Raw genomic sequence first — 52,399 nt, 5'->3', positions numbered from 1 at the left:
GGCCGGCGCCCGTGCGGCGCCGTCCTGTCGGGGCGCGGTCCGACCCCCCCCCCCCCCCCCGCCCCCGGGCGGGGGGGGGGCGCCCCGGGGGGGGGGGGGGGGGCCCCCCCCCCCACGTCATGCGCCCGGAGATCGGAACGGCGACGGCACAAAGCGCTCTGCCGTCTGAGCCACACCGGCCGAAACCGGTGGCAGGACTCGAACCTGCGACCTCTCGATCCCACATCGAAGTACCCGTCGCCTGCGCACCTGGGCTGCTGCCCACCGTAGGACACCGGCAGGCCGGCACCCCACCGAATTACCGGTGCGCGCAGGCGCGTTCGCCGGCCCGTGCGCCGAAGACCCGGACTTGCGTCTCCCGTAGGGGGAGGTACGAGAGTGCGGTCATGGACGGCGACACACTCTTCACGATCGGCGACCTGGCCCGGCGGACCGGGCTGACGGTCAAGACCATCCGGTTCTGGTCCGACACGGGGATCGTGCCGCCGACAGTCCGCAGCCCGGCAGGCCACCGGCTCTACGGCATCGGCGCGCTCGCACGGCTCGACCTGGTCCGCACCCTGCGCGACCTGGGCATCGACCTCACTGTCGTCCGGCAGGTGCTGGACCGTGAGATCTCGGTGCCCGAGGTCGCGGCCGCACATGCCGATGCCCTGGAGACACAGATCCGCACCCTCCGACTCCGGCGCGCGGTGCTGCGCGCGGTGGCCGAGCGGGGCTCCAGTCCCGAGGAGATGGACCTCATGCACAAGCTCGCCAGACTCTCCGACGAAGAACGCCGGCGCCTCGTCACCGACTTCGTCGACGACACCTTCGGTGACCTCGACGCCAACGCGGACTTCGTCGACATGCTGCGCTCCGCCCTTCCCGAACTGCCCGACGACCCCGGCCCCGGCCAGGTGGAGGCATGGGTGGAACTCGCCGAACTGACCCAGGACCCCGGCTTCCGCGCCGCTGTCCGCCGTATGGCCGAGTACCAGGCGGCCGAACGCGCCCAGGGCGACACGACCGGCCTGCACCACGAGCTCACCGAAGCCGTCCGCGAAAGCGTCGGCCGCGCTCTCGACGCCGGGACCGACCCTGCCGCGCCCGAGGCCGGACCCGTCGTCGACGCCCTCACCGCCCGCTACGCACAGACCTTCGGCCGTCCCGACGACGCCGCCCTGCGCCGCTGGCTGCTGACACGGCTGGAGGTCGCCGGCGATCCCCGCGCGGAGCGCTACTGGTACCTGCTGTCCGTCATCAACGGATGGCCGGTACCGCCCGGCCTGGCGCCGGTGTTCACCTGGTTCACGGCGGCCCTGCGCGCCCGCGAGACTTTTCGTGCATGAGTGCGGGAGCAGGGGGTAGACGCTGCGTCGTCAGCCGACTCGGCCGACGACACGGGGACCGACCTTGGGAGGGGACGAGCATGGCACCCATGACGGCAGCCGCGACGGCAGCCACGACGGCAGCCACGACCCGGACGGCCGGACTGCCTGAGGTCACCGACCCCGCAGGGGTGGCACCCAGGGACGCCCGCGAGCTGTCGAAGCTGTTCTTCGGGCAGCTGGCGGTGCTGGAGGAGGGCACCGAGGAGCACAGCTACGCCCGGAACACGCTGATCGAGATGAACATGACCCTCGTCCGCTTCGCGGCCGGCCGGTTCCGCAGCCGGGGGCCGGAGGAGATGGAGGACATCGTCCAGGTCGGCATGATCGGCCTGATCAAGGCGATCGACCGCTTCGAGCTGTCGCGGGAGGTCGAGTTCACCTCCTTCGCCATCCCCTACATCGTCGGGGAGATCAAGCGGTTCTTCCGCGACACCACCTGGGCCGTGCACGTGCCGCGCCGTCTGCAGGAGGCCCGTGTCCAGCTCGCCCGGGCCACCGAGGAACTCGGCAGCCGTCTGGGCCGCACCCCTTCGGACAAGGAACTGTCCGAGCTGATGAGCCTGCCCGAGGACGAGGTCAGGGAGGCCCGGCTCGCCGCCAACGGCTACAACTCCTCCTCCCTGGACGCCACGATCAGCGGCAGCCAGGACGGCGAGTCCGTGCTGCAGGACTTCATCGGCGCCGAGGACGAGAGCCTGGAACTGGTGGAGGACTTCCACACGCTGGCTCCGCTGATCGCCGAACTGGACGAACGGGACCGGCAGATCATCCACATGAGGTTCGTCGAGGAACTCACCCAGGCGCAGATCGGTGAGCATCTGGGTGTCTCCCAGATGCATGTCTCCCGGCTCCTGTCGCGCTGCCTCGCCCGGCTCCGCGCAGGCATGCTCGACATCGCCTGACCTCACACGCCGCCGCCCCGGCCGCCGCCGTACATCGGTCCGGCGGCCGGGGCGGCGGTCAGGCCGCGGGTGCGGGGAGCGCGAGCAGGGCGACGACCTGCTTGCCCCTGGTCAGCGCGACGGTGTGGACCTGCTTGCACAGCAGGCCGACCAGGCGCAGACCGTGTCCTCCGACGCGTCGGGCGTCGCGTGCCTGCGGCCGGGGCGGGTCGGGCGAGCTGTCGCGCACGACGATGCGCAACTGGGCGGCGTCCGGGGTGATTTCGAGCAGGAGCCCCAGTGGACCGGGTGCGTGCTGCACGGCGTTGGTGACCAGCTCGCTGACGACCAGCTGGGCGTCCTGGCTCGGCCGGTGCGCGGGGTGGTGTCCCGCCCGGTCGAGCAGGGTGCGTACGGCTCGGCGGGCGTCCGCGACCGGGGCCTGCGAGGTGTGCCAGGCGGCGCTGTAGTACCAGGGCGCCGGCCGGCCGGAGTCGTGTGAACTCTGTTTGCTGAGGGGGGTGACCATAGACGTGATCCCGTGGTTGTTCTCCGCTTTCCGGTGGTGCATTTCGGTGATGTGGTGCGGTCGATGTCCTCGACCCGTTTACCCACTGCCGTCGCCCTCATGGGCATTCCCGTCGGGCCCGTCGGACGCGGTAATCGGCATGTGCCCCGGCTTCCCCTTCATAAACGAGGAGATTCCGGTGAATGCGGAGGGAGACGCAGGGTATTCGCAGGGTCAGGAGGTTGATAATCATGGTTCCTGTGCTTCTGGTTCTGCTTCTCGCTCTCATCCTTTTCGGTGCCGGATTCGCCGTCAAGCTTCTGTGGTGGGTGGCCCTCGCCGTACTGGTGGTGTGGCTGCTCGGTTTCCTCATGCGCTCCACGACCGCCGGCGGCGGCCGCGGACGCTGGTACCGGTGGTGATCCGGGCATCACGGTGATTCGAGTGCCGCGGTGATTCGAGTGCCGCGGTGATTCGAGCGACGCATCCCGCGCACGCACCCTTTCGAAGGGCCCGGCCGTCATCGGCCGGGCCCTTCGGGCATGCCCGGGGAATTCTTCCGCGACCGGTCGGCCTTATCCCGTGACCGGCCGGAGGGAAGGGGTAGTCGGACGGGAACAGACACGACTGAGCCGTCCATCGGAGGCGGTCATGCTTCCCCATTCGTTCGAGCAACATGTCCTTGTCATACGGGTGTCCAGCGACCCCGGAACGGAAGGGACGGCCGACCTGGTGACGGAGGTCGACGGCCTCGTCCGGGCCTATCACCCCTCGCCCGTGGTCCTCGTTCTCGACGCCCGGGCCGCCACCGGCGCGGCACTGAGCGGCGTCCTCCGCGTCCACCGCACCTGCAGTTCTCTGGGAGTGCTGCTGTCGGTCGCCACCCCCAGCGCCCGCGCACGACGCGTACTGGAGGCGGACGCGGACTCCCGCGCGACCCGGCTGATCATCCACGCCCGTGCCGACACGGCCGTTTCCACCGCCGCGCTGGCCGCGTGCGCATGACGCCCGCCGACTGCCTCCCTCTCCGCCCGCGCCTTCCTTTTCCGCTGTGACGGCCACCGTTCGGGGCCGACGGTCCGCGGGGTTCCCCTGAACACGCGGCTCGCGCTCCGCCCGCACGTCCGGCACCCCGGCTTCTACGATGGTGTAGAGGGCTGCGGCCGGGAGCCGGCGGCGGTCCTCGGCCGGCGTGGGGGCCGAAAGGCGTCCATACGATGTCGGCTCGGGAAACGGGCGGCGGCGGAAGGGAGACGGGGCGTGGCGGAACAGCGGCAGCGTCCCCGGCGACGGGGGCAGGGCGAGCTGGAGGCGCTGGTCCTGTCGGCGTTGCGGGAGGCGGAGGGTCCGGCCACGGCCGGCTGGGTGCGGGAGCGCCTCGGCGGCGGCCTCGCCTACACGACCGTGATCACCATCCTCACCCGGCTGCTGGCCAAGGGCGCGGTCACCCGGGAGCGCGCGGGGCGCTCCTTCGCCTGGACACCCGCCTCGGACCAGGCGGGTCTGGCCGCCCGCAAGATGCGCAAGGTGCTCGACGCGGAGAACGACCGCGGAGCGGTGCTGGCCAGCTTCGTCACCGGCCTGGACCCGGACGACGAGCGGCTGCTGCGCGAACTGCTGAGTCCACCGGGCGGCGAAAGGAAAGGCTGAAGCCTCGGCCGTCGGTGTTCACCTCGGCGGGGCCGGCCGCACGGGTCGCGGCGGCGGGGGCCGCGGTGCCGGCGATGTCGTCCGCGGACTCCGCCGTGACGACGATCCTCGTCCTGCGCGCGGCGACCCCGCTGTGACCTGAGCGGGCCCGCACGGAGCGGCCCGGCGTCCGCACGGAACGGCCCGGCGTCCGCACGGAGCGGCCCGGCGTCCGCACGGAACGGGCGGGATGTCATCGCCCGTGCGGGGGAGGGCAGTTCGTGCCGGAGGCGAGACTCCGGCCGCTTTCCCGCGTACCTCCTCATGAACGTAGAGTTCGTTCGTCCGGTGGACGCGGGGACCGGACGTCCGAGCACGGCAGACCAGGTGACCGAGTGCCGAGGAGCGATCGTCAGTGAGCGGTAGGGGAAGGCGGCGTGCTTCGGCCGGGGCCGGGAAGACACGACGGGGACGGGCCGTGATCTGGGGGGTGGGCGTGTGCTCGGTGCTCGTCCTCGGTGTGGCGGGGGTCGGGGCCTGGATCTACCAGGACCTGAACGGCAACATCAAGGGTGCGGACGTCGACGACAAACTCGGAGGTGACCGCCCGGCCAACCTCAGTCCGGGATCGAAGAACATCCTCGTCGTCGGTTCCGACAGCCGTGCCGGTGCCAACGCGAAGTACGGCAGCGACGGCCTGACGACCATGCAGTCGGACACGCTGATGGTCCTGCACATCCCGGCGAACCGGGAGTGGGCCACGGTCGTGTCGTTCCCGCGGGACTCGTGGGTGGAGATAGCCGCGTGCGACAAGGGCGACGGCAGCACGTCCGCCCCGCACCACTTCAAGATCAACGAGGCGTTCGCCCTCGGCGGGATCACCGGCGACATCGGCGGGGCGGCCGCCTGCACGATCAAGACGCTCGAGGACAACACCGGGCTGCGCATCGACCACTTCATGTCCGTCGACTTCCAGGGCTTCAAGGGCATGGTCAATGCCCTCGACGGCATAGAGGTCTGCCCGGAGGAGGCCATGCACGACGAGAAGGCCCTGCTGGACCTGGAGCCCGGCTGCCAGAAGGTCGAGGACGAGGCCGCGCTCGCCTACGTCCGCGCCCGCTACAGCGTCGGTGACGGCTCCGACACCGGACGGATCAACCGTCAGCAGGAGTTCATGCAGGCACTGGCGGCGAAGGCGCAGTCCAAGCTGACCAGTCCGAAGGCGCTCTACGGGTTCCTGGACTCCGCGACGGGGTCCCTCACCACGGACAAGGACATAGCCGGCATCAGACCGCTGTACGGCCTGGCGTCCGAGCTAAAGGGCATCCCCCAGGACCGCCTGACGTTCCTCACCGTGCCGAACTACCCGCGCGAGGCCGATGTGCCGAGCGACCGGGCCAATGTCGTGTGGCAGTATCCGCAGGCCGCCGATCTGTTCACCTCGCTCGCGAAGGACAAGGAGGTCGACAAGAAACGGCTGGCGGCAAAGGCCAAGGATCTCGTCTACGCCTCGAACGTGCGGGTGCAGGTCCTGAACGGCACCGGCGTCACGGGGCGTGCCGGGGTCGTCGCCGAGATCCTGCGCAAGGCCGGATACACCGTCGTCGGCACGGGCAACGCCCCGCAGACCGTCCGCGCCACCACGGTCAGCCATCCGCAGGGCCTGGACGCGCAGGCCGAGGTGCTCGCCTCCAGGCTGCCCGGCGCGCGGACGGACCAGGACGAGGGCGCGGCCGCCGGAGTGGTGACCCTGGTCGTCGGAACCGGCCTCGATCCCGAGGACATCCGCTGAACGGCCGCGGGGGGGGGGGGCCCCCCCGGGGGGGGGGGGGGCCCCCCCCCGCCCCCGGGGGGGGGGGGGGGGGGGGGGGGGGGGGGGGGGGGGGCCCCGGGGGCGCCCCCCCCCCCCCCCCCCCCCCCCCCCCCCCCCCCCCGCGGGCGCCGCCCCCCCCCGCGGGGGGGGGGGCCCCCCCCCCGCCGCGCGGACCGTGTCGGTCAGAGGTCGAACTCGTGCGGCGGCAGTCCGAGCGCGTAGCACGCCTCGCGGACCAGGGCCTGCTCGTCCTTGTCGAAGTCGCCGTCGGCGCCGCCGATGACGATGCCGATCTGGATGACGGCACGGGCCTCGGCGGGCTTCTTCTTCGCCTTGGCGATCTCCTGCATGACGCTCACCTTGCCGAAGGCGAAGTCCGTGGTCAGCTTGTCGAGGTTCTCCTCGAAGCGGCGGTGCAGGTCGGCGGCGGCGAAGTTCTGCAGCACCTCGTTGGTGGCGATGAGCTGGGCCACCCTCTGGCGCTCCGACGGGTCGATCGTGCCGTCGGCGGCCGCGACCAGCGCGCACATCGCCATGCTGGCGTCACGGAAGGCGCCGCTGGTGAGCTCGTTCTTCTTCGCCGTCAGCTGGGTCTGCATCTGAGACGCGGACTCCTTGACGCGGTCCCACAGGGCCATGAGTACTCCAGACGGGATACGGGGGAGGGCGGCCGCCCGGGGCCGGACAGCCGCATCTTCTACAGCAAGGTAGAAACTGGCGGGACGGTTCCCGCCGGGGGAAGACTCAGCCCTCTTCCTCCTCCTCGCCCTCGAAGAAGTCCCCGATCTCGTCGACGGCCTCGGCCGCGGCCATTCCCCCCACGACACCGACCGCGAGACCGGCCGCGCCCGCGGCGACCGCCGTGCCGATGCCGGGGCCGGAGCGGTGCCCGTCGTGGTGATGCTCGTCGTGACCGTGGTGGCCGTACCCGCCGTCGGAGCCGTACGCGCCAGGAGGGCCGTACGCGCCAGGAGGGCCGTACGCGGCGGGGGATCCGTACGACGCCCGGTTCTCGACCAGCCGGCGCACCCAGCCGTCGACCTCGGCGTTCCAGTCGCGGGTGTCGTGGTGGCCGACGGTGAAGAGGGCGAGCGCGTCATGGCCCTCGGAGAGGAACCCGCCGCGCTTGTCGGCCTCCAGGACGACGTCCATCCCGCCCGGGCCGGCCAGGAAGGTCACCTCGATCTCGTTCACCCGGGCCGCGTACTGCGGCGCGGGGGTGATCTCGATCTCCTGGTAGAAGGGGAGCTGCTGCCCCGTGCCGCCGATGCGGCCGTACTCCAGGTCCGCCGACCGGAAGCCGAAGCCGAGCCGGCCGAACGCCTCAAGGACCGCCTCCTGGACGGGCAGCGGGCCCACGGTCAGCGGGTCGAGGTCGCCCTTGTCCTTGGCTCCGGCCACCGACAGCTCGGTGCGCACCCCCAGGACGACGCCCAGGGGCTGCCCGTAGAGCTCGGTGACCGGGGTCTCCCACGGCAGCGTCACGCTGAACGGCACGTCGCGCCGCTCGCCCTCGGCGAGACGGAAGCCGCCGCCGACGGTGTACCGCTCGAAGGCGACGGCGCCCTCGCTCTCGCCGTCCTCGTGCTCGGCCTCGACCCTGGCCACCAGTTCCAGGGTGATCTGCTCGATGTCGAAGCCGGCGTTGCCGCCCTGGAGATGCACCTGGCCGGACAGCGTGCCGCCGGGCAGCACCGGGCCCGGGTCGAGGACCGTGTCGACGGTGGGTCCGCCCACGCCGAGCGAGCCGAGCAGTCGTTTGAACACCATCGTGGCGTCCACTCCTTCTCCGTGCGTGCGTCTTACGTGCGTGCGTCACCGAGGGGCGGTGACACCGACCGTCCCTCTACAGGAGAGTAGAAGCATATGGCCGCGGCGGACACGGAAGCAGGCCGCACCGCCCGCACTTCCTGACGTTCACGAGTCCGGACCCGCCGTGCGGCCTCCGGCCTCCGCGGCGTCCGCCCGGGAGCGTGCCGTCGGCCGTGACGGTCACCATGAGTGAACCGATAAACCCTCAGGGGAAAGCCCTGTGTGCGATAGATGGAGACAGTTTACTAAACTTTTGCTGAACTAAATTGTTCATCGCTAATCATAATGTCCGGCTCTGGACATCGTTGTCATGCCGGTGCTCCGATGGATGCAGAGCCGCACCTCGCCCGCGAAGGCAGCTCGGCCGGATCGATCGCAGGGACGGTCGGTCGGACTCTCCGAGATGAGGCCATCATGAACACCGCCGCGACCACTGCCGCCATCACGACCACTGCCGCCATCACGACCACTGCCACTGCCACTGCCTCTTCCGTCCTGCCGACGGAGCCCTGGCGCCGAGCCCCCCGCGTCCGCACCAGTGAGCTGGCCCTCGTGGACCGCTCCCGGCCCGTCGTACGGGTCGCACGGCGTCACGCCGCGAAGACCCTGGCCGACTGGGGGATTCCGGAGCCGGTGATCGAGGACGTCGTGCTGGTCGTCTCCGAGTTGGTGGCGAACGCGCACCATCACACCGCCGACGGTCCGCAGGAGCTTCGCCTTCTCGCCGACAGCGAGCGGGTGTTCGTCTCGGTGCGCGACACCAGCCCGGTCCCGCCGCTCTGGTGTGCGCCCCCGGACGGCGCGGAGGCCGAACGCGGACGCGGCCTGTACCTGGTGCATTCCCTGGCCCGTTCCCTCGGATGCAGCCGGAGCACGGAGGGCAAGACCGTGTGGGCCTGGGTATGAGGGCACGGTGGGCTCCCGGGCGGAAACCACTCGCCCGGGAGCCCACCGTGTCGCGCCATCGGTACTGTCGGCCCGTCAGTACTTGGTGCAGGGGACTCCGTCGAGGCTGAACTCGGACGGAACGGCACCGGGGCCCGAGGCGTTGAGACCGAAGCTCACGGAGCCGCGGACCGGGATGTCCTGCGTCCACGGCTCGTCGGCCGCGGTCACCTGTCGTCCGTTCCGGGACACCTTCGCGTTCCAGGCCGAGTTGATCTGCTGGTCTCCGGGGAAGGCGAAGCCGAGCTTCCAGCCCTTGAGATCCTGCTCACCGGTGTTGTGGATGGTGACGTCGGCGTTGAAGCCGCCGTTCCACGCGTCCAGGCGGTACTTCACGAGGCAGCCCCGCCGGTAGACGCCGGCCTCCCGCGAGGTGCTGCTGATGCCGTCCGGCCCGTTGAAGAGGCGTTCGCCCCAGGTGGTGAGTCGGCCGGCATCGAACTCGGTGGCCAGGTCCAGGTACTCGACCCCACCGCCGTTGCCGCTCCAGGACCAGCCCAGGTAGCCCAGGTCCAGGTCCTGCGCGGTGGCCATGACGGCATCCTCGTCCGGGTCGCCGTCCCCGTGGTCGAAGCCGAATTCACCCACCACGACGGGGAGTTCACGGGCGACGAAGCTGCTGAGATACGCCTCCACCTCGGCGGCGGTGTCGTAGACGCCGTACATGTGGACGGAGAACACGGTGTTGCGGTCGGGGTCGGCCGCGAAGACCTCCGGGGCGTTGTCCTTCATGGTGTTCGACCAGTCCTGGCCCCAGTTCGGGGCGTCCACCATGAGCGTGTGGTCGAAACCGGCGGCACGCAGGCGGGCGACGGCGTCCTTGGTGTCCTGCGTCCATGCGGTGTACCCGGCGTTGCCGTGCGGCTCGTTGCCGATGTTGACGATGACGTACTTCTCCTGGCCCTTGACCGCGTCGGCGACCTCCAGCCAGTAGTCGACCGCCTCGGAGAGTGAGGCCGCGTCGCCCTGCTCCCCGTAGCCGGTGGTGTCATGGGCCTCCAGGACACAGACGAGCCGGTTGGCCTTGCACTGTGCGACGACGTTCTTCACGTCGGCGACGTCGTTCTTCGTCCATCGGGTGCCCGTACTGAGCACCACCCGCACCGAGTTGGCGCCGAGTTCCTTGATGTCGGCGAGCGCCTGGGCGGTTTTTGAGGGGTACCACGTGTGCGCGTGACTGACACCCCGGAGGACGAAGTCCTTGCCGGTGGCGTCGACGAGCCGTCCGCCCTCGACGTGGAAACCGGGCTTCGGACCCTGTGCTGCGTGCGCCGTGCCCGGCAGAGTGACAAGTGAGGCGGAGGCCGCGATCAGCACGCCCGCCGAGGTGACCAGTTTCTTGTTCATGTGGTGCTCCCGACTCGCGTCCGCGCAGGCGCGGACATGTCTGTCCGCGCTTGCGCGGTGGTTCTGCGTGGATGAGGACAAGTTCGTGATCTGCGATCCGGACGTGTCCGCGGGGAGGCGGAATCGTGTCCGAACCGTCCGGCTCCCGCTGTCCGGCGTACTGCTTCGGCTTTCGGCCCGCTGCGGGAGGGACAATGGTGACGGGCGTCGGAAACCGACCCGCCGGATCGGCCGGCCGGGACCAGCTTGCCCCTGGTCCCGGCCGGTTCGTCATGGCTTTTGGCGGGGGTGCCGCGTCACGGCTCAGAAGTCCGCGGCGCTGCCCCGTACGACGCAGGACCTGTTGTTCTCCCAGCCCCAGCCGTCGCCGTCGGGGTCGGAGGAGCTGCCGTTGACGCAGTAGGGGTAGCCGTTGGGCGCTGTCCCGCCGCCCGTCGAACCGGTGTCCGCGGCGCTGCCCCGTACGACGCAGGACCTGTTGTTCTCCCAGCCCCAGCCGTCGCCGTCGGGGTCGGAGGAGCTGCCGTTGACGCAGTACGGGTAGCCGTTGGGCGCCGTGCCTCCGTCGTCGTCACCCGGGTCGTCCTCGCCGGTGTAGACGGTGGCGGTGCGGGACGTCGACGCGATGCCGTTCGCCCCGTCGATCAGACGCCGGCCCCAGTTGGTCAGGGAGCCCGCGTCGAAGCCGTTCACGACGTCCAGGTACTCGACGCCGCTGCCGTTGCCGCTCCAGGACCAGCCCAGGTAGCCGACGCGGAGGGACTGCGCCGTCGCCATGATGGCGTTCTCGTCGGGGTTGCCGTCGCTGTGGTTGTCACCGAACTCACCCACGACGATGGGCAGCTTGTTGTTGACGAAGTCGTTCAGGTAGCTCTGGACCTCGGCGGCGGTGTCGTAGACGCCGTACATGTGGATGGAGAAGACGGTGTTGCGGTCCGGGTCCGCGGCGAACACCGACGCGGCGTTGTTGCGCATGGTGTTCGACCAGTCCTGGCCCCAGTTGGGGGCGTCCACCATCAGCGCGTTGTTGATGCCCGCGTTGCGGAGCTTGACGATCGCGTTCTTGGTGGCACTGGTCCAGGCGCTGTAACCGCTGTTGCCGTACGGCTCGTTGCCGATGTTGACGATGACGTGGTTCTCCTGGCCGGCGAGCGCGCTCTTGATGCCGATCCAGTAGTTCGCCGCCTGGTCCAGGGAGGCCGCGGCGGAATCCTCGCCGTAGCCGGTGGTGTCGTGCGCCTCCAGAACGCAGATGACCTTGCTGGCCTTGCACTTCTCGATGATCGACGAGACCGTGGAGCCGGAGGTCTTCGTCCACCGGTCACCGGTGCTGAGCACGACGCGGACCGTGTTGGCGCCCTTGGCCGCGATGTCGGCGATGGAGCTGGTCCTGTCCGGGTACCAGGCGTGGGCGTGGTTGATCCCGCGCATCACGAACTCGTTGCCGTTCGCCTCGTAGAGGCGCCCGTTGCTGACGCGCAGACCGGTGGCGGCGGCCTGCGCCTCGCCGGCGGAACTGCCGAGGACGGACAGCAGCAGACCGAGGACCGCGGTCAGTGCCGCGGCGGTGGTGGTGCGCCACTTGCTCATGAGTCTTGGCTGTGAACGTGCCATGTCTCTCCCTCAGAAGGAAAAGCGGACAGATATGACCTCTCCCGGCCGCCGAGGCGGAGCCGGGAGGGCACCGGGAAAATGCCGTCGGCCGACACGAGGCGCAGCGAAGTGTGCTTCCTTGCGCTTCGGGATCTGACAACGTTGTCCATGCGCAACGGAGCCAGGGGTGCGCCCATGGGGCGGCTGAGGATCACGTCGGACCGCTCAACCGCCGGCCGTCGTGTCTCCATGAGAGCACTTCATGTTTCGGTCATGTCAATAGACGCGTCAGGTAATTTCGCCTCTACGCGCGATGTGAGCCCGCCCATGAACTAAACAAGAGCTAAATCGGTATAAGCGATGTCGGCTCCATTGCTCGACCGCTCCGCATCCTCTACGTTGACGCCCGAGGTGGGCCGCTCGGCGGTGCTCCGTCGTTCCCGGGCGAGGGGGAGGCGAAGGCTGTCGGACAGGCGGCCGTCCCCCCGGCTGCCCGTTTCTCCGGATCATGATCCTGAAGTGCTGATGTGTGCAGTTTTTCGTCCCCGTGAGCGGTCTCCCGGCGGGCGGCGCCCCGTGGTCCGTGTCCGGTCCCGCCATGAGCCGCGTCCGGCGGTCCGCGCGGGTACGGGCGTGTCACGGTGGTGTCCGGCTTCCCGAACTCATTCCCTATACCGGTTTAATAACAGAACCCTTCCGGCGTCGGTGTCACGTCAACCCGCGGTTAACGTAATCGGGTGGATCTCATGGAACCGATCATCAAGACCTACGACTGGGGCTCGCATGAAGCGCTCGCCCGGCTTCAAGGGCGAGACACACCGTCCGCGGGACCCGAGGCGGAACTGTGGATGGGGGCGCACCCTGCAGGCCCCTCGGGCGTCACCCGTGACGGGCGGACCCGCGGCCTGCACGATGTGGTGAGCGAGGCCCCCGAGCGGGAGCTCGGCGCGGAGTGCGTCGCTCACTTCGGCGGCCGGCTCCCCTTCCTGCTGAAGGTGCTCGCGGCGGATCAGCCCCTGTCCATCCAGGTGCACCCCGACCGGAAGCAGGCCCGCGACGCGTTCGGCGTGCAGGCGGCGAACGGGGGCGAGGGGCCCTACTCGGACGACTGGCCCAAGCCCGAACTGCTCTACGCGCTCAGCCCGTTCGAAGTCCTCGCCGGTTTCCGTACCCGCACCGAGGCCGCCGCCGTCCTCGACGGCCTCGGTGTCGAGGGGCTGCGTCCCGTCGTGGCACTCCTGGAGAGCGGGAGCGACGAAACCGCCCTCACGGCGGCACTCGGGGCCCTGCTGGAACAGCCGGCGTGCGACCGCGAGCCGCTGGTCCGCGAGGTCGTGGAGGCGAGCGCCCGGCTGGCGGACGAGCGGGGTCCTCACGCGCAGGCGTACGGAGCCGTGGTGCACATGGAGCGCCACCACCCCGGCGACCTCGGCCTGGTGGCCTCGCTGCTGCTGCGTCACCGGATCCTCGAGGCGGGAAGCGCGCTGTACATGCCGGCCGGCGGACTGCACGCCTATGTGCGGGGAGTGGGCGTGGAGTTGATGGCGGCCTCCGACAATGTGCTGCGAGCGGGCCTGACGACGAAGGAGGTGAACGTGCCTGAACTGCTGCGGATCACCGATCCCGCGGTGCGGGTCCCCGTCGTCGCGCCCAGGGCGGTCGCCGGTCCGGGCCGTACCCACGTCTTCGAGTGCCCGGCGGAGGAGTTCACCCTCTACCGCACGGAACTGACGGCCGAGGGCGTCCCGCTCGTGCCCTCCGGCGGACCCCGCATCGTTCTGTGCACACAGGGCACGGCACGGTTGCGCGGTCCGGACGGTGACGTGGTCACGCTTCACCCGGGCGCCTCCTGTTTCGTCCCCGACTCCGACCAGGGAGTCACCGTGGAAGGTGCCGGCACCGTCTTCGTCGCCGGCGCCGGACTGGCTGTCCACCTGCCCTGACCTTCCTCTCATCTTGTGACAACGTTGTCAAGAGATCGAGTCGTCGCACCCGGGCCTCCGCGGCCGGTGACGGCTCCCAGACGCCGAACACAGAAATGAGCACACAGGTGTATGCAGCAATCGACATCGGCGGCACAAAGATCGCGGGAGCGCTGATCGACGACTCGGGCGGGATCCGGGAGCGGACCGAGCTGCCCACACCGGCCCGTGAGTCCACATCGCGCCTGACCGGCACCGTCGACGCGGTGATCGACACGCTCGCGGCTCATCCGTCCTGGGCCGCCGTCCGCGGGATCGGCATCGCCAGCGCCGGCCCCGTGGACACGGGGAGGGGCACCGTGAGCCCGGTGAACATCCCCGCATGGCGGTCGTTCCCGCTGGTCGAGAGTGTGCGCGCGCATCCGCTGGTGCCCGAGGGGACCGAGCCGGTCCTGCTGGGGGACGCCGTGGCGATGGCGGCCGCGGAACACTGGCGCGGTGCCGCCCGGGGTGTCCGCAACGCGCTGTGCATGGTGGTCTCGACCGGCGTGGGAGGCGGCTACGTCCTGGACGGCGAGCTGCACCCCGGTCCCTCCGGCAACGCCGGGCACATCGGGCACATCTCGGTGGACATGGACGGACCGCCCTGCGCCTGCGGTGCACGGGGATGTGTCGAGGGGTACGCCAGCGGAACCGCCATCGCACGCCACGCGGTGCGGACCGGCTGGACACCACCGCGGGGACAGGAGGCGACCGCGGCAGCCGTGGCCGTGGCGGCGGCTGCCGGTGACGAACGTGCCCTCGCCGCCTTCGACCGGTCCGCCCGCGCCCTGGCCGCGGCCATCGCGGGCAGTGCCACCCTGCTGGAGATCGAGGTGGCGGTGATCGGCGGAGGGGTCGCCCAGGCCGGAGACATCCTCTTCACACCCCTGCGGCGTCATCTGCGCAGCTTCGCCGTCCTCGACTTCGCCCGGCACGTGGCCGTGCGGCCCGCGGCGCTGGCGAGGGACGCCGGTCTGGTCGGCGCCGCCGCCGCCGCCCGACGGCATGTGCTCGACGGCGGCGCCCCGGTCGCCGCTCGATGAGGGACCGCGGCCGGCCCGCCGACCCTCCCGTACGGCAGGGGAGCGGCCGCGGGCGAAGAGGGCACGGCGGACCCGGCGCCCGGCAGCCGTCGAGTCCGCCGGGGCCGCACCTCACGGCCGAGGGGCCACGGCATTCCCGCCGTGGCCCCTCGGCCGTGGTCGTCCCGCCGCTACGGGCGGGGTGGTGCGGTGGAGGCGCGGGGGACGAGCCGGGGCGTGGCGACCGGCTGGGACACCATGTCGTGGCCTGCGATCACCTGGAACAGGGTCTGCGCGACCTGGGCCCCGAAGGTGTGGACGTCGTGGCTCATGGCGGAGAGCGTCGGGTGGGTCAGACGGCACAGCTGTGAGTCGTCCCAGGCCAGCAGGGACAGCTCGTCGGGCACGGTGACGCCCATCTCGGTGGCCACGCCCAGGCCCGCGACGGCCATGATGTCGTTGTCGTACAGGACGGCGGTGGGCCGGTCGGCGGAGAGCAGCAGGGAGCGTGTGGCACGGGCCCCCTCCTCCCCGGAGAAGTCCGTCTCGATGTGCCGTCCGCCGTCCAGGCCCAGGTCGCTCATGGTCCGCCGGAAGGCATCCGCCCGGATCGCGCTGTGCCCGAGGCCGCTCGGCCCGCCCACCCGGGCGATGCGCCGGTGCCCCAGGGCGGCGAGGTAGCGGACCGCCTCGCCCACGGCGACGGCGTCGTCGGTCCACACCGAGGGGAACCCGCCCGTCAGGCTGGGGTGTCCGACGGCCACGGCGGGCAGTCCCAGCGCGCGCAGGGGGCCGACACGGGGATCGTTCTCGCGCAGGTCGACCAGGATCGAGCCGCCGACCTGGCGCTCCCTCCACCAGCGCTCCTGAAGCTGGATCTCCTCCTCCAGCGTGCCGACGAGCCGCAGCAGCAGCGAGCAGTCCCGCTCGGCGAGCACGCTCTCGATGCCGGAGATGAACTCCATGTAGAACGGCTCCAGGCCGAGCAGCCGGGCCGGCCGGCAGATGGCCAGCCCGATGGTGTCCACCGCCTGCCGGGACAGGCTGCGCGCGGAGGAGTTGGGGGCCCAGCCCAGCTGCCGGGCCACCGCGAAGATCCGCTCGCGGGTGGCCTCGGACACGCCCGGCTTGTGGTTGAACGCCAGCGACACCGCGCCCTTGGACACCCCTGCGGCGGCCGCGACGTCCTTGATGGTGACGCGCTCGGCGGGAGCGCTCACGCCGGCACCACGCAGAACAGGGCCGCGCGTACGGCGTTCGCACCGGTCTCGGTGGCACCGCGGACCGTCAGCCGGACCTGTTCCCCGGGCAGGAGCGTGCGCAGTCCGGTGTCGCAGACGGCGTGGGGCCCGAGGCGGTCGGGCTGCAGAAGCAGGTCCCGTACGAGTGTGTGTGCTGTCACCACGACATCGAGACTACCCTCACCCGCGTCGGCCGAGGACGCCACCGTCACGTCGTACTCGGGGGCGGGGTAGGCGAACTCCTCGTCGGTGACGGGGAAGTACGGCGCGCGCAGCGAGCCCTCGTCCGCGATCAGGAACTCCTTCGCGGACGCGGCGTCCGGCACCAGTTCGGGCGAGACCGTGAGCCGGTGCACCGAGCGCGGCTCGACGGTCCGGTCGATGATCTGCTCCGCGAGCACGGTGCCGTCCGCCTGCACGCGGCGCAGGGTCACCGTCGCCCGCCAGGGCTCGGCCGCCTGGTTGATCACGGCGAGGGCCGGTCCGCCGGGGCCGGGCTGAAGGGTCAGCAGGCGGTCGGCGTAGACGCGGCGCAGCTCGTGGTGGAGGGGCTTGAGCCGGCCGTCGCCGTCGACCGCGGCCCAGGAGGTGACCGGCCAGCAGTCGTTCAGCTGCCATACGACGGTCCCCGCGCACGTCGGCCAGTGCGAGCGCCAGTGTTCGACGCCGGCCGCGACGGCCCGAGCCTGGACGAGCTGGGTGAGGTAGTGCCAGCGGTCGAAGTCGTTCTCGGGCAGCCGGAAGTGGCGGGCCACTCCGCGGTTCAGCTTGCCGTTGCCGTCCTCCGCCTTCTGGTGGTGCAGCATGCCCGGCGAGTCCGGGGCCAGCCGCTCCCCGGGCAGCGCCCGCCGGAGCGTGGCCAGGGCGGGGGGCGCCTGCCAGCCGAACTCGGCGACGAAGCGGGGCACACTGGCCCGGTACTCGGCGTAGTCCTGCCGGTTCCACACCTCCCAGGAGTGGTGGGTGCCGTGGGCGGGGTCGTTGGGGTGGTGGTCCCAGGACCCGGACCAGGGGCTGCCTGCGGCGTAGGGGCGGGTCGGGTCGAGCTCCGCGACGATCCGCGGCAGCACCCCGAGGTAGTAGCCCTCTCCCCAGGAGTCGCCGTTCAGGGCGGGCTCCCAGTCCCAGTCCCGGAAGCCCCAGAGGTTCTCGTTGTTGCCGTTCCACAGCACGAGGGACGGGTGCGGCATCAGTCGGACAACGTTGTCGCGCGCCTCTGCCTCCACCTCGCCGCGCAGCGGCTGCTCCTCCGGGTAGGCGGCGCAGGCGAAGAGGAAGTCCTGCCAGACCATGAGGCCGAGCTCGTCGCAGGCGTCGTAGAAGGCGTGGTCCTCGTAGATGCCGCCGCCCCACACCCGCACCAGGTCGACGTTGGCCTCGACGGCCTGGGCGAGCCGCGCCCGGTAGCGCTCGGGGGTGATCCGGGAGGGGAAGACGTCGTCGGGGATCCAGTTCACGCCGCGCGTGAAGATCCGTACGCCGTTGACGACGAGGGTGAAGCCGGTGCCGGCCTCGTCGGCCGACCGGTCGAGCTCGACGGTGCGGAAGCCCACGCGGCGGTGCCAGGAGTCGAGCGGCCGGGCCCCGGTGCCGTCACCGGTGTCCACGAGCGTGACCTCCAGGTCGTACAGCGGCTGCTCGCCGTAGCCGCGCGGCCACCACAGGCCGGGGCCGGGGACCTCCAGCGTCAGGACGGCCCGCGTCCCCTCCACCGCTCCCCGCGTCTGTACGCCGCCGACCGACGCGAGCACCTCGAGGCGGTGGTCCGCGCCCTGCTCGGTGCGCTCGACGTCGACACGCACCTCCACCCGGCCCGTGCCGCCGTCGACCGTCACCAGGGGACGGACCTCCGCGAGCCGGGCGGTGGACCAGCGTTCCAGCCGGACCGGACGCCAGATCCCGGCCGTCACCAGGGTCGGCCCCCAGTCCCAGCCGAAGCTGCACGCCATCTTGCGGATGTACTGGAAGGGCTCCGGATAGACATTGGGCCGCTCGCCGATCATCGTGCGCACGAAGTCCGCCTCGTCGTAGGCGGAGGTGAACTCGACGTGGAGCCCGCCGTGGCGTCCCGTGACGTCGAAGCGGTACGCACGATGCATGTTGCGGCTGCGGCCCAGCTCCCGCCCGTCCAGTGTGACGGTCGCGGCGGTGTCCAGACCCTCGAACACCAGATCCGTGCGTTCATGGAGCTCCGTGGCGGTCTCGCCGGCGTCGACGGAACGGCTGTACGTCCACGACCGGCGGCCCACCCAGGCCACCTCGTTCTCGTTGAGACCGAGGTACGGGTCCTTGATCACTCCCGCGGCGAGCAGGTCGGTGTGCACACAACCGGGTACCCGGGCGGGCAGCGCGCTCCCGTCGTGCCCCAGGCTCCACCCCTCGGTGAGCTGGACGACTTCCTTCATCTGCGGCTCCTCTTGGCAGGACGGATCTGACGTCGTGAGTGACGACGCGCCTCAACCTAACGCGCTGGACATGAACCGGTCTAGTCCTGAGTCGCAGTGGCGCACTCAGAGAAGTCCCAGTTCAGATGGCGTGTATCGCGCAAACTCCATGAAGTGCATGTAACGATTAAGTATCGCGGACAGGCGAGAAGCTTTACCGGTTCATCAATGGGCTGGCATAGTCCCCGACAACTGCTGGAGCCCGAGCCGTGATCCGATGGAGGAGTGGGGCACATGGGGAAGAGAACACTGAGCGTCGCGCTGCTGGTCACCACCGCGCTGACCGTCGCGGGGTGCGGCGGCGGAGGGACGCCGAACGCGGGCGAGACGGCGACCGCGCCGCTGAACCCGGCCAGTGTCACAGGTGACATCACGGTTCTCACCAACCGTACCGACCTTGTGGACGACGGCACGATGAAGAAGTACGCGGCCGAGTTCAACAAGATCTACCCCAAGGTCGAGGTCAAGTTCGAGGGCATGACCGACTACGAGGGCGAGACCAAGATCCGGATGAACACCGACGACTACGGTGACGTCCTGCTCATCCCGGGCGCGGTCGCCAAGGGTGACTACCCGAAGTTCTTCGCCCCCCTCGGCAGCGCGGCGTCGATGCGCGAGAAGTACCTGTTCACCGACAGGACGAACGTCGACGGCAAGATCTACGGCGTCGCCTCCTTCGGCACCGCCAACGGCATCGTCTACAACAAGGCCCTGTGGAAGAAGGCCGGCGTCACCGACTGGCCGACGTCCCCGGACGAGTTCCTGGCCGGCCTGAAGGCGGTCAAGGCGAAGACCGGTGCGACGCCGTACTACACGAACTTCAAGGACGGCTGGCCGCTCAGCGACCAGTGGACCAACGGCGTCGGCTCGGTGAGCTGCGACAGCCAGGCATCCGACAAGCTCGCCGAGACGGACAGCCCCTGGGCCGAGGGCTCCGACCTCAGCGTCATCGACGGCCTGCTGTACGACATCGTCAGCGGCAAGCTGTCGGAGAAGGACCCGGCCACCACCAACTGGGAGAAGTCCAAGACGCTCCTGGCCAAGGGCGAGATCGGCAGCATGCTGCTCGGTTCCTGGTCGGTCAAGCAGATGCGCACCGCGGCCGAGAAGGCCGGGGAGAACCCCGAGGACATCGGCTTCATGCCGTTCCCCGCCCAGTCCGGCGGACAGTTCTGCTCGACCCTGGTCTCCGACTACCAGCAGGCCGTCAACATCCACTCGGACCACAAGGACGCCGCCCGCGCCTGGATCGACTGGTTCACCGACAAGTCCGGATACGCCGCCACGCAGGGCGCCGTCTCCCCGCTGAAGGCCGACCCGATGCCCGAGACGCTCCAGGAGTACGTTGACAACGATGTCAGAATGGTGGAACGTTCTGAGAAGAAGACCGCCGAGGTGAACGCGATCGACAACGCCTCGGAGATCGGTCTCAACAAGCAGGACTACCGCCAGAAGCTTGTCGACATCGCCCGCGGCGCCCAGAGCGGCTCCCTCGAGGACTACTTCGGCGAACTGAACAAGCGCTGGAGCGAAGCCAGGCAGAGCGCCGGCTCCTGAACCCCGCGCGCGCACGGGGCCCGGCTGTGCCGTCACCACCACGGCCGGGCCCCGGCGCCACAGCGCTCAGCGGACGATGAAAGGTCCTGGCCCTCACATGCCCCGAACCGACTCCACCACCTCACCGCCCTCAAGGGCCCCGCAGGACGTGCGGCCGGCGAAACACCGCGCCGGCCGCGGGACCGCGGACGGACGCCCCCGGCGTGAGCGAACGCTGCGCCGGCTGACCCCGTGGCTGTTCCTCGCGGTGCCGCTCGCACTCCTGGTGACGTTCACCTATGTGCCCGTGGGCAACATGCTCTACTACAGCTTCACCGACTGGGACGGGGTCAGCCCCGACCGTGATTTCGTCGGCGGGGAGAACTACACCGAAGTCTTCACCCGGCCGGAGATGCTGCGCGTCTTCGCGGTGAGCCTCTACTATCTGGCGGCGTCGGTCGTCCAGATCGTCATCGCCCTCTACTTCGCCACGGTTCTCAGCTTCGACCTGCGCTTCCGGAACGTCTTCAAGGGCATCCTCTTCTTCCCGTACCTGATCAACGGGGTCGCGATCGGCTTCGTCTTCCTCTACTTCTTCCAGGACGGCGGCACGCTCGACTCGATCCTCTCCTGGTTCGGCATGAACACCGACCACGCCTGGCTGGGCGATCCCGAATCGGCGAACACGTCGCTGGCGGGCGTCTCCGTGTGGCGGTTCACCGGACTGAACTTCGTGCTCTTCCTCGGCGCCATCCAGTCGATCCCCGGTGAGCTCTACGAGGCCGCCCAGCTCGACGGCGCCAGCAGGTGGAAGCAGTTCCGCCACATCATCGCCCCGGGCATCCGGCCGGTCCTGAGCCTCAGCGTCATCCTGGCGATCTCCGGCTCCCTGTCGGTGTTCGAGATCCCCTACATCATGACCGGCGGTGCGACCGGCACCTCCACCTTCGTCATCCAGACCGTGAAGTTCGCATTCCAGTTCAACAAGACCGGCCTGGCCTCGGCCTGCGCAGTGGTGCTCCTGGCGGTCATCCTGCTGATCACCTGGATCCAGCGCCGTCTTGTGCCCGACGAGAGGGTGGACCTCGTATGACCGTCACCGCTCCCACCCGGCGCCGGCCCCGCCGTCGCATCGGCGTCGCCACCGCGCTGACCTACCTGGTCCTGATCGTGGCGAGCCTCGTGACGCTGGTCCCGCTCACCGTCGTCCTCCTGACCTCGCTGAAGTCGTCCAAGGAGGTGGCGGACAGCAACAACGCCCTGGACCTGCCGGACGACTGGCTGAACTTCTCCAACTACGCGACCGCGTTCAACGACGGCGACATGCTGTCGGCGTTCGGGAACACGGCCTTCATCCTGCTGTTCTCGATCACGGGCACGGTGGTCATCGGCTCGATGACGGCGTACGCGATCGACCGGTTCGACTTCCGGTTCAAGAAGCTGGTCATGGCGCTGTTCCTGATCGCCACGCTGGTGCCGGCCGTGACCACGCAGGTCGCCACCTTCCAGGTCGTCAACGGCTTCGGGCTGTACGACACCCGCTGGGCGCCGATCCTGCTCTACATGGGCACCGACATCGTGTCCATCTACATCTTCCTGCAGTTCATCCGGGGTATCCCGATCTCGGTCGACGAGGCGGCGCGGCTCGACGGCGCCAACGCCTTCACCGTCTACCGCAAGATCATTTTCCCGATGCTCAAGCCCGCCATCGCCACAGTGGTCATCATCAAGGGCGTCACCACGTACAACGACTTCTACATCCCCTTCCTCTACATGCCCTCCGAGGAACTGGGCACGATGTCGACGGCGTTGTTCCGGTTCAAGGGACCGTTCGGAGCGAACTGGGAGGCGATCTCCGCCGGCGCCATCCTGGTGATCGTCCCCACGCTGGTGGTGTTCCTCTTCCTCCAGCGCTACATCTACAACGGGTTCGCCCAGGGAGCGGGCAAGTAGCCCGCGACGACACGGCCCCGGGGGGGGGGGGGGGGGGGGGGGCGCGCCCCCCCCCGGGGCGGGGGCGGGCGGGGGGGGGGGGGCGGGGGGGGGGGGGGGGGGGGGGGGGGGCGGGGGGGGGGGGGGGGGGGGGGGGGGGCGCGGGCCCCCCCCCGGCGGGGGGGGGGGGCGCCCCCCGCCCCCCCCCCCCCCCCCCCCCGGGGGGGGGGCCCCCCCCCCCCCCCCCCCCCCCCCGGGGCCCGGGCCGCTCCGGTCAGGGCGACCGGGGTTCGTCGGCATCCGGTGCCGCGGACGCGGTGATGCGGCGGTATGCGGCCCGGGCGTGGGCGATGCGGGCCAGCGCGGTTCCCACGAGCGCGGCGGAGAGCAGACAGGCCAGCCAGAGGGTGTCCCGGTGGCCCATCCAGCTCAGGACGCCCGCGGGCGGGATGGCGAAGCCGTTGAGGAACAGCCAGCACAGCACGGCTGTTCCGGGAGCCGCGGCGAACCGGGCGCGGGAACCCAGCAGGGCGGCGAGCAGGGAGAGCGAGGCCAGGGCGGGCACGGGACGGTCCGTGCCCACGGTGGTGTTGAGGAAGGCCACCAGCAGGAGTGCGCCGCCGAAGGCCATGGCCCATACCAGAGGTGTGGCCACGGGACGTGGAACCGGCCGGGCCCCGTTGCCCAGGGGAGTCCACTCGATCATGCTCACGCTTCCTTTCGGTCCGTTCCGGCGTCAAGGAGCAGGGGAATGCCAGGGGCCGGGCCACCGCGGCGCCCCGGTCCCGGCAGACGATTCTTCCACCCGAGGCGGCCCGGGTGCCCCGCCGCGGGCAGGGATCCCGGTGCGGTGGGGCCGAAGCCCGTCGGTGCGTGGACGCGCTCCGTCCGGCATGCCGACGCCCTTGCTTTCAGGGGTGGTTGCCGGAGCGGCCGCTTCGTGCCGGAAAGCAGGTGCGGGCCGTCGGTGCCGTGGTGTGGGATCCCACCATGGCGATCGTGTTGAGCAGGCCGGGAGTCGACGGGTTGGGCGGGGTCGTGCGGGTGCTGGGGGAGTGGCAGGACGACGGGACGCCGGTGCACCTGCATCCGGGGGACCTGGGGTGGTTCTGGCGGCACGGCGCGGAGGCGACGGCCGCGGCGGTGCGGACCTGGAGCCGGGAGGGACGGACCCTCGCCGTCGGCCTGCTGGACGGCCGGGAGCTGCTGCGGCTGACGATCGCGCCGGACGCCCGGCAGGACGCGGAGCTGGCACGGCGGCTGGCCGAGGACGTGAACGCGCCGGAGCGCGGTGTGCTGGGGGAGGGCACCGTGTACATCGAGGCGCCCGGGGACGTGCTGGTCCAGGAGGTGCTGTCCGGGCAGGGCTGGGACGACGACGAGCCGTGGACGCCGCTGCGCCGTGACCTCACGCGGCCGGTGGAGGACCCGGGCCTGCGCATCGAGGTGGCCGGACCGGACCGGGCGCAGGTGCGGACCGCCGTGCAGCGGGCGGCGTTCGACAGATCGACGTTCACGGACGAGCGCTGGCACGCGATGGCGGCCGGGCTGCCGTACGCCGACGCCCGGTGCCTCGTCGCGTACGACGGCGAGGACCGCGCGGTGGCGGCGGTCACGGTGTGGTCGGCCGGTCCGGGCAGACCGGGACTGCTGGAGCCGATGGGTGTCCACCGGGAGCACCGCGGTCTCGGCCACGGCACGGCGATCACCCTCGCCGCGGCGGCCGCCCTCCGGGGGATGGGCTCGTCGAGCGCGGTCGTCGCCACCCCCAGCGCGAACACCGGCGCCGTCGCCACCTACAGGTCGGCCGGCTTCCGGCGGCTCCCCGAGACCCGCGACCGCCGCCGGGACGCCCAGGGGCCGCCGTGACGGGCGTACCGGACCCCGCGACACGGGCCTGATCCGAACCGGCGGCACCCGAAGGAAACCGCCGCATACTGGCTGCCATGGCCGTCTACGACAGGATCGGCACGACGTACAGCCGGACGCGGCGGCCCGATCCGCGGATCGCCGCGCAGATCCATGCCGCACTCGGGGACGCCGCCGACGTGGTCGACGTCGGAGCGGGCAGCGGTTCGTACGAGCCGCGGGGGACGGTCCTCGCGGTCGAACCCAGCCGGGTCATGATCGGCCAGCGTCAGCCGGGAGCGGCGCCGGCGGTGCAGGGCGTCGCGGAACGGCTCCCGCTGCGCGACGACGCCGCCGACGCCTGCATGGCGCTCCTGACCGTCCACCACTGGACGGACCTGGCGGCCGGTGTCGCGGAGCTGCGCCGGGTCGCCCGTCGCCGCGTCGTCGTCCTGACCTGGGACCAGCACGTCTTTCGCGAGCGGTTCTGGCTCGTACGCGACTATCTGCCCGAGGCGGCCGCGTTCGACGACACCCGGGCCGTCCCTCCCGGCCGGCTGCTCGACCTGCTCGGAGGGGGCCGCCAGGAACCCGTCCCGATCCCCCACGACTGCGTCGACGGCCTCGCCGCCGCGTACTGGCGCCGCCCGCACGCCTATCTCGACCCGCAGGTGCGGGCGGGGATCTCCCTGCTGGCCCAGACCGGTGAAGAGGTCCTCGCGCCGGGGCTGAACCGGCTCGCGGAGGACCTCGGCACCGGCCGCTGGCACACGCGTCACGCCGGCCTGCTCACGCGCCGGACCGTCGACGTCGGTTACCGCCTGCTCGTGACGGAGCTGTGAGACACCGGCAACGCTGACCACGGCGTCCGGCCCGGGCCCGTCCGGGACCGGCGGCAGGATCCGGAGCGCCCGGGGGCCGCGGGCCCGGGGCGAGGCGGTCCGGGCCCTGCCCGCGCGGCCTCACTCCGCGAAGACCTCGCGCAGCTTGGCCTCCTGGTCGCTGTCCAGGTTGGAGCGGATCAGCTCGGCGTGTCCCGTCGGAAGCGCCTGTTTCACGCGGTCGACCACGGCGTGGTCCGACAGCAGGAACAGCGCCGACGTCCCCGGAGTGACCTCCGACTTGACCGCCTTGATGAAGTCGTCGTCGATGCCGACGTCGGAGAGCTTGCCGCCCAGCGCGCCCGCCGCCGCACCCACCGCGGCGCCCAGCAGCGGCACGAAGAAGATGAGGCCGAAGAGCATGCCCCAGAAGGTGCCCGACAGCGCACCCACACCCGTCAGGTTGCGCAGCTGCTTCGTCCTCGGCTTGGTCTCGCCCTGCGCCCAGCTGACCACGGCCGCGTCCACGATCTGGATCAGCTCCTGTTTCTGGAGCTCCAGCAGACTGCTCTCGACGGACTGGGCGCCCTCGGGCGTGTCGAACTTCCAGACGGTCAGGGTGGCCATGGTGTCCTCCGGTCCCTCGGATCACGGTTGTGCGCCCAGTTAACGGCTTGTGGGCGAAAGCCGCATTCCGGGTTCCGGTCCGGGGAACCCGGGGACCGGCCGGGTGCCGCGCCGCCGTCGCGTCACCCGTTCGTACGGCAGGACGGGCGGCCCGCGCGCCGCGCGGCCAGACTGCTGGCAGCCGCCCGGACCGCCGAGGGCGTACGACGAGGAGAGGCCGCACCGCCCTCGGGGGCACAGACGGGCCGTGTCGCACAGCGGGACGGACCGCACGCGCGTGGATCTTGACGTCGACACAGGCAGGTGGCGATGCCGGCTCATGGTGACGAGGACGACGACGGCCTGGCAGGGCTGGGCGATGTCGTCCTGGACGCCGTGTTCACCCAGGCGGACGTCGGTCTGCACGTGCTCGACCCGCAGCTGCGCGTCCTGCGGGTGAACTCGGTGGCCGTCGGCATGCGCGGTGTCCCCGAGGACGCCGTCGTCGGCCGCCCGGCGACGGACGTGTACGCGTCGCTGGGAGTGCACGTCGACGAGGAGGTGTTCCGCGGAGTCCTGGCCACCGGCAGGCCGGTGCGCGACATGCTGGTGAGGGCCCGGCTGCCGGGCGACCCGAGACGTGAGCACGCCTTCTCGATCTCGCTGTACCGCCTGCGGAGTGCACCCGGCCGCACACTCGGGCTCGTCGTCACGGCGGTGGACGTGACCCGGCGGGAGCGTGCGCAGGCCCGGCTGGACCTTCTGCACAGGGCACGGGAGGAGATCGGCAGCACCCTGGACGTGGAGCGCACGGCGCGCGAACTGGTCGACGTGATGGTGCCGGGGTTCGCGGACAGTGCCGTGGTGGCGCTCACCGACGCGGTGCTCCGGGGAGCGGACCCCGAACTGTCGTCGCGCGACGGGGCGATGCTGCTGCGCTGTGCCGCGGCTGCCGGCAGCCATGCCGAGTGGCCGTCACCGCCGGTGGGCGCGGTGCTGCTGCCGGGCCTGTTCGGCCCGGAGCCGCCCACCTCGCCCGCCGTTCTCACGGTCCCGGTGCCGGGGCGCCCCGGCGGGGACGGCACGGCCCGGGAGGGGCTGCTGCTGGTCGCTCCCCTGTCGGCGCGGGACCAGGTCTTCGGAGCGGTCGCCTTCAGGCGCCTCCCCGGCGCCGAGCCCTTCACCGCCGGGGACCTGGAACTCGCGGCCGGTGTCACCACGCGCACCGCGATCAGCCTGGAGAACGCGCTGCGCTTCACCCGCGAGCACATCGTGATGGCGGCGCTGCAGAGCTGGCCGCCGCGCCAGGAGCGGGAGACCCAGCGGGCCGCCGAGATCGCCCAGCGGCACCGCCCCGGCGGCAGCGGCGCCGGGTCCTGGTTCGACGCCCTGCCGCTGCCCGGTGCCCGGGTGGCGCTGGTCGTGGGACTGGTCGAGGACCCGGGGCCGAGCGCGGTCGCCACGATGAGCCGCCTGCGGACGGCGGTCCACAGCCTGACCACGCTGGACCTCGACCCGCACGAGCTCCTGGCCCGGCTGAACGCCACGGTGCTGAGGCTCGCCCGTGAGCAGGGCGACACCGCGGGCATGGGCGAGCCGACGGCCCACTGCACGTTCGTCGTCCATGACCCGGTCAGCGGGCGGCTCGACATGGCCCGGGCCGGCCGGTCGTTGTTCGTCATCGTCCGCCCGGACGGCTCGGTGGACACGGAACCCCTGCCTCCCGGGCCGCTGCTGGGGGAGGAGGGCCCGCCTTTCGCCAGCGCCGGCGTCGTCCTCGCCGAGGGCAGCACCCTCTGTCTGGCCTCCCCCGCACGCGCCGCGGAGGAGGGTCCCTCCACCGCGGCTCTGGCGGCGGTGCTCGGTCCTCCCGGGCGCGACCCGCAGGCACTGGCGGACGACGTGGAGGCGCTGCTGGCCCCCGACCGGGTGCTGCTCGTCGCCCGGACCCGGCGACTGCCCGAGGAGGACGTGGCCGAGTGGCAGGTCCAGCCCGAGCCCCGGGCCGTCGGCGCCGTCAGACGCCGGGCCGGATCACGCCTGCGGGAATGGGAGTCGGTGACCGATCCGTGGATCGCCGAGCTCGTGGTCAGCGAACTGCTCACCAACGCCGTCCGCTACGGCGCCCCGCCCTTCGCCCTCCGGCTGATCCGGGGCGAGCTGACCCTGATCTGCGAGGTCGACGACACGACGCTCGCCGCCCCGCATCTGCGGCACGCCAAGGCGGCGGACGAGGGCGGCCGCGGGCTGCACATCTGCGCCACGCTCGCGCAGAGCTGGGGCGTGCGCTACCGGGAGGACGGCAAGACGGTCTGGGCCGAACTGCCCCTGCGGCCGACACGGCACGGCAGATAGGGCTCCGCGGGAGGCGGGAGGCGGGAGGCGGGAGGCGGGAGGCGGGAGGCCGTGCGGCACGCACGCGGCCCGGGGACGGGGGAACACGCGGCCCGGGGACGGGGGAAGGGGAGGGGTGCGCGGGACCGTGCGGCGGTGATCGTCTGTCGGTGCCGAGACGTACGATGGGCCTTCGGCGGGACCGTCCCGGCCCCGTCCACTGTGATTCGGGGGAGGCACGGTGGTGAAGTTCGGCCTGCTCGGCCCACTTCTGCTGCACGACGGGACCGGGCTGCGGCCGGTGTCCGGTCCCAAGGTCCGGGCGCTGCTCGCCGTGTTGCTGCTGCGGGCCAACCGCACCGTCTCCAGGGACGCTCTGAAGGCGGCACTGTGGGGCGACGACATACCCGCGAGTGCCGATGCCGCGCTCGCCAACCACCTCACGCGGCTGCGCAGAGCACTGGCGGCCACCGCCGAGGAGGGCGAGGCACGCCTGCTGACCGTGGCGCCCGGCTACCAACTCGTCGTGCACGAGGGGGAGCTGGACGCCGACGTCTTCGAGGCCCGGCTGCGCGAGCTGCGGCGTGCCCACCGGCGCCAGGACTGGGACGCGGTCGTCCGGGACGGCGTGGCCGCACAGTCGCTGTGGCGCGGGACGCCTCTCGCCGATGTGTCACCGCTGGCGGAACAGGACGAGCCCATGCTCCGCGTGCACCAACTCGTCGAGGAGCGGCTCCAGATGCTGGAGCTGAACTTCGACGCCGAACTCCGGCGCGGACGGCGCGAGACCCTGATCGGGCCCCTGACGGCACTGGTGGCGGAACACCCGCTGCAGGAGCCGTTCCACGTCCTGCTCATGACGGCCCTGGACCGGTCGGGCCGCCGGGCCGACGCGATCAACGTCTTCCACGGACTGCGCCGCAGTCTGTCGGACGAACTCGGAGTGCCGCCCGGCGCCGACGCCCGGCGGGCCTACGAGAGCCTGCTCGCCGGCGACGGACCGGGAGCCGCTCCGCACCACCCCCACCTGCCACCGCCCTTCCAGGTGCCCTGCGACGCACCGTCGTTCGTCGGCCGGGCCGACGAGGTGAAGCGGGTGTCGGACCTGCTCACCGCAGCCGACGGAGCCCGGGCCGACGGCGAACGCCAGGTCAGAGCGGTCGTCGTCGCGGGAATGGCGGGAGTGGGCAAGACCGCCCTGGCCGTGCACGTCGCGCACCGGATGCGCACCGCGTTCCCGGACGGCATCCTCTACGCCGACCTGCGCGGCTACTGCGCCGGCCGGCCGAGGCCGCCCGGTGACCTCATCCCCCGGTTCCTGTCCGACCTGGGCATCCGCCACGGCGCCCTGCCCGACGACCTCGACGACCGCGCCCTGCACCTCCAGCAGGCACTCGCCGAGCGCCGTGTCCTGCTGCTCCTCGACAACGCGCGCGACGCGGCCCATGCGGCGCCGCTCCTGCCGACCCGCGGGCCCAGCGTGGCCCTGATCACCAGCCGTCACCTCCTGCCCGACCTGCCGGGCGCCGCGAGGGTCCCGCTCACCCCGCTGCCGTCCGAGTCGCAGTGGGAGCTCCTGGCCGCCCTGTGCGGGGAGAAACGCCTCCTCGCCGAGCCGGCCGCGATGGACGAGATCCTGGCCGCCTGCGGCGGACTGCCCCTCGCCCTCACCGTCGTGGGCGCACGGCTGACCTCCCGCCCCGCATGGCCCCTCGCGCTGCTCGCCGGCCGGCTCACCCCCCACCAGGGCCGCCTGGAGACGCTCTCCATGGGGTCCGTGGACGTGGAGCGGACGTTCGCCGTGAGCCACCTGGCCATGCGCGACAGCCCCGAGCCCCTGGAACGCGAGGCGGCGCGCGCGTTCCGGCTGCTCGGGCTCTGGGCGGCCCACCCGGTGACGCCGCGGTCGGCGGCCGCCCTGTTCGACGTGACCGCGGAGAAGGCCGCGTCGCTCCTGGACCTGCTGGCGGACGCCCATCTCGTCCACAGCCCCGCACCGGACCGCTACGCACTGCACGATCTGCTCGGTGAGTACGCCGTACGGCTGGCCGCCGCCGACGAGCCCGAACCGGAACGGGAGCAGGCCGTCACCCGTCTGCTGGCCTGGTACGCGACGGCCGTGGCCGCCGCCTGCCGGACCGCCACCGGGGAGACACAGTCACCACCGCCGCTCGGCGACGCCGTCCCCTGGGAAGTGCCCGCCTTCGCTGACGACACGGAGGCGATCCGCTGGTCCGCGCAGGAACTCCCCGCCGTCCAGGAGGCCGTGGAACGGGCCGCGGAACTGGGCCGCTCCGACATCGCCTGGCGGCTCGCCGTGGGCCTGTTCGGGTACGCCACCACGCACTGGTGGACGGGGGAGTGGGACGCCTGCCTGGCCCGGGCGACGGAGATCGCCCGGGCCCATGACGACCGTCTCGGGCAGGCGTGGCTGCACCGCCGGATCGCGGTCGCCCACGGCATGGCATACCGCAGCGAGGCCAGCCTGGAGCATCTGCGCATCGCCCTGGCGATGTTCACCGAGCGCGGCGACCTGCGGGCCCAGGCGTCGATCCTCGGCAACATGGCGGCGGCCCACGGCGTGGCCGGCGACGCCGAGCAGTCCCTCCTGCACGCGCGGCGTTCTCATGAGCTGTACACGGAACTGTTCCGTGAGACACCGGATCCGCGCGCCGAGGCGCTCTCGCTGAGCCGTCTCGCCGACGCCCGTCAGATGCTCGGCGAGTACGCGCAGGCGGCCGAGGGCCATCGGCGCGTGGCCGAACTGCTCAGGGCGTCGGGCCGAGGGGTGTTCCTCGCCACCAGTCTGACCAGGCTCGGCGACTGCCTGGCGGCCCTGGGCCGCCGCGAGGAGGCGTTCGACGCCCTCGCGGAGGCGCTGGGGATCCGGCAGCGGATGGACGACCACTCCGGCACCGCGGACTGCCTGCTGTCCGTGGCGAAGGCCCATGAGCGCTTCGGCGAACGGGCCGAGGCACGGGCGAACTGGGAGGCGTGCCTGGAGCTCGGGCGGCGGCACCGGCTCGTCACACGCGTCGAGGAGTGCCTCGCGGCCCTGCACCGCATGACGGAGCAGGGCCACTGAGACATCTCTGCGCCGCGGAGACGTCTTTGGACCCGTTCCCGTCGGCGTCAGGCCGAGGCGCACCGGCCGCCCGTGCAGTGCGGGTGTACGACGGCGAGGGTGAGGAGACTGCCGAGAGCCGCAGCGGCCGCGGACACCAGGGCCCACGCCCGCAGGTCGGCCCTGGTGAGGTGGCCCGGGCGGCCGGTCCGGGTCCGGACGGGCCCGTGCGGCCCGGCCCCGACGGCCGGCTGCGGCGTTCCGTGCCCGGTCCAGGTGAGGGCGACACAGCGTTCGTAGCGCGCGAGCAGCGGCCGCGCGTCCTGGTGCGCGGCGGCCGCGAACTGTTCGACCGCGACCCTCGTCGGCACCTGCTTGTCGTTGAGGAACCGTTCCCAGGAGGACCGGCTGTAGTGGGTGCGCTGCGCCAGCGCCGCATAGCTCAGGCTCGTCGTCTCCTTGATCCGTTTCATCTCGGTTCTGAGGTCGTCCCACGGATTCGTCTCCGTCCGCGGACACCCCGTGCCGCCACAGTCGTGCGTCATGGCGCGTTCTCCCCGTCTCCGGCCACTCGTACCTTGCAGCGCATGATCGCTCCGGCGCTCAACGGGCCGCCAACATGCGCTCAATGCCACGGGCCGTCCCAGCCGTTTCTCCTGCTCCTCCCGCGTTCCGGGCCGGATCCTGGGACGTCCCTGGGACGTGCGGGACGCCAGGAGGACGGGTCCGGGCTCCTAGGGTTCCTGGAGTCGGCACGCCGTCGGCCGGCCGGCGCCGGCCGTCGCCTTCGGCCGCCGCACCCCAGCCATCGCGGTTCAGCCACCGCAGTTCAGTCCCGCGCGAGGAGACCATCGTGAACAGCAACCGCCCGCAGCGCCGCGGCCACCGGATCCGCCGGCTCGCCGCCGCATCGCTCACCGCCGTGGCCGTCCTGGCGGGCGCGTCCCCCGCCCTCGCCGAGGGCGACCCGACCACGGGCGGGGCGTACGACCAGTGGCAGGCCACGAACTCCTCCGGCCAGACGGAGCAGTGCGCCGAGCACTCGGACGACTTCCGGTTCCGCTTCTACTACCGGCAGAACTACGGCGGCGCCTGGGTCAACATCGGCGCGAACATCTGGGACCTGAAGTCGGAACCCACGGGCTACGGTTCCCGGCCGCTGCTGTTCTGCGGCGGCTCCAGCGACGGCAAGGGCCAGCAGGTCGCGAACAACTCCGCCTCCGCCTACAACTGGTACGACGGCTACTGCGCCACCGTCTACTACTACGCGGGCTACTCGGGTGCCTCCCAGGGCCTGTTCGACACCTACTCGCCCCGCTCGGGCCACAACCTCGGAGCGACCCGCAACAACAACCGCTCGATCGAGTTCGCCAGGTGCACCAGGCTCTGAGGCCGGCAGTCCGCACGTCCGTCCGGGGCGAGCGGTCCGCATGTCCCGCCCCTCTCCCGCCCCGCCCCGTTCCACCGGAAGGACCACCCCATGCCCCGGCGCCGCCGCAGCGGACCGCTCCTGGCCGTCGTGCTGGCGGCAGCCACCGCGGCACTCGTCGTGACGGCATGCTCCCCGGAGCGGGACGGGGCCGCCCCGCCGGACGTTCCGCGCGACGCCCCGGACACCTCCGGCTGGACACTGCCGCTGTCGGCGTACCGGCCCACCGAGGCCGAACGGCACACCCTCGTGCGCGCCGAGACCGTTCTCGTCCGGTCCTGCATGAAAAGGTTCGCCGTCGAGTGGCGGGCACCTGACGAACTCCCTGTCGTGGGACCGCGCAACAGCATGGACTGGCGCTACGGGATCCACGACGCCCGGCTCGCGGCCACCCGCGGTTTCCAGCCGGACGCCGCCCAGCAGCAGCGCTACGACCTCGCGCTGCACGCCGCCGACACACGCCCCCGTCTGTCACCCGACGAGGAGGTCGTCCTCGGCGGCACCGGCCTTCCGCCCGAGGCACTGGCGGCCGCCGGGGCGGAGGTCCGCGGCGGCTCGTACCACGGCCGGAGGATCCCCGAAGGGGGCTGCTTCAGCGAAGCGCGCCGCCGGCTGGGGACCGTCACCTACGGGACCTCGCCCCTGGTGTCCGAGCTGTACGGCCGCTCCTTCGCCGAGGCGACGAAGGACCCCGCGGTGCGGGGCGTGTTCCGCCGCTGGTCGGCCTGTATGAAGAAGAGCGGCTTCGTCTACGAGGATCCGCTCCGGCTCTTCGACGACAAGCGCTTCGGGCGGGAGCGCCACACCGTCACCGGGACGGAGATCTCCGTCGCCCTCACGGACATCGGCTGCCGGGGCAGTCTTCGCGTCGCCCGGACCTGGCACGCGGCCGAGACCCGGGTCCAGCGGCAGTACATCCGCGCCCACTCGGACGAGCTCGAAGCCGAACGCCGTTCCCTGAAGCGCGCGCTGGCCTCGGCGCGGACGGTGCTCGGGTGAGGGGCCGGGGGACGGCTCACCGGCTCCGGTGGAGGGCGGACAGCAACTGCCAGATCTGGTCGGCGACCTCCTCGGGCGAGGCATCGAGGAGACCGTGCAGCCAGTCGGCCAGCACCCCGGCGAACGTGGCGGTCACCGCGGAGGCGACGAGAGCCGCGTCCGGGGCGCCCGCACGCTCGCGCTCGCGAAGGCTGTAGGCCCGCAGGTCACGGTGGAGCACCCGGCCCAGCGGGCCGCCTCCGCCGGGCAGCAGAAGCGCCCGGTACAGCGCGGCGTGCGGCACGAGACCGGCGAAGAACGCGGCCAGCGCGGGCGGGGCGTGCACCGGGTCCGGTCGTCCCTGCCAGGCGTGCAGCGCCTCCACCGCCTCGTGCACGACGTCGGCGCAGGCGTCGACCGCCAGCGCCTCCAAGTCGGGGTAGTGGACGTAGAAGGTGGCCCGGCCGACCCCCGCCCGGCGCACCAGCGCGGCCACGCCGACCTGTTCCAGCGGCCGCTCGGCGCACTCCTGCAGCAGGGCCGCGCGCAGGCGGGCCCGGGTCCGGGCGGCCCGTGGGTCCTCGGGCGCGGGCCGGGAACCGGTACCGCCGTGATGCTGATCATCTGTCACGCGGCTCAGTGTGCCGCGAGGACCGCGGCCAGGGCGAGCGCGCCGGGCAGCGCCTGGACCGGCAGGATCCTGCGGTTCGCCGTCGCCGCGCCGAAGACGCCCGCGACGACCACGCAGCACAGGAAGAAGACCTGAGCCCGGAACCCCGTCGGATCGTCGGCCACCAGTCCCCACACCAGCCCGGCCGCCAGGAACCCGTTGTAGAGCCCCTGGTTGGCGGCCAGCGGCGCAGTCGCCCGCGCCGTCTCCGCGTCGAACCCGTGCAGCGCCCTCCCCTGCTTCTTCCGCCACAGGAACATCTCCAGAACCAGGATGTACGCGTGCAGAGCCGCCACCAGTCCGACCAGCACGCCTGCGAGTGTCTCCATGCGGTATCGCCCTCCCTTTCTTGGACAGGTGTCCAGAATAAATGGACAGGTGTCCAGGAAGGCTGCGGGGCAGCTGTCGTATGGGTCACATCCCGCAGCGGGACGGGACCCATCGCCCCGTCCGGTCCGGGCACCTCCCCGAGGCCGCCCGGCCGGATCAGGGAGACTCCCCGCCGTACGTCGTCCATGGCGGGGGAGGGGCGGCGGTGCGGTGGTCGAGGGCGGCCGTCATCCTCACCGCCTCGCCCAGGCCGCGCGGCCGCAGCAGTTCCGGCGCGCCGCGCAGTCCCCACCCCGGCCCGCACAGCAGGACGTGACTGCGGGTGCGGGCGCCGTGGACACCCCAGCGGCTCGCCGCGATGTGCCGGGCCAGCGGAAGGTCGGCGGTGGCTCGCGACTGGGACCACAGCGCCACGCAGACGGGCCCGGCCCGTCGCACGGCGGCTTCGAGGGCCTCGGCAGGCACGGAGCCGCCCAGCATGAGGACACGCCTGCCCCGCTCGGCCAGCACGGCGGTCAGCGCCTCCAGGGGCAGCGTGTGCTGCTCGCCGGGAAGGCACGCCAGCAGGGCGGGACGGGTGTCCGCGGGTCCGCCGTGCACGGCGGCGCGGGCGTAGGCGTGGCGCAGCGCCACGGAGATGTGCCAGGACAAGAGGTGCTCGACCTCCACGTACCGGTCCTCGCTCGACTCCCACTTGCGCCCGACGGCCCGCAGCGCCGGGGTCAGCACCTCTTCCCAGGCGGCGGTCAGGCCGTACGCCTCGACGGCTGCCGTGATCTGCCCGTGCACGGCCTCGGCGTCCATCCGTACCGCCGCGTGGGCGAGCCCCCGGCAGCGCCGGCGTGTGTCCGCCACGGAACGGGCGCTTCTTCGGTGCGCCGGGCCGAGGGACGGCGCGAGGGCCGGGGGGACGGACGGGGCGGACGGACGGGCGGACCCGGGCGCCGCGGCCGGATCGGAGGCCGAGGCCGGAGCCAGGTCCCGCCCGGCCGCGTGTGCCTTCGCCGCGTGCGCCTTCGCGGCACGCGCCGCTTCGGCCGGAGGGACGCCGTCCGCGGTCAGGCGGCACATCTCGTGCACCATCTCGACGTCCTCGGCCGTCCAGCGCCGGTGCCTGCCCTCGACCCGCTCGGCCGGTCCCAGCCCGTAGCGCCGGTCCCAGGAACGCAGGGTGACCGGGGAGATGCCGAGCTTCTGGGCGAGGGCGCCCGTGGTGACGCCCGCGCCGGTGGTCCGGTCCTGGTCCACGTCCATCGTCTGCCTTCCGCGCCGCAGCGGACATGCCCGGTCAGGGCTGCATGTTCCGTTCGCCGCCGGGGCGCGGTACGGATGCGCGTCCGTGTCACACGCTCCCTCGCACGGCCGACGGCCGAGCGGCCCGGCTCATGCGGCGGCGTGGTGCGGAACGTCCGCCGAATCGATGCGTGTCCTCCTGCCGCATCGTCCGCGCATCGGAGTCGGCCGGTCCCGACGGCCTCGGCCTCGACCGCGAGCAAGGCGTCACCGGCACCGTCCACGTGCGGGGCGGCGCCGACGGCAGGAACCCTCGCGGTGCCGGCCCGCGCCCCGGCGGACGGACTCACCGCGCACCGCGCCGTGGTCCGCGGCCGTGCTCGGCACCAGGACGCCCCGTGGCCCCGGAGGCGGCGGGCACACCGGTGAGTCAGCGGCCGATGCCCGCGAGGGGCCCGCCCGTCGCGAGCCGGGCCGTCACCCGTGCCGCCGCGTCGCCGGGCGCGCGCACCGCCGGCGTGCGGCCGGGACGGGACGCGCTCACGTCCCCGGTGACCACCAGGCCGGTGACGGCACGGCTGCCCGCCGCGAGGACGTAGGAGCGGCCGGCCGACGACCGCCAGGACGTCACCGCGGCCACGTGCTGCCCGAACCGGCTGCACGCGGCTGTCGCCGTCTCCCGGCCCACCACGCGCACCCGATCTCCCGCGGCCGGCGGGAAGGCGCCGCCGCGCCGGGCCCGGCAGCCGGTCGTCAGTCCTCGGCCGGATACACGTCGGTGACCTTGCCCTTCAGGTTGGCTCGCAGATAGCCGCCGCCGTACTCGTCGGAGAGGTGGACGGCCAGTGCCATCGGGTCGCCGAACGTGTCGTCGGCGGGCTCGACGATGACGTAACGCAGCGTCGGCTTCTTCACGTTCAGGTCCCTGTCCGCCCGCTCCAGCAGGGGCGGCAGGACGTCCCAGTCGACGTCGTCCAGGTCGAACGGGCGGTCACCGCCGATGATCGAGCTGCTGATGATGCCCTTCTCGACACCCGTGCCCGGGCGGTAGGTGTAGCTGTCGTACTTGGTGTTGCTGCCCTTCACCATGATCTCCGCGGACACGTAGTCCGGATAGACGGTGAAGTCGCACGCGCGGTCCGTGCCGGTCGCGGCCTTGATCTCCTTCACGGCCGTACGGATGCCGTCGGGCGTGAGCAGACCGGCCTTCGTGTCGATCTGGGGCACCGACGACGCCGGACGGGACGCGGTGGGCGACTTCGGGGTCGGGTCCGCCGGACCCGTCGAGGTCGGTCCGGGCGCGTCGGCCGCCGTGTCACGGTCCTTGGCGCCTCCGTCCGGCAGCAGGGACCACACCAGGACTCCCACCAGGACGGTCCCCACGACGGACGAGGCGATCGTGACCCGGGTCCCGGCGCGTCCGCGCGGCCGTGGCGTCGTCGGCCGGGTGGGGCCCGCCGGATAGGGGGTCGGCGGTGCGACGGGACCGGGTGCGCCGTGGTGCGGGGCGGGCGGCCCGAAGCCGGCCGGAGGCGGACCGAAACCGGCCGGCGCGGCCGGGGGGAAGGGCGTGGCCGGGGCGGAGGGCATGCCCGTCGGCCCCGCCGGAGGCGTCAGCCGGTACGAGGTGGTCCCGGCGGCTCCGTCCGAGGGGCCCCGGGCACCCGGGACCGGGTCCCGGCCCTCGGCCGCTTCCGCGAGCATCCGGTCGGCGCCCGCCGCGTCCGGCCGGGCGGCCGGGTCCTTGACGAGCATGGCGGTCAGGAAGCCGGTCAGCGGACCGGACCGCACGGGCGGCGGAAGCTCCTCGCTGAGGAGGGCGGCGAGCGTCGCGAGGGTGGTCGCCCTGCGCAGCGGGTGATGTCCCTCGACGGCGACGTACAGCATCATCGCCAGCGACCACAGGTCGGAGCCCGGACCGCCCTCGTTGCCGGAGATGCGCTCGGGCGCCATGAAGTCCGGCGTGCCGATGACGGACCCGGTCGCGGTCAGGGCGGTCGACTCCCTGATGGCCGCGATGCCGAAGTCGGTGAGGACGGGGCGCTGGTCGGGCCGCATCAGGACGTTGGCGGGCTTCACGTCGCGGTGCTGGATGCCGACGTCGTGCGCGGCGCGGAGCGCGGCCAGCACCTCGCGGCCGATGCGGGCGGCCTCGACGGGCGTCAACGGCCCCTTCGCGAGCCGGTCCTGGAGAGATCCGCCGGTCACCAGCTCCATGACGAGCCACGGGTAGGTGTGCTCCCCGCCGTCCACCACGTGGTGGATGGTCACCACGTTGGGGTGGTCCACACGGGCGAGCGCCCGCGCCTCGCGCAGCACCCGCGCCCGGAGCATCGCCGCGCCCTGCGGGTCGTACTCGGCGAGACCCGGATCGGGCGGCCGTACCTCCTTGAGCGCCACGGCCCGGTCCAGGACCAGATCGCGGGCCCGCCACACCATGCCCATGCCGCCGCCACCGAGCCGCGCCTCCAGCTCGAAGCGCCCGTCTATGACCCGTCTGCCGGATTCTCCGTCGTTCATGGCCGGGAGCCTACGAGATGCCGCTGACACCACCGCACGCAGGTGGCTCCGGCTCGGCGGCGACAAGCCGTGCCGTGCGGGTCCCGCCGCCCCCGGGCGAGCCGCCGATTCGTGCGACGGCGGGGTCTGTCGATAGGGTGCCGGGTCAACGACCGCACCCCGTTCGATCCACGGGCCGGTCAGGGCTCTGCCGCAGTGCGTGGCATCTCCACGGCTGTCGTGCCGGTCTCTGCCTGCCCGGGCCCTGTCCGACGGGGGCGATCCTCACGGCGGGGCAGCCGGCCCCGGCCGACCGGTCAGGAGGAACGAGTGGCACAGATCATCGCCGAGGTCTCACGGACGTTCAACGAGTTTCTGCTTCTGCCCAACCGGACACGGACAGACTGCTCGGCCGCGACCGTCGACCTGCGTACGCCCCTGGTACGGCACATCGCGGGCGAGACGTCGGCGATCGAGCTCCGGTCGCCGTTCACGTCCGCGATCATGCAGGCCGTCAGCACGCCCGAGCTGGCGATCGCGCTCGCGCGCAACGGCGGTCTGAGCTTCCTGCACCACAACCAGTCGGTCCAGGACCAGGCGGCGGCGGTCCGCCAGGTGAAGAACTTCAAGGCCGGATTCGTCACCAGCGACACCAACGTCCGCCCCGACGACACCCTGGGCGTCCTCGCCGACGTCATGCGCCGCACCGGGCACAGCACCGCCGCGGTCACCCACGACGGGACCGCCGGCGGCCGTCTGCTCGGCCTGGTGACCTCGCGGGACTTCCACCCCCAGCGCCACGACCTGGACGGACCGGTCAGCGGCCGGATGACCGCCGTCGCCGAACTGGCCCACGCCGGAGCGGACATCACGCTCTCCGAGGCGAACGCGCGGCTGTGGGACGAGCGGCTGGACTGTCTCCCGGTGCTCGACGCCGAGGGCCGTCTCCAGCATCTGGTGTTCCGTTCCGACTACACGGACAACAAGCGGTTCCCCCACCAGCTCGTGGACGCCACCAAGCGGCTGCGCGTGGGCGCGGGCATCAACACCCACGACTACCGGGAGCGCGTCCCGGCCCTGCTGGAGGCGGGTGCGGACGCGTTGTGCTTCGACTCGTCCGACGGTTACAGCGACTGGCAGGCACAGGCCCTGAACTGGGTGAAGAAGCACTACCCGGAGATCCCGGTCGGCGGCGGCAACGTCGTCGACGGCGAGGCGTTCACCTTCCTCGCCGAAGCGGGCGCGGACTTCGTCAAGGTCGGCGTCGGCGGCGGCTCCATCTGCATCACCCGGGACCAGAAGGGCATCGGCCGCGGCCAGGCCAGCGCCGTACTGGACGTCGCGGCGGCCCGGGACGCCTTCCTCGACCGCACCGGCGAGTACGTGCCGATCTGCTCCGACGGCGGGCTGGTGCACGACTACCACGTGGCCCTGGCCCTGGCGATGGGCGCCGACTTCGTCATGATGGGGCGCTACTTCGCCCGCTTCGACCAGGCCGCCGGCGCGAAGCTGCCCACCCGCGACGGCTTCGTGAAGGAGTACTGGGGAGAGGGGTCGAACCGCGCCCGCAACTGGCAGCGCTACGGCCAGGGAGGCCAGGGGCTGCTCTTCGAGGAAGGCGTGGACGGCTACGTCCCCTACGCGGGCGACCTCGACGAGGGGCTCGCCCTGACCGTCGCCAAGCTCAGGACCACGATGGTCTCCTGCGGCTCCACCACCCTGCCGCAGTTCCGGTCCTCGGCCCGGCTCACCCTCGTGTCGGACCAGAGCTTCCAGGAGAGCCACGCCAACGTCACCCTCCGGGACACCCCGGCGTCGTCCTCCTGACGAACATGCCTGATCACAGCGGGAGATGAGCGGCCGGGCAGCGTGATGCGGGACGGTGAGGGCGGCGAGTCCCGCCTCGACCGACCCCGCTCGACGCGGAGGGCGGACAGCGGACGGCCCCGGGACCGGAAGAGTGGGGTTTCCGGTGCCGGGGCCGCCTGTGCCGCAGGTCAGGTCACACGCTGGTGAACGGGATCGTGAGGACGGAGCCCGAGCCGACCTGGAGCGTGGACGGGCCGTTGCCCAGCGCGCTCCAGATCTCCACCCGGACGGTGCCTCCGCTCAGGTCGCCCAGGGTGCCCGAGGAGGACTGCAGGCCCTGGCGCGCGGCGGAGTAGTCCTCCCAGCCGGTGACCGGGTCGGTGGCGAAATAGCGGTACGTCTCGACGCGGTCGAACGTGCCGTCACCGGTGAGGTCGTACGACACCCGCGCCTGCTGGGCGTGTCCCACGGCGGTCCCGGCGTCCACCTTGAACGTGAACGCCGTGGCGGTCCCCGCCTTCAGGGTGCCGCGGACGTTCTTGACCTCGTACACCAGCGGGTTGCGCGGTGTGCCGTCGTTGTTCGTGCCGCCGGCGGACGGGATCGTGGCGGTGGAGGGCGAGGGCGCCGCGGTGGTGGCGAGCGCGCCGCCCGGCTGCGGGTAGAAGGTGCCGCCCGTGACGGGAGTGCCGCCACTCGTGGTGACGGTCACCGTGCCGCCGGCCGGACCGGTCTGGTCGGCGGTGTCGCGGGCCCGGACGCTGTAGGTGTACGTGGTGCCGGCGGTTAGGCCGCTGTCGGTGTAGCCGGTCGCGGTGACGGTGGCGACCTTGGCGTCGTTCCGGTACACGTCGTAGTTCTTGACGCCCTTGTCGTCCGTCGCCGCCGCCCAGTCGAGGGTGACGGACGTGGCCGTGACGCCGCTCGCGACCGGGGTGCCCGGCGCGGTGGGCTTGGCGTCGGTCGGCGGGACACCGGTGCCGCCGCAGAGCGTGGAGAGCACGCTGTCGTCGCCCCGGCCGGACGCGGTGGACCTGGCCGGCACATTGAGGACGGCGCCGTCGGAGAACCGTACCGAACACGCCTGTGCGCCGTAGTTGTGCGCGGCGTAGGTCCGGGTGCCGTTCTTCGCGAACGCGACCGCGGTCGGCATGTTGGCCGTGACGGTCATGTCCGGTGCGCCGATGGCGTTCAGGGTGGCGATCCAGTGGTAGGTGTGCGCCTTGCTCTCACCGCCCTCGGGGGTGTAGCCGCTGTTGCCCTGGTTCCAGGCCGTCATCGCGTCGGCCGGGTCGGTGAGTGCTCTGACCTGCCAGAAGATGTCCCGCCACTCGACGGCCGGGCCGCCGTTCTCCCGCTCCATCTCGGCCATGCTGCGGCGGAGCATGTCCTTCTCCCGGGCCAGGTGCAGCGAACCGCCGGTCAGAGGAAGGAAGTTGATGCCGTGGATCTCCTCCGGGTTGGCCGTCCACCAGGTGGCGTAGCCGGCGCCGCTGCTCCACACCATGCCGGCGACGTCGTGGGTGAAGTTCGCGGGGTAGACCTGCTGGTCCGCGTCGAACCAGTACTGGGCGATCGACTCCGACTCGGTCATCAGCATGTACACGCCCTGGTCGCGCAGGGCCTTGTTGCCGGTGGCGGAGCCCCACATGATCAGGCCGGCGCTGAGGTTGATCGACTCCGAGGAAGACTCCTGGTTGTTCCCGGCGGCGAACGCCTGGTGGCCGGCGGCCCAGCTGTGACCGGCGTAGACGTCGAAACCGCGCAGGAAGGGGTACTTGCTGTCGTTGCGCGCCGGGTTGGCGGAGTCTCTGATCAACTCCTTGACCATGCCGCCCCATTCGCTGTCGGCGGCCCACTGGGCGTCGTACTGCGCCACGATCGCGGCCGCCATCACGTAGTACGAGTAGTGGAAGTGGTGGTCGTTGAGCTCGGTGTCGCTGCCGTACGACGCCGGGTAGCCGATGAGGGTGCGCCAGTCCTGGTCGTAGGAGAACTCCGAGGCGCCGCCCGCGGTGAACCACTCCTGAAGGCGCCCCTTGACCAGGGCGAGGAGCCGGTCGCGCTGGGCCGTCTCACCGATCTGGTCCGCGAGGGGCACGAGCTGGGCGAGTCTGCCCAGGGCCTTGCCGGTCCAGTAGGTGTCGGTGGCGCCGCTGAACGGGTCGCTCTGCGCGAGGACCTCGTCGATGTACGCCTTGAGTCTGGCCTTGTCGACGCCCGTGGAGCCGGGCAGCCCCGGCAGCACGCCGTTGACGTCCTGGACGGTGGTGAAGGACGTGCCCTCACGGACCTTCATCTGCCCGCGCGGCGAGACGTACGTGTAGCCGGTGAGGGCGTCGGAGGTGTGCATCCACTGGTGCCGGTACAGCGCCTGGAACGTCCCCCTCTCGGTGCCCTCCTTCGCCTCGGTCGTCAGCGAGTAGGTCGCCTTGACCTTGCCTTCGCCCTCCAGGTACTCCCAGCCGACCGTGGAGCCGGTGACGAAGCTGAAGGCGTACTTCCTGAAGTCGGCGAGGGCGCTCGTGCTGGGCAGCACGGCCAGGGAGAAGTAGTTCTTGGAGCCGAGGTCGGCCCGGATGTCGCTGCCGGACACCGTCCAGTCGGTGCCGGTGGGGGAGAACAGCGCGTAGTGGTGGCCGGCGATCGTGACGCCGAGGACGTTGCCCTGGTCGGCGAAGACCGTCGGCGCCGAGGCCGTGGTGATCCGGGCCGCGCCGCCGGAGCCCTGCGCGTACACGTACGGCAGACCGTGGCCGACGGTCGTGCGCAGGGTGCGGGTGCCGTCGTTCCAGTACGGGGTGACGGTCCAGTCGCTCCAGTCGTCCGCCTTGGCGTCGGGGGAGTTCAGCCCCGCGAGGCCCAGGGTCAGGTCGGCCTTGTGCGGGAACTCGTACTGGCGGCCCTCGCCCACGATCTGGTGAGCGGTCGGGTAGCCCACCTCCAGGCCGCCCGACACCGCCTTGTACGTCAGGGGATGTCCGTAGATGTTCTCGGACCAGGGATTGGCCGCATATCGCTGGAAGGCCAGGGAGGACCACCAGTCGTTGGTCGGTACGGGCCGGTCGGCCGCGGCCGCGGTGACCTTCGGCCGGACCGGCTGTCCGTTGTTGTTGGAAGGACCTTGCGTCCCGGCCGGGCGGGTGTCCGAATGGCTTCCCCTGCCGACCGGGACGGTGGCCGCGGAGGCGACGCCGGAGCCGACGGTCGCCGTCAGGGCGGTGGCTGCCAGGGCGGTCACGGACAGCACGGCCAGATGTCTGCGAAGTTTCATGCACACCTCGTTTGAGAGCGCTCTCAAGTCGGCGCAAACGTAGGGGCGTCACCCTGAACGGTCAATAGTTGAAGCAATAGTTGGGGAAGCCGGCCCTGCGGCGGCAGGCTCGGCGGACGGCCGTTGCATGCGATCCCGCGCGTCCGGTCCGGCCCGTTTCGCGACCGCGTTCCGGCGCGGCGCCGGAGGTCTTCTGTGAGCGCTCTCAGGGCGGATGAGCACCGACTATGCTGGCCGTGCCGGACCGGCGGCCAGCGATGCCGCGGACGAGGACGGCGCAGCGGATGCCGCGGACGAGACAGGGAGTCCCTTTGCCCGAGCAGACCACGACCTCCCGCCCCACCCTGGAGGCCGTCGCGGCGCGCGCCGGCGTGTCGCGGGCGACGGTCTCCAGGGTCGTCAACGGCGGCGCGGGCGTACGCCAGCCCCTGGTGGACAAGGTGCTCCAGGCGGTCGCCGAGCTGGGCTACGTACCGAACCACGCGGCCCGCTCGCTGGTCACCCAGCGTCATGGAACGGTCGCCGTGATCATCGCCGAGCCGGAGTTCCGGGTGTTCTCCGACCCGTTCTTCGAGCAGCAGCTCCGGGGGATCAGCCGGGAACTGACCGCCCACGACATCCAGCTCGTGCTCCTGTGGGTGGAGAGCGTCGCCGACCACGAGCGGATCGGCCGATACCTCGCCGCCGGGCACGTCGACGGGGCCCTCGCGTTCTCGCTGCACAGCGACGACCGGCTGCCCTCCCTGATCGCCAGGAGCAGGGTGCCCGCGGTCTTCGGCGGCCGCCCCGGGCTCGGCTCCGACCTGGACGTCCCGTTCGTCGACTGCGACAACCGGGGCGGCGCCAGGGAGGCGGTGCGGCATCTGGTCGCCCTGGACCGGCACGCCATCGCGCACATCGCCGGACCGCGTGACCAGACCTCCTCGCTCGACCGGCTCGCCGGGTACTACGACGTCCTGCTCGACGCCGACCCGGCGCTGCTGTCCCAGGGCGACTTCACCGAGGAGAGCGGGGCCCGCGCCATGGCCGAGCTGCTCGACCGGAGGCCGGACGTCGACGGGGTGTTCGTGTCCAACGACCTCATGGCCCTGGGAGCGCTGCGCACGCTGCGTGAGCGCGGACGGCGGGTGCCGGACGACGTCGCCGTCGTCGGCTTCGACGACATGGACTCGGTCGTCCTGAAGAGCGACCCGGCGCTGACCACCGTGCACCAGGACGTCGAGGGCATGGGGCGGCTGATGGTGAAACTGCTGATGAGGCTGCTGGACAAGACCCACGACTCCGGCGCCGCGTCCCTGATCACCCCCACGGAACTGGTCCGGCGCGCCTCGGCGTGAGGGGCCGTGAGGAGCCGCGTGCGGCTCCGTGTGCGGCTCTGTGTGCGGCTCGTCCGGTGACGCGCGGGTCCAGCCGGCGACCGGCCTCGCCCGGGGCGGTGACCGGCCTCGCCCGGAGGGGCCGCCCGCCCTCGTGTCCCGCCCCGGCGCGGGCTCTGAGCAGGGGCTCTCCGCCCGGCTGCGGCCGCCTCCGCGCCCCCGTGCGCCTTTCCGGCGGCGGGGCTCCGGTCGTCCCCTGCGCGGGCGCCGCGCCCGCACGTACGCCGTCGGCCTGCCGTCGAGCTGCCGTCCCGTCGGCCCGGCCCTCGGCCGGCCCGCGTGAGGATGCGACCGCCTGCGCGGGCACGCACGCCGCGGCCCGTTGCGGTCGCAGTCGTCGGCGGGCCGGTCCGTGGCCTCGTGTGAGGTTCCGGACCGGCGTCGTGCGTCTGCCCGTTGACCTGCCGTTCTCCCGCGCCGGGCGTCGCGCCGGTCCACGTCGTCCGTGCGCACCCTGGGCCTGCCCGCCTGCCCGCCTGCCTGCCCGCCCGCCTGCCCGCCTTCGACCCGGTCTGTCCGTGCTCTCCGGCCGTCGCCTTCGCCGCCGTCGGCGGGCCGGTCCGCGCCGCCCGGGAGGGTTCCCGGGCGCCCGTGGGCGCGTCCCTGTCCGCCGGCCCGGCGGATCCACCGCCCCCGTCCGGGGACCCCTTGCACACCCCTGACCTGCGCGCCCTTGCCGGCAGGCCCCCGTGGCCATCTCTCGAAGGCGGAGCCCGTCTCACCGCCGATTCCAACCTGTTACGCCTTCAAGGCTTGACGGATCTCTCTCGTCGCAGGCACGCTCCAATCGCATTCTTGAGAGCGCTCTCAAACGCTCTCGCTCGACCGGAGCCAAGGGAGGCTTCCCATGCCCATCGCCCGAGCCACCAGGAAAACCGCCGCCCGTCTGGGGGCGGTCGTGCTCACCGGGGCACTGCTCGCCGCCTGCGGGAGTTCGGACACCGAGTCCACCAGCGGCGCGGGCGGCAAGGTCACCCTCACCGTGGACCTCTTCGGCTCCTTCGGCTACAAGGAGGCCGGCCTCTACGCGGAGTACGAGAAGCTGCACCCCAATGTCACGATCAAGCAGACGGACACCGAGGACGAGGCCGACTACTGGAAGTCGCTCCAGACCCGGCTGGCCGGCGGCGGCGGTCTCGCCGACGTCCAGGGCATCGAGGTCGGCCGTATCGCCTCGGTCACCCAGCAGCAGGCGGACAAGTTCGAGGACCTGAAGAAGTACGGCGCCGACTCGCTCAAGGACCAGTTCGCCGAGGCCAAGTGGGCCGCCGCGACCGGCAAGAACGGCGAGATCCTCGGCCTGGGCACCGACGTCGGCCCCGAGGCGATGTGCTACCGCGCCGACCTCTTCAAGAAGGCCGGACTTCCCACCGACCGCGAGGAACTGGCCAAGCGCTGGTCCACCTGGGACGGCTACCTCGCGCTCGGCAAGCAGTACAAGGCGAAGGCCCCCGCCAAGAGCGCCTGGCTGGACAGCATCGGCAGCCTCTACTCGATCATGATCGGGCAGCACGAGGAGCGTTACTACAACGCCTCCGGCGAGCTGATCTGGGAGAAGAACCCCGCCCTGATCGACGCGTGGGACCACGCCGTCGAGGCGGCTGACAGCGGCCTGAGCGCCAAGCTCGACCAGTGGTCGCCGCAGTGGAACCAGGCGTTCGCCGCGGGCTCCTTCGCCACCATCCCGTGCCCCGCCTGGATGCTCGGCTACATCAAGGGCCAGGCCGGTGACACGGGCAAGGGCAAGTGGGACATCGCGGCCCTCCCCGGTGGCTCCGGCAACTGGGGCGGTTCCTACCTCACCGTCCCGCGCGCGGCCGAGCACAAGAAGGAGGCGTACGAGCTGATCAAGTGGCTGACGGCGCCCGAGCAGCAGGCCAAGCTCTTCCGCAAGCAGGGCAACTTCCCCTCCTCCACGGGCGCGATCGAGCAGGTCGCCAAGACCACGGACCCCTACTTCTCCGGCGCGCCGATCGGACAGATCTTCGGTGACGCGGCCAAGTCGGCCCCGGTCCAGGTCCTCGGTGTGCACGACCAGAACATCAACCAGCAGATCACCAACGCGCTGAGCGAGGTGGAGCGCAAGGGCACCTCGCCCGAGAAGGCATGGTCGAACGCCAAGAAGGGCGTCGAGAACACCCTCGGCTGACCGGACCGGCCGGGAACCCGCGCGGGATCCCACGCCCCGATCCGCCGCACAGGCACCCTGCGCCGCCCCGGTCCGTCAGGCCGGGGCGGCGCAGGGACCGACCGACCGCCTCCACCCTCTCGAAGGGCAGCACGTGACCCTCACCGAACCCATGACCCCGGCGCCCCCGGCGCCGCTCGCCCCGCCCCCGCGATCCGGCGCCGTCCGGCGCGCCTGGCAGAGGTTCTCGCCGTACGCCTACATCGCCCCGTTCTTCACCCTCTTCGCGGCGTTCGGCCTCTTCCCCCTGATCTACACGGCGTTCGTCTCCCTCTACCGGGTCGAGCTCCAGACCCCCGGCGACATGGAATGGCGGGGATTCGGGAACTACACCGCCCTGTTCGGCGACGAGTTCTTCTGGACCGCCCTGCGCAACACGTTCACCATCGGTGTGCTGTCCACCGTGCCCCAGCTGGTGATGGCTCTCGGTCTGGCCCACCTGCTCAACTACAAGCTGCGCGGCCGGACGTTCGTGCGGACCGCGATGCTCCTGCCGTACGCCACCTCGGTGGCGGCCGCGACCCTCGTCTTCGCCCAGCTCTACGGCCGTGACTTCGGCCTCGTCAACTACGTGTTCGGGCTCGTCGGCATCGGCCCCATCGACTGGCAGAGCGGCACCCTCGCCTCGCAGATCGCCGTCTCCAGCATCGTCGTCTGGCGCTGGACCGGATACAACGCGCTGATCTACCTGGCGGGCATGCAGTCCATCCCGAGCGAGCTGTACGAGGCCGCGGAGGTGGACGGGGCCTCCAAGTGGCGGCAGTTCGTCCATGTCACCCTGCCCGGACTGCGTCCGACGATCCTGTTCACCGTCGTCGTCTCCACCATCGGCGCCACCCAGCTCTTCGGTGAACCGCTGCTGTTCGAGGGATCGATCTCGGGCGGCATCGCGCACCAGTACCAGACGCTCGGCCTCTACCTGTACGAGCAGGGCTGGGGCTTCTTCCACCTGGGCCGGGCGGCCGCCATCGCCTGGGTGATGTTCCTGCTGATCCTGGCCCTGGTCGGCGGCAACGCCCTGATCGCGCGCCGCCGTTCCCGTAAGGAGGCCGGCCGATGACCGCGCTCGCCGACCCGCCGACCGTCCGGCCGTCCGAGGCACAGCCCCCCAAGAAGCGGCGCCGCTCCTCCGGGGCCGGCCGCACCCTGCACGCCGGGCCGTTCGCGTACGCGGTCCTGGTCCTGGCCGTGCTCGTCTCCGCCTTCCCCTTCTACTGGACCCTGGTCGCGGCCAGCCGGTCCAACGCGGACCTGGCGAAGGTGCCGCCCACGCTGGTGCCCGGCCCGCACCTGATCCGCAACTTCGAGGCGGTCCTCGACGAGGCGGACATCGGCAAGGCGCTGCTGAACTCGCTCATCGTCTCCGGCTCGATCACCGCCGGCACCGTGCTGTGCTGCACCCTCGCCGGCTTCGCCTTCGCCAAGCTCCGCTTCAAGGGCCGCAACGCCCTGCTCGCCGTGACGGTGGGCACGATGATGATCCCGCCCCAGCTGGGAGTGATCCCGCTGTTCATGCTGATCGCCGAACTGGGCTGGGTGAACCAGCTCCAGTCGGTGATCCTGCCGGGCCTGGTCTCCGCGTTCGGCGTGTTCTTCATGCGGCAGTACCTCGTGCAGTCCCTGCCCGACGAGCTGATCGAGGCGGCCCGCGTCGACGGCGCGTCGACCGCGAGGATCTTCTGGTCCATCGTGGTGCCCGTCGCCCGTCCGGGCATGGCCGTGCTCGGCCTGCTGACGTTCATGGCCGCCTGGAACGACTTCTTCTGGCCCATCGTCGCCCTGTCCTCGCAGGAGCCGACCGTGCAGGTGGCGCTCCGTCAGCTCGGCGGCGGCTATGTGCACGACCAGTCCGTGATCATGGCCGGCACCCTGCTCGGCACCCTCCCCGTCCTGCTGGTCTTCGGACTGCTCGGCCGGCAGATCGTCGGCGGCATCATGCAGGGCGCCGTCAAGGGCTGACCCGCCGTCGAGGGCTGACCCGCCCACCCCTTCCGCCCCCTCCTCACCTGGAGCCGTCACCCGATGACCTCACTCGACACCCGCAGCACCACCACCGACGTGCTGCGTTTCCCGCAGGGCTTCCGCTGGGGCACCGCCACCGCCGCCTACCAGATCGAGGGCGCCGCCGAGGAGGACGGCCGTACGCCGTCCATCTGGGACACCTTCAGCCGCACCCCCGGCAAGGTGCGCAACGGAGACACCGGCGACATCGCCGCCGACCACTACCACCGCCTGGACGAGGACATCGAGCTGATGCGCCGGCTCGGCGTGTCCGACTACCGCTTCTCGGTCGCCTGGCCCCGGGTCCAGCCCACCGGACGCGGTCCCGCCGTGCAGCGGGGCCTCGACTTCTACCGCCGGATGGTCGACGGACTCCTCGACGCGGGCATCCGCCCGGTCGCCACGCTCTACCACTGGGACCTGCCCCAGGAACTGGAGGACGCCGGCGGCTGGCCGGAGCGCGACACCGCGTACCGCTTCGCGGAGTACGCCGGCATCGTGGCCGACGCCCTCGGCGACCGGGTCGCGACCTGGACGACCCTCAACGAGCCCTGGTGCTCCGCCTTCCTCGGCTACGGCAGCGGAGTGCACGCCCCGGGTCGTACGAGCCCGCTCGCCTCGCTGCGCGCCGCCCACCATCTCAACCTGGCGCACGGCCTCGCGGTCGGCGCCCTGCGCCGGGCCGTGCCCGTCACCGCGCAGGTCTCCCTGACCCTGAACCTGCACGCCGTCCGGCCGCTCTCGCCGGACCCCGCCGACGTGGACGCGGCCCGCCGGATCGACGCCGTCGGCAACCGTGTCTTCCTCGACCCCGTCTTCCACGGCCGGCTGCCCGAGGACCTGGTCCGCGACACGGCCGCGGTCACCGACTGGTCGTTCGTCGAGGACGGCGACCTGGCCACGGCGTCCGCGCCGATCGACGCCCTGGGCATCAACTACTACTCGCCGACCGTCGTCGGCGCGGGCTCCTCCGAGAGCCCCTCGCCCTGGGCGGGCGCCGAACGCCATGTGCGCTTCGTGCCCGCCCCCGGCCCCCGCACCGCCATGGACTGGCCCGTCGACGCGGACGGCCTCCACTCCCTGCTGCTGCGCCTGCGCGACGAGCTGCCGCGCGTGCCCCTGATCATCACCGAGAACGGGGCCGCCTACGACGACTACGCCGACCCGTCGGGGCATGTGAAGGACCCGGAGCGGATCACGTATCTGCGGGCGCATCTGGCGGCGGTGCACCGGGCGATCCAGGACGGCGCCGATGTGCAGGGCTACTTCCTGTGGTCCCTGCTCGACAACTTCGAGTGGGCCTACGGGTACAGCAAGCGGTTCGGCATCGTCCACGTCGACTTCGCCACCCAGCGGCGTACGTTCAAGGACAGCGCCCACTGGTACGCGGACGTCATCGCCCGCGGCGGCATGCAGGTCTGACCCGTCTGCCCCGCGACGTCCCTCCCGCTCCCGGGCCGCCCGCCGCCGGAAGCGGCGGGCGGCCCGGGTACCCGGCGGCCGCCGGTCCGCGGCCCGGACCGGCGGCACGCGGGCCGGTGACACGAAGGGCGGCGGCCACGGCTCCACCCCCTGGTGCCCGCCGGAGGAGAACGACGGTCCATCACGTCTCATATCGATGTACAAGGTGCGAATCGAAGAACGTTCGGCGACCGGGCGGCGTGATCTTGCTGTCGGGGCCCCGTCCGTCCGTGCGATGCTCGTGCCATGACGGGTGACGGCAGACGGCTGGACCCACCTGGGCCGGGTGGCGCGGGTGCGGCCGAAGCGGCCGACCCCACCGGCGACGGTGTCTTCTCCTGGAGCCGCCGTGCGCCCCGCCGGCAGGAGACCCCCGGAGGCGAGCCGGACCGCTGTCCGCCGTCGTCCGCCGTGCAGGACGTGCTCGACGGCCTCCCCGGCTCGGTGATCTGCCTCGAACCGCGGTTCGGGGCGGACGGCGAGGTCGAGGACTTCCGCATCACCGCCGCGTCGCCCGACGCCCTGGACATCGGGGCCCGCCGGGGCAAGGAACTCGTGGGCCTGAGCATCCTGGAGACCTATCCGACGGTGTTCGGCACCGAGCTGTGGTCCGGATACGTCCGTGCGCTGAAGACCGGTGTCCGCTACGAGGGAGAGCCCTTCGAGTACCAGGAGGTCGTCGCCGGCATCCCGCGCCTGTCCCGCTTCGCCGTCCGGGCGGCACCCGGCCGGGCCGGGCTGATCGTGTCCTGGGTCCGCCTCGACAGCGGGGAGCGCGAGCAGCGCCGGCTGGCGGTGATGCAGCGTCTGGCGAAGATGGGCTGGACGGACTGGGACCTGGTCCGCAACCGGATCACCTGGTCGGAGGAGGTCTACAGCATCTTCGGCCGCGACCCGGCCCACGGCCCGATGACGCTGGAGGAACTGCCCGAGCACGTCGTCGCCGAGGACCTTCCCGCGCTCGGCGGAGCCGTGCAGCGCCTCCTCGGGCAGGGCGAACCCGTCGACCACACCTTCCGCATCCTCGCCCCCGACGGCGGGACCCGGCACATCCGCATCGTCGCGGAGACCGAGACGGACGTGAACGGCGACCCCGTCGAGGTCCACGGCGCCTTCCAGGACCTCACGGCCGTCAAGCAGGCCGAACGGCAGCTGCTGGAGCACGAGCGGGCCGTCCAGGCGCACCGGACCATGCTCACGGCCGAACGCAGTCTCGCCGCCCGGCTCCAGCACGCGCTGCTGCCGCTGGCGCACCGGTCCCTGCACATCGCGGGGCTCACCGTGGACGTCGCCTACCGCCCCCAGCAGCAGGGCGTCGAGGTGGGGGGCGACTGGTACAGCGCCATCGAACTGCCGGACGGGGACGCGCTGCTCGTCGTCGGCGACGTCGCCGGGCACGGACTGGACGCGGTGGCCACCATGGCCCAACTGCGCTTCACCGCCAAAGGCATGGCCATCACCGGCACACCGCTGGCCACGATCCTCGCCCGTCTGAACACCCTTCTGCTGCACAGCTCCGAACGCGGCTTCAACACCGCCACCATGATCATGGCCTGCTACGAGCCGGAGACCGGGGTGCTCACCTGGGTGCAGGCGGGCCACCTGCCGCTCCTGCTGCTGCGGCAGGGCGAGGCCCGCTATCTGCCCTCGCCCCGTACCGCCCTCCTGGGCGCCATGCCCGAGGCGGACTACGCCCCGTCCACGGTCCGGCTGCTCCCCGGGGACCAGCTGCTGCTCTTCACCGACGGCCTGGTCGAGACCCCGGGCGAGATCATCGACGACGGGCTGGACCGTCTGGCCCGGACCGCGGCCGCCTGCACCGCCGACGACCGTCCCCTCGACGGGATCCTGGACGCCCTGGTCACCTCCGGCACCCGCCGTGACGACGTCTGTGTGCTGCACGTCCGGGTGTGACCTGCCGTGACCGGCGCGGCGTGCGTCGGGTCTCGCCGTCGTTCGTCCCGTGTCCCGGCGGCCTGCAACCGATCGCGGTCGAACCGGGGAAAAGAGAGGTGACAGCCGGCGGAGCACCGGGCTCTGCCGCAGACTCCTCCCCGAGGAGGCGCGCATGCAGCGGCGCACCTTCCGTGCGGCGCACCCTCCGCCGCCCCGGACCGGTGACGCGACGCCTCTGTGGCGCGTCGTCGGGCTGGAGTCGATGGCGGCGATACTCGTCGTGTCGGTACGGCGGGTGGGGCGCTGCGCGTTCGAGGCGTGGTGCCAGTGGCCGCGTCTGCATCCGCTGAACGAGCGCCGCAGCCCGGTCGCCCACCATCCGCTGATCATGGCGGAGTCGCTGCGCCAGCTCGCCGCGGTGGTGCAGCGGCGCTTCATGCCGGCGGGCGTCGCCGTCCTGGAACCGGTGTCGGTGAGGTTCGGTCTGGCCGAGAGCCCGCAGCCCGCGGAGAGCGGCGGCGCGACCGAGGTGTTCGCGCGCG

42 protein-coding genes and 1 tRNA gene (1 of these 43 running past the window's edge) are annotated in these 52,399 nt (G+C 71.9%); 26 read left to right on the top strand and 17 right to left on the bottom strand.

Annotation, left to right across the window (positions count from 1 at the left end; genetic code table 11):
* Positions 1-183 precede the first annotated feature (183 nt).
* A tRNA-Pro gene (locus ACIQGV_RS33185) sits at positions 184-279 on the bottom strand.
* A 107-nt stretch (positions 280-386) separates the two neighbouring features.
* On the opposite strand from ACIQGV_RS33185, the gene ACIQGV_RS33180 reads away from it, so the two are divergent.
* Both ACIQGV_RS33180 and ACIQGV_RS33175 read left to right on the top strand, forming a co-directional pair.
* Positions 387-1,331 carry a MerR family transcriptional regulator gene (locus ACIQGV_RS33180; protein ID WP_402501342.1) on the top strand — a complete coding sequence of 315 codons (945 nt, stop codon included), beginning with the start codon at positions 387-389 and terminating at the stop codon, positions 1,329-1,331.
* An 89-nt stretch (positions 1,332-1,420) separates the two neighbouring features.
* On the top strand, positions 1,421-2,275 hold the full coding sequence (locus ACIQGV_RS33175) for an RNA polymerase sigma factor SigF (protein WP_402501339.1): 855 nt from the start codon (positions 1,421-1,423) through the stop codon (positions 2,273-2,275).
* 58 nt (positions 2,276-2,333) lie between these two features.
* Here ACIQGV_RS33175 and ACIQGV_RS33170 read toward each other — a convergent pair whose 3' ends face one another.
* Positions 2,334-2,783: an ATP-binding protein gene (locus ACIQGV_RS33170; RefSeq protein ID WP_402501336.1), complete on the bottom strand. Its 450-nt coding sequence runs from the start codon at positions 2,781-2,783 to the stop codon at positions 2,334-2,336.
* 230 nt (positions 2,784-3,013) lie between these two features.
* Here ACIQGV_RS33170 and ACIQGV_RS33165 point away from each other — a divergent pair, with 230 nt between their 5' ends.
* From ACIQGV_RS33165 to ACIQGV_RS33150, 4 genes are all read left to right on the top strand, one after another.
* Positions 3,014-3,184: a hydrophobic protein gene (locus tag ACIQGV_RS33165; RefSeq protein ID WP_402501333.1), complete on the top strand. Its 171-nt coding sequence runs from the start codon at positions 3,014-3,016 to the stop codon at positions 3,182-3,184.
* A gap of 229 nt (positions 3,185-3,413) precedes the next feature.
* Positions 3,414-3,767, top strand: a complete 354-nt coding sequence (locus tag ACIQGV_RS33160) for a hypothetical protein (protein WP_402501330.1) — start codon at positions 3,414-3,416, stop codon at positions 3,765-3,767.
* Between the two features lie 255 nt (positions 3,768-4,022).
* Positions 4,023-4,412 (top strand): BlaI/MecI/CopY family transcriptional regulator, encoded by a 390-nt coding sequence (locus ACIQGV_RS33155; RefSeq protein ID WP_402501327.1) that lies wholly within the window; start codon positions 4,023-4,025, stop codon positions 4,410-4,412.
* Between the two features lie 457 nt (positions 4,413-4,869).
* Positions 4,870-6,183, top strand: coding sequence for an LCP family protein (locus tag ACIQGV_RS33150; RefSeq protein ID WP_402501324.1), 1,314 nt, complete (start codon positions 4,870-4,872; stop codon positions 6,181-6,183).
* A 203-nt stretch (positions 6,184-6,386) separates the two neighbouring features.
* Here ACIQGV_RS33150 and ACIQGV_RS33145 read toward each other — a convergent pair whose 3' ends face one another.
* A complete protein-coding gene (locus ACIQGV_RS33145) occupies positions 6,387-6,842 on the bottom strand; it encodes a tellurite resistance TerB family protein (RefSeq protein WP_402501321.1) in 456 nt (151 codons plus the stop codon).
* Positions 6,843-6,948: 106 nt separating this feature from the next.
* Positions 6,949-7,974, bottom strand: a complete 1,026-nt coding sequence (locus ACIQGV_RS33140) for a sporulation protein (protein ID WP_402501318.1) — start codon at positions 7,972-7,974, stop codon at positions 6,949-6,951.
* A 456-nt stretch (positions 7,975-8,430) separates the two neighbouring features.
* Between ACIQGV_RS33140 and ACIQGV_RS33135 the strand changes: the two genes are divergently transcribed.
* On the top strand, positions 8,431-8,922 hold the full coding sequence (locus ACIQGV_RS33135; protein WP_402501315.1) for an ATP-binding protein: 492 nt from the start codon (positions 8,431-8,433) through the stop codon (positions 8,920-8,922).
* 75 nt (positions 8,923-8,997) lie between these two features.
* Here ACIQGV_RS33135 and ACIQGV_RS33130 read toward each other — a convergent pair whose 3' ends face one another.
* Positions 8,998-10,308, bottom strand: a complete 1,311-nt coding sequence (locus ACIQGV_RS33130; RefSeq protein ID WP_402501312.1) for a cellulase family glycosylhydrolase — start codon at positions 10,306-10,308, stop codon at positions 8,998-9,000.
* 303 nt (positions 10,309-10,611) lie between these two features.
* The gene (locus ACIQGV_RS33125; RefSeq protein ID WP_402501309.1) at positions 10,612-11,898 is read right to left on the bottom strand and encodes a cellulase family glycosylhydrolase; all 1,287 of its coding nucleotides are present in this window, start codon (positions 11,896-11,898) and stop codon (positions 10,612-10,614) included.
* A gap of 749 nt (positions 11,899-12,647) precedes the next feature.
* Here ACIQGV_RS33125 and manA point away from each other — a divergent pair.
* Together manA and ACIQGV_RS33115 are read left to right on the top strand one after the other, a co-directional pair.
* Positions 12,648-13,844 (top strand): mannose-6-phosphate isomerase, class I, encoded by a 1,197-nt coding sequence (gene manA / locus ACIQGV_RS33120; RefSeq protein WP_402501388.1) that lies wholly within the window; start codon positions 12,648-12,650, stop codon positions 13,842-13,844.
* Between the two features lie 95 nt (positions 13,845-13,939).
* Complete coding sequence (locus ACIQGV_RS33115; protein WP_402501306.1) at positions 13,940-14,908, top strand: ROK family protein; 969 nt, start codon at positions 13,940-13,942, stop codon at positions 14,906-14,908.
* A gap of 170 nt (positions 14,909-15,078) precedes the next feature.
* Here the strand turns inward: ACIQGV_RS33115 and ACIQGV_RS33110 are convergent, their stop codons facing one another.
* Positions 15,079-16,107, bottom strand: a complete 1,029-nt coding sequence (locus ACIQGV_RS33110) for a LacI family DNA-binding transcriptional regulator (RefSeq protein ID WP_402501303.1) — start codon at positions 16,105-16,107, stop codon at positions 15,079-15,081.
* Entirely contained in the window at positions 16,104-18,533 is a 2,430-nt protein-coding gene (locus ACIQGV_RS33105; protein ID WP_402501300.1) for a glycoside hydrolase family 2 protein, read from the bottom strand. Before ACIQGV_RS33105 ends, ACIQGV_RS33110 begins: the two co-directional genes overlap by 4 nt.
* Positions 18,534-18,806: 273 nt before the next feature.
* Here ACIQGV_RS33105 and ACIQGV_RS33100 point away from each other — a divergent pair, with 273 nt between their 5' ends.
* The 3 genes from ACIQGV_RS33100 (at position 18,807) to ACIQGV_RS33090 (ending at position 22,061) form a co-directional block, all read left to right on the top strand.
* Complete coding sequence (locus ACIQGV_RS33100; protein ID WP_402501297.1) at positions 18,807-20,129, top strand: ABC transporter substrate-binding protein; 1,323 nt, start codon at positions 18,807-18,809, stop codon at positions 20,127-20,129.
* A 97-nt stretch (positions 20,130-20,226) separates the two neighbouring features.
* The gene (locus tag ACIQGV_RS33095) at positions 20,227-21,201 is read left to right on the top strand and encodes a carbohydrate ABC transporter permease (RefSeq protein ID WP_402501294.1); all 975 of its coding nucleotides are present in this window, start codon (positions 20,227-20,229) and stop codon (positions 21,199-21,201) included.
* On the top strand, positions 21,198-22,061 hold the full coding sequence (locus ACIQGV_RS33090; RefSeq protein ID WP_402501291.1) for a carbohydrate ABC transporter permease: 864 nt from the start codon (positions 21,198-21,200) through the stop codon (positions 22,059-22,061). The genes ACIQGV_RS33095 and ACIQGV_RS33090 overlap by 4 nt, the downstream gene beginning before the upstream one ends.
* Positions 22,062-22,314: 253 nt before the next feature.
* Here the strand turns inward: ACIQGV_RS33090 and ACIQGV_RS33085 are convergent, their stop codons facing one another.
* On the bottom strand, positions 22,315-22,746 hold the full coding sequence (locus ACIQGV_RS33085) for a hypothetical protein (protein ID WP_402501288.1): 432 nt from the start codon (positions 22,744-22,746) through the stop codon (positions 22,315-22,317).
* A gap of 284 nt (positions 22,747-23,030) precedes the next feature.
* Between ACIQGV_RS33085 and ACIQGV_RS33080 the strand changes: the two genes are divergently transcribed.
* Together ACIQGV_RS33080 and ACIQGV_RS33075 are read left to right on the top strand one after the other, a co-directional pair.
* A complete protein-coding gene (locus tag ACIQGV_RS33080) occupies positions 23,031-23,909 on the top strand; it encodes a GNAT family N-acetyltransferase (RefSeq protein ID WP_402501286.1) in 879 nt (292 codons plus the stop codon).
* Between the two features lie 77 nt (positions 23,910-23,986).
* Complete coding sequence (locus ACIQGV_RS33075; protein ID WP_402501284.1) at positions 23,987-24,730, top strand: class I SAM-dependent methyltransferase; 744 nt, start codon at positions 23,987-23,989, stop codon at positions 24,728-24,730.
* Positions 24,731-24,850: 120 nt separating this feature from the next.
* On the opposite strand, the gene ACIQGV_RS33070 is transcribed toward ACIQGV_RS33075, so the two are convergent.
* Positions 24,851-25,336: a DUF1269 domain-containing protein gene (locus ACIQGV_RS33070; protein ID WP_402501282.1), complete on the bottom strand. Its 486-nt coding sequence runs from the start codon at positions 25,334-25,336 to the stop codon at positions 24,851-24,853.
* Between the two features lie 309 nt (positions 25,337-25,645).
* Here ACIQGV_RS33070 and ACIQGV_RS33065 point away from each other — a divergent pair, with 309 nt between their 5' ends.
* Both ACIQGV_RS33065 and ACIQGV_RS33060 read left to right on the top strand, forming a co-directional pair.
* Positions 25,646-27,670, top strand: a complete 2,025-nt coding sequence (locus tag ACIQGV_RS33065) for a SpoIIE family protein phosphatase (RefSeq protein WP_402501279.1) — start codon at positions 25,646-25,648, stop codon at positions 27,668-27,670.
* 220 nt (positions 27,671-27,890) lie between these two features.
* The gene (locus ACIQGV_RS33060) at positions 27,891-30,734 is read left to right on the top strand and encodes a BTAD domain-containing putative transcriptional regulator (protein WP_402501276.1); all 2,844 of its coding nucleotides are present in this window, start codon (positions 27,891-27,893) and stop codon (positions 30,732-30,734) included.
* A 47-nt stretch (positions 30,735-30,781) separates the two neighbouring features.
* On the opposite strand, the gene ACIQGV_RS33055 is transcribed toward ACIQGV_RS33060, so the two are convergent.
* On the bottom strand, positions 30,782-31,258 hold the full coding sequence (locus tag ACIQGV_RS33055) for a helix-turn-helix domain-containing protein (protein ID WP_402501273.1): 477 nt from the start codon (positions 31,256-31,258) through the stop codon (positions 30,782-30,784).
* Positions 31,259-31,566: 308 nt separating this feature from the next.
* On the opposite strand from ACIQGV_RS33055, the gene ACIQGV_RS33050 reads away from it, so the two are divergent.
* The gene (locus tag ACIQGV_RS33050) at positions 31,567-32,103 is read left to right on the top strand and encodes a hypothetical protein (RefSeq protein WP_402501270.1); all 537 of its coding nucleotides are present in this window, start codon (positions 31,567-31,569) and stop codon (positions 32,101-32,103) included.
* Positions 32,104-32,193: 90 nt separating this feature from the next.
* Positions 32,194-33,141, top strand: coding sequence for a hypothetical protein (locus ACIQGV_RS33045; RefSeq protein WP_402501267.1), 948 nt, complete (start codon positions 32,194-32,196; stop codon positions 33,139-33,141).
* A gap of 16 nt (positions 33,142-33,157) precedes the next feature.
* Here ACIQGV_RS33045 and ACIQGV_RS33040 read toward each other — a convergent pair whose 3' ends face one another.
* The 5 genes from ACIQGV_RS33040 to ACIQGV_RS33020 form a co-directional block, all read right to left on the bottom strand.
* Complete coding sequence (locus ACIQGV_RS33040; RefSeq protein ID WP_402501265.1) at positions 33,158-33,751, bottom strand: TetR/AcrR family transcriptional regulator; 594 nt, start codon at positions 33,749-33,751, stop codon at positions 33,158-33,160.
* Between the two features lie 5 nt (positions 33,752-33,756).
* On the bottom strand, positions 33,757-34,119 hold the full coding sequence (locus ACIQGV_RS33035) for a DUF1304 domain-containing protein (protein ID WP_402501263.1): 363 nt from the start codon (positions 34,117-34,119) through the stop codon (positions 33,757-33,759).
* 157 nt (positions 34,120-34,276) lie between these two features.
* A complete protein-coding gene (locus ACIQGV_RS33030; RefSeq protein WP_402501261.1) occupies positions 34,277-35,374 on the bottom strand; it encodes a MerR family transcriptional regulator in 1,098 nt (365 codons plus the stop codon).
* A gap of 409 nt (positions 35,375-35,783) precedes the next feature.
* Positions 35,784-36,050: a hypothetical protein gene (locus tag ACIQGV_RS33025; RefSeq protein WP_402501258.1), complete on the bottom strand. Its 267-nt coding sequence runs from the start codon at positions 36,048-36,050 to the stop codon at positions 35,784-35,786.
* 56 nt (positions 36,051-36,106) lie between these two features.
* Positions 36,107-37,873, bottom strand: coding sequence for a serine/threonine-protein kinase (locus ACIQGV_RS33020; protein ID WP_402501256.1), 1,767 nt, complete (start codon positions 37,871-37,873; stop codon positions 36,107-36,109).
* Between the two features lie 309 nt (positions 37,874-38,182).
* On the opposite strand from ACIQGV_RS33020, the gene ACIQGV_RS33015 reads away from it, so the two are divergent.
* Positions 38,183-39,679 (top strand): IMP dehydrogenase, encoded by a 1,497-nt coding sequence (locus tag ACIQGV_RS33015; RefSeq protein ID WP_402501255.1) that lies wholly within the window; start codon positions 38,183-38,185, stop codon positions 39,677-39,679.
* A 175-nt stretch (positions 39,680-39,854) separates the two neighbouring features.
* Here the strand turns inward: ACIQGV_RS33015 and ACIQGV_RS33010 are convergent, their stop codons facing one another.
* A complete protein-coding gene (locus ACIQGV_RS33010) occupies positions 39,855-42,935 on the bottom strand; it encodes a glycosyl hydrolase (protein WP_402501252.1) in 3,081 nt (1,026 codons plus the stop codon).
* Positions 42,936-43,219: 284 nt separating this feature from the next.
* Here ACIQGV_RS33010 and ACIQGV_RS33005 point away from each other — a divergent pair, with 284 nt between their 5' ends.
* From ACIQGV_RS33005 to ACIQGV_RS32975, 7 genes are all read left to right on the top strand, one after another.
* Positions 43,220-44,272, top strand: coding sequence for a LacI family DNA-binding transcriptional regulator (locus ACIQGV_RS33005; protein ID WP_402501249.1), 1,053 nt, complete (start codon positions 43,220-43,222; stop codon positions 44,270-44,272).
* Positions 44,273-45,158: 886 nt separating this feature from the next.
* Entirely contained in the window at positions 45,159-46,460 is a 1,302-nt protein-coding gene (locus ACIQGV_RS33000) for an ABC transporter substrate-binding protein (RefSeq protein WP_402501246.1), read from the top strand.
* A 151-nt stretch (positions 46,461-46,611) separates the two neighbouring features.
* On the top strand, positions 46,612-47,559 hold the full coding sequence (locus ACIQGV_RS32995; protein WP_402501385.1) for a carbohydrate ABC transporter permease: 948 nt from the start codon (positions 46,612-46,614) through the stop codon (positions 47,557-47,559).
* Entirely contained in the window at positions 47,556-48,458 is a 903-nt protein-coding gene (locus tag ACIQGV_RS32990) for a carbohydrate ABC transporter permease (protein WP_402501243.1), read from the top strand. Before ACIQGV_RS32995 ends, ACIQGV_RS32990 begins: the two co-directional genes overlap by 4 nt.
* Before the next feature lie 63 nt (positions 48,459-48,521).
* Positions 48,522-49,922: a GH1 family beta-glucosidase gene (locus tag ACIQGV_RS32985; protein ID WP_402501240.1), complete on the top strand. Its 1,401-nt coding sequence runs from the start codon at positions 48,522-48,524 to the stop codon at positions 49,920-49,922.
* 285 nt (positions 49,923-50,207) lie between these two features.
* The gene (locus tag ACIQGV_RS32980; RefSeq protein ID WP_402501237.1) at positions 50,208-51,875 is read left to right on the top strand and encodes a PP2C family protein-serine/threonine phosphatase; all 1,668 of its coding nucleotides are present in this window, start codon (positions 50,208-50,210) and stop codon (positions 51,873-51,875) included.
* Positions 51,876-52,029: 154 nt separating this feature from the next.
* A protein-coding gene (locus ACIQGV_RS32975; protein WP_402501234.1) for a hypothetical protein crosses the window boundary here: on the top strand, positions 52,030-52,399 show its start. The gene runs 524 nt beyond the window's last position; only the first 370 of its 894 coding nucleotides appear in the window; it begins with the start codon at positions 52,030-52,032; its stop codon lies beyond the right edge, outside the window.

The sequence above is a fragment of the Streptomyces sp. NPDC093094 genome, assembly GCF_044754345.1.
GTDB lineage: Bacteria > Actinomycetota > Actinomycetes > Streptomycetales > Streptomycetaceae > Streptomyces.
This window is presented reverse-complemented; position numbering and strand designations above follow the sequence as displayed.

Excerpts from the sequence above, each read along its gene's own strand:
- ACIQGV_RS33005 (WP_402501249.1), top strand. The coding sequence starts at position 43,220 with ATGCCGCGGACGAGACAGGGAGTCCCTTTGCCCGAGCAGACCACGACC.
- ACIQGV_RS33085 (WP_402501288.1), bottom strand. The coding sequence starts at position 22,746 with ATGATCGAGTGGACTCCCCTGGGCAACGGGGCCCGGCCGGTTCCACGT.
- ACIQGV_RS33180 (WP_402501342.1), top strand. The coding sequence starts at position 387 with ATGGACGGCGACACACTCTTCACGATCGGCGACCTGGCCCGGCGGACC.
- ACIQGV_RS33160 (WP_402501330.1), top strand. The coding sequence starts at position 3,414 with ATGCTTCCCCATTCGTTCGAGCAACATGTCCTTGTCATACGGGTGTCC.
- ACIQGV_RS33020 (WP_402501256.1), bottom strand. The coding sequence starts at position 37,873 with ATGAACGACGGAGAATCCGGCAGACGGGTCATAGACGGGCGCTTCGAG.
- ACIQGV_RS33135 (WP_402501315.1), top strand. The coding sequence starts at position 8,431 with ATGAACACCGCCGCGACCACTGCCGCCATCACGACCACTGCCGCCATC.
- ACIQGV_RS33115 (WP_402501306.1), top strand. The coding sequence starts at position 13,940 with ATGAGCACACAGGTGTATGCAGCAATCGACATCGGCGGCACAAAGATC.
- ACIQGV_RS33105 (WP_402501300.1), bottom strand. The coding sequence starts at position 18,533 with ATGAAGGAAGTCGTCCAGCTCACCGAGGGGTGGAGCCTGGGGCACGAC.
- ACIQGV_RS32980 (WP_402501237.1), top strand. The coding sequence starts at position 50,208 with ATGACGGGTGACGGCAGACGGCTGGACCCACCTGGGCCGGGTGGCGCG.
- ACIQGV_RS33045 (WP_402501267.1), top strand. The coding sequence starts at position 32,194 with ATGCCCCGGCGCCGCCGCAGCGGACCGCTCCTGGCCGTCGTGCTGGCG.
- manA (WP_402501388.1), top strand. The coding sequence starts at position 12,648 with ATGGAACCGATCATCAAGACCTACGACTGGGGCTCGCATGAAGCGCTC.
- ACIQGV_RS32990 (WP_402501243.1), top strand. The coding sequence starts at position 47,556 with ATGACCGCGCTCGCCGACCCGCCGACCGTCCGGCCGTCCGAGGCACAG.
- ACIQGV_RS33030 (WP_402501261.1), bottom strand. The coding sequence starts at position 35,374 with ATGGACGTGGACCAGGACCGGACCACCGGCGCGGGCGTCACCACGGGC.
- ACIQGV_RS33010 (WP_402501252.1), bottom strand. The coding sequence starts at position 42,935 with ATGAAACTTCGCAGACATCTGGCCGTGCTGTCCGTGACCGCCCTGGCA.
- ACIQGV_RS33055 (WP_402501273.1), bottom strand. The coding sequence starts at position 31,258 with ATGACGCACGACTGTGGCGGCACGGGGTGTCCGCGGACGGAGACGAAT.
- ACIQGV_RS33130 (WP_402501312.1), bottom strand. The coding sequence starts at position 10,308 with ATGAACAAGAAACTGGTCACCTCGGCGGGCGTGCTGATCGCGGCCTCC.
- ACIQGV_RS33075 (WP_402501284.1), top strand. The coding sequence starts at position 23,987 with ATGGCCGTCTACGACAGGATCGGCACGACGTACAGCCGGACGCGGCGG.
- ACIQGV_RS33175 (WP_402501339.1), top strand. The coding sequence starts at position 1,421 with ATGACGGCAGCCGCGACGGCAGCCACGACGGCAGCCACGACCCGGACG.
- ACIQGV_RS33035 (WP_402501263.1), bottom strand. The coding sequence starts at position 34,119 with ATGGAGACACTCGCAGGCGTGCTGGTCGGACTGGTGGCGGCTCTGCAC.
- ACIQGV_RS33065 (WP_402501279.1), top strand. The coding sequence starts at position 25,646 with ATGCCGGCTCATGGTGACGAGGACGACGACGGCCTGGCAGGGCTGGGC.
- ACIQGV_RS33145 (WP_402501321.1), bottom strand. The coding sequence starts at position 6,842 with ATGGCCCTGTGGGACCGCGTCAAGGAGTCCGCGTCTCAGATGCAGACC.
- ACIQGV_RS33000 (WP_402501246.1), top strand. The coding sequence starts at position 45,159 with ATGCCCATCGCCCGAGCCACCAGGAAAACCGCCGCCCGTCTGGGGGCG.
- ACIQGV_RS33140 (WP_402501318.1), bottom strand. The coding sequence starts at position 7,974 with ATGGTGTTCAAACGACTGCTCGGCTCGCTCGGCGTGGGCGGACCCACC.
- ACIQGV_RS33080 (WP_402501286.1), top strand. The coding sequence starts at position 23,031 with ATGGCGATCGTGTTGAGCAGGCCGGGAGTCGACGGGTTGGGCGGGGTC.
- ACIQGV_RS33100 (WP_402501297.1), top strand. The coding sequence starts at position 18,807 with ATGGGGAAGAGAACACTGAGCGTCGCGCTGCTGGTCACCACCGCGCTG.
- ACIQGV_RS33125 (WP_402501309.1), bottom strand. The coding sequence starts at position 11,898 with ATGAGCAAGTGGCGCACCACCACCGCCGCGGCACTGACCGCGGTCCTC.
- ACIQGV_RS33095 (WP_402501294.1), top strand. The coding sequence starts at position 20,227 with ATGCCCCGAACCGACTCCACCACCTCACCGCCCTCAAGGGCCCCGCAG.
- ACIQGV_RS33170 (WP_402501336.1), bottom strand. The coding sequence starts at position 2,783 with ATGGTCACCCCCCTCAGCAAACAGAGTTCACACGACTCCGGCCGGCCG.
- ACIQGV_RS32985 (WP_402501240.1), top strand. The coding sequence starts at position 48,522 with ATGACCTCACTCGACACCCGCAGCACCACCACCGACGTGCTGCGTTTC.
- ACIQGV_RS33090 (WP_402501291.1), top strand. The coding sequence starts at position 21,198 with ATGACCGTCACCGCTCCCACCCGGCGCCGGCCCCGCCGTCGCATCGGC.
- ACIQGV_RS33070 (WP_402501282.1), bottom strand. The coding sequence starts at position 25,336 with ATGGCCACCCTGACCGTCTGGAAGTTCGACACGCCCGAGGGCGCCCAG.
- ACIQGV_RS32995 (WP_402501385.1), top strand. The coding sequence starts at position 46,612 with ATGACCCCGGCGCCCCCGGCGCCGCTCGCCCCGCCCCCGCGATCCGGC.
- ACIQGV_RS33165 (WP_402501333.1), top strand. The coding sequence starts at position 3,014 with ATGGTTCCTGTGCTTCTGGTTCTGCTTCTCGCTCTCATCCTTTTCGGT.